Origin of the sequence: Bradyrhizobium sp. LTSP849, from assembly GCF_000938255.1 — a bacterium.
Taxonomy (GTDB): Bacteria; Pseudomonadota; Alphaproteobacteria; order Rhizobiales; family Xanthobacteraceae; genus Bradyrhizobium.
Genome location: NZ_JYMR01000054.1, coordinates 60,015 through 115,661 on the forward strand (window position 1 = coordinate 60,015; position 55,647 = coordinate 115,661).

60 protein-coding genes, 1 tRNA gene and 1 pseudogene (1 of these 62 cut by a window edge) are annotated in these 55,647 nt (G+C 61.0%); 34 read left to right on the forward strand and 28 right to left on the reverse strand.

Annotated features, from left to right (window positions below; all coding sequences use genetic code 11):
- Window positions 1-98 precede the first annotated feature (98 nt).
- Window positions 99-221: an ArdC-like ssDNA-binding domain-containing protein gene (locus UB31_RS42900; RefSeq protein WP_082078736.1), complete on the forward strand. Its 123-nt coding sequence runs from the start codon at window positions 99-101 to the stop codon at window positions 219-221.
- On the forward strand, window positions 218-373 hold the full coding sequence (locus tag UB31_RS43065) for an ArdC family protein (RefSeq protein ID WP_197090895.1): 156 nt from the start codon (window positions 218-220) through the stop codon (window positions 371-373). Before UB31_RS42900 ends, UB31_RS43065 begins: the two co-directional genes overlap by 4 nt.
- Window positions 374-1,038: 665 nt before the next feature.
- Here UB31_RS43065 and UB31_RS41850 read toward each other — a convergent pair.
- Genes UB31_RS41850 through UB31_RS35670 form a run of 6 tightly spaced genes read right to left on the reverse strand, consistent with a single transcriptional unit; the run spans window position 1,039 to window position 7,414 of the window.
- Window positions 1,039-2,097, reverse strand: coding sequence for a TIR domain-containing protein (locus tag UB31_RS41850; protein ID WP_045014238.1), 1,059 nt, complete (start codon window positions 2,095-2,097; stop codon window positions 1,039-1,041).
- A 27-nt stretch (window positions 2,098-2,124) separates the two neighbouring features.
- The gene (locus tag UB31_RS35650; protein WP_156175703.1) at window positions 2,125-3,594 is read right to left on the reverse strand and encodes a dsDNA nuclease domain-containing protein; all 1,470 of its coding nucleotides are present in this window, start codon (window positions 3,592-3,594) and stop codon (window positions 2,125-2,127) included.
- A gap of 9 nt (window positions 3,595-3,603) precedes the next feature.
- Entirely contained in the window at window positions 3,604-4,476 is an 873-nt protein-coding gene (locus tag UB31_RS35655) for an SMODS domain-containing nucleotidyltransferase (protein ID WP_045014240.1), read from the reverse strand.
- 3 nt (window positions 4,477-4,479) lie between these two features.
- Window positions 4,480-5,925, reverse strand: coding sequence for a HesA/MoeB/ThiF family protein (locus tag UB31_RS35660; protein ID WP_045014241.1), 1,446 nt, complete (start codon window positions 5,923-5,925; stop codon window positions 4,480-4,482).
- A complete protein-coding gene (locus UB31_RS41855) occupies window positions 5,922-6,377 on the reverse strand; it encodes a hypothetical protein (protein WP_156175704.1) in 456 nt (151 codons plus the stop codon). The genes UB31_RS35660 and UB31_RS41855 overlap by 4 nt, the downstream gene beginning before the upstream one ends.
- A gap of 8 nt (window positions 6,378-6,385) precedes the next feature.
- Entirely contained in the window at window positions 6,386-7,414 is a 1,029-nt protein-coding gene (locus UB31_RS35670) for a Mov34/MPN/PAD-1 family protein (RefSeq protein ID WP_156175705.1), read from the reverse strand.
- A gap of 228 nt (window positions 7,415-7,642) precedes the next feature.
- On the opposite strand from UB31_RS35670, the gene UB31_RS35675 reads away from it, so the two are divergent.
- Window positions 7,643-9,121 carry a hypothetical protein gene (locus tag UB31_RS35675; protein ID WP_045014294.1) on the forward strand — a complete coding sequence of 493 codons (1,479 nt, stop codon included), beginning with the start codon at window positions 7,643-7,645 and terminating at the stop codon, window positions 9,119-9,121.
- 21 nt (window positions 9,122-9,142) lie between these two features.
- A complete protein-coding gene (locus UB31_RS35680) occupies window positions 9,143-9,793 on the forward strand; it encodes a hypothetical protein (RefSeq protein ID WP_045014244.1) in 651 nt (216 codons plus the stop codon).
- Here UB31_RS35680 and UB31_RS41860 read toward each other — a convergent pair.
- The 3 genes from UB31_RS41860 to UB31_RS35695 form a co-directional block, all read right to left on the reverse strand.
- Window positions 9,749-10,090, reverse strand: coding sequence for a hypothetical protein (locus UB31_RS41860; RefSeq protein ID WP_156175706.1), 342 nt, complete (start codon window positions 10,088-10,090; stop codon window positions 9,749-9,751). The genes UB31_RS35680 and UB31_RS41860 overlap by 45 nt on opposite strands.
- A gap of 342 nt (window positions 10,091-10,432) precedes the next feature.
- Complete coding sequence (locus tag UB31_RS35690; protein WP_156175707.1) at window positions 10,433-11,128, reverse strand: hypothetical protein; 696 nt, start codon at window positions 11,126-11,128, stop codon at window positions 10,433-10,435.
- Window positions 11,129-11,131: 3 nt separating this feature from the next.
- Window positions 11,132-12,037: a DUF4365 domain-containing protein gene (locus UB31_RS35695; protein WP_045014247.1), complete on the reverse strand. Its 906-nt coding sequence runs from the start codon at window positions 12,035-12,037 to the stop codon at window positions 11,132-11,134.
- A 101-nt stretch (window positions 12,038-12,138) separates the two neighbouring features.
- On the opposite strand from UB31_RS35695, the gene UB31_RS35700 reads away from it, so the two are divergent.
- Window positions 12,139-12,711, forward strand: coding sequence for a hypothetical protein (locus tag UB31_RS35700; protein ID WP_045014248.1), 573 nt, complete (start codon window positions 12,139-12,141; stop codon window positions 12,709-12,711).
- 7 nt (window positions 12,712-12,718) lie between these two features.
- Here the strand turns inward: UB31_RS35700 and UB31_RS41865 are convergent, their stop codons facing one another.
- Window positions 12,719-12,925 (reverse strand): hypothetical protein, encoded by a 207-nt coding sequence (locus UB31_RS41865; protein ID WP_156175708.1) that lies wholly within the window; start codon window positions 12,923-12,925, stop codon window positions 12,719-12,721.
- 477 nt (window positions 12,926-13,402) lie between these two features.
- Here UB31_RS41865 and UB31_RS35705 point away from each other — a divergent pair, with 477 nt between their 5' ends.
- Together UB31_RS35705 and UB31_RS35710 are read left to right on the forward strand one after the other, a co-directional pair.
- Window positions 13,403-14,614 carry a hypothetical protein gene (locus UB31_RS35705; protein WP_045014249.1) on the forward strand — a complete coding sequence of 404 codons (1,212 nt, stop codon included), beginning with the start codon at window positions 13,403-13,405 and terminating at the stop codon, window positions 14,612-14,614.
- Window positions 14,615-15,159: 545 nt separating this feature from the next.
- The gene (locus UB31_RS35710) at window positions 15,160-15,357 is read left to right on the forward strand and encodes a hypothetical protein (RefSeq protein WP_045014250.1); all 198 of its coding nucleotides are present in this window, start codon (window positions 15,160-15,162) and stop codon (window positions 15,355-15,357) included.
- On the opposite strand, the gene UB31_RS43070 is transcribed toward UB31_RS35710, so the two are convergent.
- Both UB31_RS43070 and UB31_RS35715 read right to left on the reverse strand, forming a co-directional pair.
- Window positions 15,354-15,410, reverse strand: coding sequence for a hypothetical protein (locus tag UB31_RS43070; protein ID WP_502691312.1), 57 nt, complete (start codon window positions 15,408-15,410; stop codon window positions 15,354-15,356). The genes UB31_RS35710 and UB31_RS43070 overlap by 4 nt on opposite strands.
- Window positions 15,407-15,652, reverse strand: coding sequence for a hypothetical protein (locus UB31_RS35715; RefSeq protein WP_045014251.1), 246 nt, complete (start codon window positions 15,650-15,652; stop codon window positions 15,407-15,409). Before UB31_RS35715 ends, UB31_RS43070 begins: the two co-directional genes overlap by 4 nt.
- 78 nt (window positions 15,653-15,730) lie before the next feature.
- Between UB31_RS35715 and UB31_RS39990 the strand changes: the two genes are divergently transcribed.
- Window positions 15,731-16,333: a hypothetical protein gene (locus UB31_RS39990; protein WP_050044915.1), complete on the forward strand. Its 603-nt coding sequence runs from the start codon at window positions 15,731-15,733 to the stop codon at window positions 16,331-16,333.
- A 171-nt stretch (window positions 16,334-16,504) separates the two neighbouring features.
- On the opposite strand, the gene UB31_RS43075 is transcribed toward UB31_RS39990, so the two are convergent.
- Genes UB31_RS43075 through UB31_RS35725 form a run of 3 tightly spaced genes read right to left on the reverse strand, consistent with a single transcriptional unit; the run spans window position 16,505 to window position 17,534 of the window.
- Complete coding sequence (locus UB31_RS43075) at window positions 16,505-16,579, reverse strand: hypothetical protein (protein ID WP_502691314.1); 75 nt, start codon at window positions 16,577-16,579, stop codon at window positions 16,505-16,507.
- Between the two features lie 20 nt (window positions 16,580-16,599).
- Window positions 16,600-16,782: a hypothetical protein gene (locus UB31_RS41870; protein WP_156175709.1), complete on the reverse strand. Its 183-nt coding sequence runs from the start codon at window positions 16,780-16,782 to the stop codon at window positions 16,600-16,602.
- 59 nt (window positions 16,783-16,841) lie between these two features.
- Window positions 16,842-17,534 (reverse strand): hypothetical protein, encoded by a 693-nt coding sequence (locus tag UB31_RS35725; protein ID WP_045014252.1) that lies wholly within the window; start codon window positions 17,532-17,534, stop codon window positions 16,842-16,844.
- Window positions 17,535-17,839: 305 nt separating this feature from the next.
- On the opposite strand from UB31_RS35725, the gene UB31_RS35730 reads away from it, so the two are divergent.
- From UB31_RS35730 to UB31_RS40950, 4 genes are all read left to right on the forward strand, one after another.
- Window positions 17,840-18,415: a tyrosine-type recombinase/integrase gene (locus UB31_RS35730; protein ID WP_045014296.1), complete on the forward strand. Its 576-nt coding sequence runs from the start codon at window positions 17,840-17,842 to the stop codon at window positions 18,413-18,415.
- Window positions 18,416-18,519: 104 nt separating this feature from the next.
- Window positions 18,520-19,440 carry a hypothetical protein gene (locus UB31_RS42340; RefSeq protein ID WP_197090896.1) on the forward strand — a complete coding sequence of 307 codons (921 nt, stop codon included), beginning with the start codon at window positions 18,520-18,522 and terminating at the stop codon, window positions 19,438-19,440.
- A 191-nt stretch (window positions 19,441-19,631) separates the two neighbouring features.
- A complete protein-coding gene (locus UB31_RS39995) occupies window positions 19,632-20,201 on the forward strand; it encodes a hypothetical protein (protein WP_156175710.1) in 570 nt (189 codons plus the stop codon).
- 94 nt (window positions 20,202-20,295) lie between these two features.
- Window positions 20,296-20,691 carry a DUF3768 domain-containing protein gene (locus tag UB31_RS40950; protein ID WP_082078738.1) on the forward strand — a complete coding sequence of 132 codons (396 nt, stop codon included), beginning with the start codon at window positions 20,296-20,298 and terminating at the stop codon, window positions 20,689-20,691.
- Here the strand turns inward: UB31_RS40950 and UB31_RS35740 are convergent.
- Window positions 20,639-20,848 (reverse strand): helix-turn-helix domain-containing protein, encoded by a 210-nt coding sequence (locus UB31_RS35740; RefSeq protein WP_045014253.1) that lies wholly within the window; start codon window positions 20,846-20,848, stop codon window positions 20,639-20,641. The two genes, UB31_RS40950 and UB31_RS35740, sit on opposite strands and share 53 nt — an antisense overlap.
- Window positions 20,849-20,955: 107 nt before the next feature.
- Between UB31_RS35740 and UB31_RS35745 the strand changes: the two genes are divergently transcribed.
- The 4 genes from UB31_RS35745 to UB31_RS35760 all read left to right on the forward strand — a co-directional run bounded on the left by UB31_RS35745 (window position 20,956) and on the right by UB31_RS35760 (window position 25,463).
- A complete protein-coding gene (locus UB31_RS35745; RefSeq protein ID WP_045014254.1) occupies window positions 20,956-21,834 on the forward strand; it encodes a dienelactone hydrolase family protein in 879 nt (292 codons plus the stop codon).
- Window positions 21,835-22,879: 1,045 nt separating this feature from the next.
- On the forward strand, window positions 22,880-23,122 hold the full coding sequence (locus tag UB31_RS41875) for a hypothetical protein (RefSeq protein WP_156175711.1): 243 nt from the start codon (window positions 22,880-22,882) through the stop codon (window positions 23,120-23,122).
- A gap of 411 nt (window positions 23,123-23,533) precedes the next feature.
- Window positions 23,534-23,746 (forward strand): hypothetical protein, encoded by a 213-nt coding sequence (locus tag UB31_RS35755; RefSeq protein ID WP_045014256.1) that lies wholly within the window; start codon window positions 23,534-23,536, stop codon window positions 23,744-23,746.
- Between the two features lie 748 nt (window positions 23,747-24,494).
- Window positions 24,495-25,463 (forward strand): hypothetical protein, encoded by a 969-nt coding sequence (locus tag UB31_RS35760; RefSeq protein ID WP_156175712.1) that lies wholly within the window; start codon window positions 24,495-24,497, stop codon window positions 25,461-25,463.
- 610 nt (window positions 25,464-26,073) lie between these two features.
- On the opposite strand, the gene UB31_RS42970 is transcribed toward UB31_RS35760, so the two are convergent.
- Entirely contained in the window at window positions 26,074-26,373 is a 300-nt protein-coding gene (locus tag UB31_RS42970) for a hypothetical protein (protein ID WP_349643881.1), read from the reverse strand.
- A gap of 147 nt (window positions 26,374-26,520) precedes the next feature.
- Here UB31_RS42970 and UB31_RS42975 point away from each other — a divergent pair.
- Window positions 26,521-26,946 (forward strand): annotated as a pseudogene (locus tag UB31_RS42975) (tyrosine-type recombinase/integrase); the annotation flags it as partial.
- Window positions 26,947-27,117: 171 nt separating this feature from the next.
- On the opposite strand, the gene UB31_RS35775 reads toward UB31_RS42975, so the two are convergent.
- Window positions 27,118-27,194, reverse strand: a tRNA-Pro gene (locus tag UB31_RS35775).
- 68 nt (window positions 27,195-27,262) lie between these two features.
- Here UB31_RS35775 and UB31_RS35780 point away from each other — a divergent pair.
- The 6 genes from UB31_RS35780 (at window position 27,263) to UB31_RS35805 (ending at window position 33,182) form a co-directional block, all read left to right on the forward strand.
- Window positions 27,263-28,252 carry an L-threonylcarbamoyladenylate synthase gene (locus UB31_RS35780; RefSeq protein WP_045005106.1) on the forward strand — a complete coding sequence of 330 codons (990 nt, stop codon included), beginning with the start codon at window positions 27,263-27,265 and terminating at the stop codon, window positions 28,250-28,252.
- Window positions 28,253-28,272: 20 nt separating this feature from the next.
- The gene (locus UB31_RS35785; RefSeq protein ID WP_045005108.1) at window positions 28,273-29,700 is read left to right on the forward strand and encodes an FAD-binding oxidoreductase; all 1,428 of its coding nucleotides are present in this window, start codon (window positions 28,273-28,275) and stop codon (window positions 29,698-29,700) included.
- Between the two features lie 2 nt (window positions 29,701-29,702).
- The gene (locus tag UB31_RS35790) at window positions 29,703-30,143 is read left to right on the forward strand and encodes a GNAT family acetyltransferase (RefSeq protein WP_156163095.1); all 441 of its coding nucleotides are present in this window, start codon (window positions 29,703-29,705) and stop codon (window positions 30,141-30,143) included.
- Window positions 30,144-30,163: 20 nt separating this feature from the next.
- Entirely contained in the window at window positions 30,164-30,745 is a 582-nt protein-coding gene (locus UB31_RS35795) for an NUDIX hydrolase (protein ID WP_045005111.1), read from the forward strand.
- Between the two features lie 277 nt (window positions 30,746-31,022).
- The gene (locus tag UB31_RS35800) at window positions 31,023-31,952 is read left to right on the forward strand and encodes a glycine/sarcosine/betaine reductase selenoprotein B family protein (protein ID WP_045005113.1); all 930 of its coding nucleotides are present in this window, start codon (window positions 31,023-31,025) and stop codon (window positions 31,950-31,952) included.
- Window positions 31,953-31,988: 36 nt separating this feature from the next.
- The gene (locus tag UB31_RS35805) at window positions 31,989-33,182 is read left to right on the forward strand and encodes a CaiB/BaiF CoA transferase family protein (protein ID WP_045005115.1); all 1,194 of its coding nucleotides are present in this window, start codon (window positions 31,989-31,991) and stop codon (window positions 33,180-33,182) included.
- 99 nt (window positions 33,183-33,281) lie between these two features.
- Here UB31_RS35805 and UB31_RS35810 read toward each other — a convergent pair whose 3' ends face one another.
- Entirely contained in the window at window positions 33,282-34,046 is a 765-nt protein-coding gene (locus UB31_RS35810) for an SOS response-associated peptidase (protein ID WP_045005117.1), read from the reverse strand.
- A 63-nt stretch (window positions 34,047-34,109) separates the two neighbouring features.
- Here UB31_RS35810 and UB31_RS35815 point away from each other — a divergent pair, with 63 nt between their 5' ends.
- The 4 genes from UB31_RS35815 (at window position 34,110) to UB31_RS35830 (ending at window position 35,886) form a co-directional block, all read left to right on the forward strand.
- Entirely contained in the window at window positions 34,110-34,610 is a 501-nt protein-coding gene (locus UB31_RS35815; protein ID WP_045005119.1) for a hypothetical protein, read from the forward strand.
- A 3-nt stretch (window positions 34,611-34,613) separates the two neighbouring features.
- A complete protein-coding gene (locus UB31_RS35820; protein ID WP_045005121.1) occupies window positions 34,614-35,048 on the forward strand; it encodes an NUDIX hydrolase in 435 nt (144 codons plus the stop codon).
- A gap of 53 nt (window positions 35,049-35,101) precedes the next feature.
- Window positions 35,102-35,479 (forward strand): TIGR02301 family protein, encoded by a 378-nt coding sequence (locus UB31_RS35825; protein ID WP_045005122.1) that lies wholly within the window; start codon window positions 35,102-35,104, stop codon window positions 35,477-35,479.
- Window positions 35,480-35,619: 140 nt separating this feature from the next.
- A complete protein-coding gene (locus UB31_RS35830) occupies window positions 35,620-35,886 on the forward strand; it encodes a hypothetical protein (RefSeq protein ID WP_045005124.1) in 267 nt (88 codons plus the stop codon).
- Between the two features lie 249 nt (window positions 35,887-36,135).
- Here the strand turns inward: UB31_RS35830 and UB31_RS35835 are convergent, their stop codons facing one another.
- A complete protein-coding gene (locus UB31_RS35835; RefSeq protein ID WP_045005126.1) occupies window positions 36,136-37,002 on the reverse strand; it encodes a sulfurtransferase in 867 nt (288 codons plus the stop codon).
- A 179-nt stretch (window positions 37,003-37,181) separates the two neighbouring features.
- Window positions 37,182-38,516 (reverse strand): dihydroorotase, encoded by a 1,335-nt coding sequence (locus UB31_RS35840; protein ID WP_045005128.1) that lies wholly within the window; start codon window positions 38,514-38,516, stop codon window positions 37,182-37,184.
- A gap of 101 nt (window positions 38,517-38,617) precedes the next feature.
- Here UB31_RS35840 and ygfZ point away from each other — a divergent pair, with 101 nt between their 5' ends.
- The 6 genes from ygfZ to UB31_RS35870 all read left to right on the forward strand — a co-directional run bounded on the left by ygfZ (window position 38,618) and on the right by UB31_RS35870 (window position 45,191).
- Complete coding sequence (gene ygfZ, locus UB31_RS35845) at window positions 38,618-39,499, forward strand: CAF17-like 4Fe-4S cluster assembly/insertion protein YgfZ (protein ID WP_045005129.1); 882 nt, start codon at window positions 38,618-38,620, stop codon at window positions 39,497-39,499.
- On the forward strand, window positions 39,496-40,122 hold the full coding sequence (locus UB31_RS35850) for a DNA-3-methyladenine glycosylase I (protein WP_045005131.1): 627 nt from the start codon (window positions 39,496-39,498) through the stop codon (window positions 40,120-40,122). Before ygfZ ends, UB31_RS35850 begins: the two co-directional genes overlap by 4 nt.
- A complete protein-coding gene (locus tag UB31_RS35855) occupies window positions 40,119-40,745 on the forward strand; it encodes a YfbR-like 5'-deoxynucleotidase (protein WP_045005133.1) in 627 nt (208 codons plus the stop codon). Before UB31_RS35850 ends, UB31_RS35855 begins: the two co-directional genes overlap by 4 nt.
- Before the next feature lie 120 nt (window positions 40,746-40,865).
- Window positions 40,866-41,372, forward strand: a complete 507-nt coding sequence (locus tag UB31_RS35860; RefSeq protein ID WP_045005135.1) for a tyrosine phosphatase family protein — start codon at window positions 40,866-40,868, stop codon at window positions 41,370-41,372.
- 19 nt (window positions 41,373-41,391) lie between these two features.
- Entirely contained in the window at window positions 41,392-42,357 is a 966-nt protein-coding gene (locus tag UB31_RS35865) for an NUDIX hydrolase (protein WP_045014260.1), read from the forward strand.
- Between the two features lie 128 nt (window positions 42,358-42,485).
- The gene (locus UB31_RS35870) at window positions 42,486-45,191 is read left to right on the forward strand and encodes a DUF2339 domain-containing protein (RefSeq protein WP_045005141.1); all 2,706 of its coding nucleotides are present in this window, start codon (window positions 42,486-42,488) and stop codon (window positions 45,189-45,191) included.
- Between the two features lie 62 nt (window positions 45,192-45,253).
- Here UB31_RS35870 and UB31_RS35875 read toward each other — a convergent pair whose 3' ends face one another.
- The 7 genes from UB31_RS35875 to UB31_RS35905 form a co-directional block, all read right to left on the reverse strand.
- Window positions 45,254-46,942 (reverse strand): methyl-accepting chemotaxis protein, encoded by a 1,689-nt coding sequence (locus UB31_RS35875; RefSeq protein WP_045014261.1) that lies wholly within the window; start codon window positions 46,940-46,942, stop codon window positions 45,254-45,256.
- Window positions 46,943-47,172: 230 nt separating this feature from the next.
- Complete coding sequence (locus tag UB31_RS35880; RefSeq protein WP_045014262.1) at window positions 47,173-49,143, reverse strand: methyl-accepting chemotaxis protein; 1,971 nt, start codon at window positions 49,141-49,143, stop codon at window positions 47,173-47,175.
- A gap of 187 nt (window positions 49,144-49,330) precedes the next feature.
- Window positions 49,331-51,073, reverse strand: coding sequence for a methyl-accepting chemotaxis protein (locus UB31_RS35885; protein ID WP_045014263.1), 1,743 nt, complete (start codon window positions 51,071-51,073; stop codon window positions 49,331-49,333).
- A 230-nt stretch (window positions 51,074-51,303) separates the two neighbouring features.
- Window positions 51,304-51,537 (reverse strand): DUF6894 family protein, encoded by a 234-nt coding sequence (locus UB31_RS35890; protein ID WP_045014264.1) that lies wholly within the window; start codon window positions 51,535-51,537, stop codon window positions 51,304-51,306.
- Between the two features lie 167 nt (window positions 51,538-51,704).
- Complete coding sequence (locus UB31_RS35895) at window positions 51,705-52,313, reverse strand: hypothetical protein (protein WP_045014265.1); 609 nt, start codon at window positions 52,311-52,313, stop codon at window positions 51,705-51,707.
- A 113-nt stretch (window positions 52,314-52,426) separates the two neighbouring features.
- A complete protein-coding gene (acuI, locus tag UB31_RS35900) occupies window positions 52,427-53,413 on the reverse strand; it encodes an acrylyl-CoA reductase (NADPH) (RefSeq protein ID WP_045014266.1) in 987 nt (328 codons plus the stop codon).
- A 40-nt stretch (window positions 53,414-53,453) separates the two neighbouring features.
- Window positions 53,454-54,707 (reverse strand): MFS transporter, encoded by a 1,254-nt coding sequence (locus UB31_RS35905; protein WP_045014267.1) that lies wholly within the window; start codon window positions 54,705-54,707, stop codon window positions 53,454-53,456.
- Between the two features lie 341 nt (window positions 54,708-55,048).
- Here UB31_RS35905 and nadA point away from each other — a divergent pair, with 341 nt between their 5' ends.
- Window positions 55,049-55,647, forward strand: the 5' portion of a protein-coding gene (gene nadA, locus UB31_RS35910; protein WP_045014268.1) for a quinolinate synthase NadA. 505 nt of this gene lie beyond the right edge of the window; the window shows 599 of its 1,104 coding nt (coding positions 1-599); it begins with the start codon at window positions 55,049-55,051; its stop codon lies beyond the right edge, outside the window.

Sequence of the window (55,647 nt, forward strand, 5' to 3'; positions counted from 1 at the left end):
GGGGGGGGGTAAAATGCGCCCAACCTAGACGCGTTGCCCAACGCGGCTATGGCACCCGGCCGATCCTGGTCGCGTCAGCCAAAACAGCGAGGCGAGCCATGAAACGCGACCTCTACGCCGAGGTATCGGCGCGCATTATTGCAGAACTAGAAGCCGGCGTGGCGCCCTGGGTTAAACCCTGGTCGGCAATCCCCGGCGCGAATACCCGTGCAACGCCGTGAGCAATCGCCCCTACTCCGGATGCAACGTCATTCTGTTATGGCTGGCGCAGGCGGCCGGCTATCGCACGCCGCGCTTTCTAACATTCAAGCAAGCCTTGGAGTTAGGCGGCAACGTGCGCAAGGGTGAGCGCGGCACGAAGGTTTTTTCGTGAAGCAACTGCAGGTTCACGACAATGGCGTGGACGAGCTCTTCAAGGCGCCTAGTCCCGATGATGCTGGAATATACGTTTTTCAACGTCGACCAATGCGAGAACCTTCCGGATAGCATCAACACAGGCAAACCGATGCGCGTTCGCAATCCCGACGAGCGCGAATGAGTGGATCGCCCGCATGCACTCTTTGCGGGCCAACCAGCAAGCTTCCGTGACAAAGCCGTCCGATTCAGAACTGACTAGCTTTTGTTAGAAACCTTATCAGTCTAAGAACTGACTCCGTTTACGCCCAAAACTTGTCCGTTACCGAGTGGCTCAATTTGTTAAATTACGGCGCCGTGACCCGGCGGCTATGCCCAACATCTCAAGAAGCCCCGGCTCAAGCCGGCTCCTGCAAGCAGCGCTTGAGAAGGGGTATCTTCAGCGCGCCGACTTTGAAGTGCCTCGCCGTCCGGAAGCGGCGCCATGACGTGCCAGCTCGATTTGATACCCGTGCTGCGCAATCACGTTGCCCACGGCAATATTCATTTGCTTCCGCAAGGCGCGCTCGCATCCCTTCAGTTGTGCAAAGCCGTCATCGAAAAACTCTATCCTGCGCCCCCCATAACCGCCTTAGGGCAAGCACGACGACAGCCGCGCGCTCGCTCTTGATGGGTGTGGCGAAGTCAGCCCGCCTCGCGGCCTAAGGCACCATTTGATTGCAGGCGCTTGACGATCGCCTCGGCGGTCTGAGCCGGCGTCCATGCCGAGACATCGATGTAACCATCGATACTGAACAGTCCGGGCACGTGCGCCTGATCAAGGCGCAGGAGCATCACCGTTGCATCGCGGCGTTGCTTGAGGATGTCCCGGATCGCTCGCCATTCGAGGCCGCACCATTCTTTCTCGTTGTAGTCACCGCACAGGAATACGACGACCAGGTCCGAGTTCTCGTGATAAATGAGCTGCAACAGCACATCCAAATTGGGCCGCGCCAGCTCCGCGACATAATCATTGTCATAGAATACAGCATCGTTTCCGAGCTCGCCCTTGAGGTGCTCGGCGATCGCGCAGACGAACGGGCGGTGTTCGCCAGGAAAGGAAAGCGCAACTCTGAAGCGCTTTGTATCGATCGCCTGCGGCGCCGGTGCCTTGCGTTTCGCCTTGGCAAGCATCGCATCGATCGCAGAGAGAGAGGCCGCGTAAGGATCAACGCCAATCTTGGCTTCCATGAGGTAGCGAGGATGCGTTCGCCCGAGGTGATGCAGGAGATGATTGAGCCAAATCGCCAAACGGTTCGCATTGCTGCAAGAGATCGGCTTGCCCGTCGTTGACGGAGGAAGGTTCGATGTGAAATCGGCGATGGCTTGGGTCTTGATCCGCTCGCATTCCTTCTCGGAAAAGAGGTTGGCAGCGCGCTGCGCCATGCGAATGAAGTGGGCCGTCGGTTCGCCTTCCAGTAACCCGTAACAGGAGAACTGGCAGCCCCTTAAACCGGCCATGGCGAAGTTGCTGGTTTGCATATTGTTGTACAGTCGCATGACTGCATTGTCGGAGTCGTCGAGCTGGCCGTAGTACTGCCAGAGCATGATCTGGTGATTGGGCTTTCTGAACAGGCGATCGGTCGGAATTTTTTCTTGGGAGAAATACAGGATGGATAGCGAGAGATCCGGGAACTTCCCGGCCTCCTCCTCGAAGGCCTTTTGCAGCCGTATCAGTTCTGGTCGTTTATCTGGTGCCGGCATGAGAAGAGGGATGCGATAAAAAGGGGATCAGGTTTTCAAAAGGCAGCTTGGGACATAGCTGGGGTCTTGATACTCGAATAGCTGAACTTGCCCCATCGATGTAAGTTGCTGACCGAGGAATACCGAGAGCGCAAACGGCCCATAGAAAAAAAGCCTCGTCATGCGGAGTTGGCGTGCCTTCAGGAGCTTGCCGAATTCCTCCCGAACCGCCATGGCCATCGCCACGGCGTCGCCATCGCCGCCGATCGATTGCGCGCCCTGGCTTGGCGGCGCCATGAAGACGTAAGCTTGGGGTGCCGGCCCGGTGGACTCGATGTACCGCATGACATCTACGCGGCCATCGCCACGAATGTTCAGGCCAAGCACGAGGTCGGTGCCGTTTGGGTCGGCCTCCGCGATTTCCGTCTGCAAGGTGTAGCCGGGTGTCGGCGTCGCATCCGAGCGCCAAAACTCTTTTGCGGGCGGCTGTGGAATTTCGAACGTCCAACTGCCTACGGCCGGAAACGTTGCGCCGAGGGCAACGCCGGTTGAGAGGGCGCATTTTCCGCGCAGCCGGATCGTACGTACCGCGCCCGCCGCCATGATCTGCTTCCGCAAGGTATCGAGTTGCGGAACAAGATCGTTGGTCCAGGCATCGGCTGAAGGCGCCTTCCGCGCGGCCCGGTCAAAGAGCGGCGTCCAGTCCAGCTCGTAATCCGCCGGTGGCGTGAAGGCTTCCCTTGTCCAGTTATGAACCCAAAGCGTCACACTGGCTTCTGCCGACAAGTCCGCGAGAACAGCAGAGCGCAACAGCGCTTCGATCGAGGATTTGTCCAGCACCACGCCTTTGCTGGCGCCGACCTTGTTCATAAGGGCCGCGTAAGCGGGCTGGACCATCGCTCGAATCTTGCTCGCAAAATCGGGATGGCTGAGCATTCTCGCTATGAAGATATCAAGCGCTCGCTCATCATGCGCCAGATCACCGTATCCAATGTCAATAAAGACCTTCTCATGGATGAAGGCGATTTGTTCGTCGCTCAGGCCGACGGCCCGCATCCGCTGGTCGACATCGTGTTGTGTCTGCGCGAGCGCGGGAACCGCGTCGTCATAAAAGGGCTTGGCGTTACGAAAGCGCGCGAGGCCCGTTTCAACCGGCCGCATCTGCTGCGAAAGGCTTGGGCATGCCAGCCGGAACTCCTGGTAGGTGCCCGGCATGTCGGCATCGTATCTGCGAAACGCCTCGATCACGTCCTTGAATTCGGCGGGCGTGACGTCGTGGTCCTTGGTCTGGATGTGTTTCCGGCGCGACTTGCCTTCATCGACATAGCGGATGTCGATATCGCCGGTGCCTTCCGTAAAGATTTGATGGAACGAGCCATCTTGCAACCAGATCGGAAGATGGCACACCGTGTAGCGCGTTTGAAAATCAAAGCCCTTACCAGCATTCAAGCCGCCCATCGCGTCCGGCGACAGAAGGGATCCGGTGGTGTCGGGCGGTCCAGAGGGAGTTTTAGCCATTCCTTTCTCCTACGCCCCGAAGGTCGAGCCGAAAAGCTTTCGCCATAGCTTGCGGCTTTCGGCTTCATCGGTTGCTTCAAGCGCTTGGCGCGCGGTCGTAGCCGCCGCTTTCACCTGGTCGAGGAACGCATCAAACTCGGCGCTGTCCCAGCGCTTGGCAACATTGACGGTCCCTAAACCCGGGTCGGCAATGAATGGCACGGTGCCCAAGCCACGATAGAACCCGTAGGTCGAGTTGATCCCTTCGAGCACATTCACGACGGCCCGCGCGTGCGACGTCGGAAGCCCGATCGTCTGGTGGACGAGCGTTTCCAGGATGTAGGATTTCGGCTTCGATTTCTCGGTGGGAAGCCGGTCGCGCCAGGATTTGATCAGCTTGACGGTTTGCACGTAGTAACCGCCCGTATCCTTGTTCTTCTCGCTTGCGGCGCTGATCTGTCCCTTGGGATGCGACTGCACCCATTGCTTGGCGTCGCGATCCGGAATCCAGAGCGGACCGTCCTCGTAAACGGGCGTGCCGGGCACGATGTCAAGCCACACGCCCTTGGCACTAATGCCAATCGAGCGGCCTTGCGGTCGCGTCTCGCTGTAATATTTGTCGAGTACGCCCTGAAGCCAGGTGAGAACAACCTCGGGCTCGGAGCCGTCGGCATAAATATCCAGATCGAGGATGCACACCACATCGACGTCTTCGATGTTGTGGATGGCGGTATGCCGCCGATAGGAGCCCGTCAGGAATGTTTCCTCGTGAGCGTCCTTGGTTTCTTCGTCCGTCTTGAGTTCATCACGAACTTTCTCATGCGCTTTCTTGGCTGTCTTTACAGCATCGTCATCAGGCTCGCAGGAGCTGATACAGCGCGCGAAATCGGCAGAAAGCTCCACGCGTCACTCCTTTTCCGGAAGCGCAGGAAGCTGTGTTGAATCGAGGCCGTACGCCGCGGCAAGGCCGGAAAGGAAATCGCCGCAAACGGGACATTGCTCGTCGCGTTCAAAGTAGATGCCATACCAGCGATTAATCGTCATTTCATCGCGGCTCTCGCTCAAGGGAGGCATGTCGGCATACTGCGTGCCGGGTTCGGGCCGGTTGAGCCAGAGATACCACGGCGCATCGAAGTCGCGCTTGAGCACGTTGAGCGTGGAGGATTTGTCGGCAAGAAGTTCGAGCATGGCGAGCTTGGCGAGCTGCGTCGCAATGGGGAGCACATCCAGGGAAAGCCCTGGCTCCACGGCGACGGGGCGATCCGAATAGGCGATCGCGTCGGCATCATCCTGTGAAGATACCTCAACGTCGGACGCTTCGTCCGGCAAGGAAGAGACAAAGCATTGCTGGCACGGGGACTGCTTCGGGCGGACGCGAAGGATTTGCCCGCCATAGGCCCGGCGGAAGGCACCGCCATAGACGGCCGGCTTGTCGGCCGACACGCAAAGCTCGTTGATGAGCAACTTGCTCTGCCGGTTGTCGGTGCCACAAATGACGAGGTCGGAGGCTTGCACAAGCCCGGCGAGCACGTCGCGGTTCTCGAAACCGACGTCCATCACATGCACCTCGACCTGCGCGCCGGGATTCTTTTCAAGGATGAGATTACGCGTAACGTTCACTTTCGTCCGGCCCACTTGCGAGATTCCGCCCGGGTGCCGCACCACATTGCCAACCGACAGGCGGTCGCGATCCACGAGGATAAAGTGACCAACGCCGGATTTGGCGAGCTCTACCGCGACAAGGGCGCCGCCCGTTCCAAGCCCGATACACAGGACGGTTCGGTCTTTGAGAACAGTCGTTTCCAGTATGCCGGCGCGGCGAAGGTCGAGTTGCGGCTCAATATCGGCGAACACGACGTCGCGCGGGTTGGCCGCGGGCCCGGCGGGCTCAATCAGCTCGCCCCGGTACGCGATGTTGTCTGGCGATACGAAAACATCGGAGCGATGCGTTGGCTTGTCCGTGGGAACGATGGAAATCACGATTCCTTCGGAGGCCTGCCCTTGCTGCTGGCCGAGGACGAGCGTCGCTGCCGCATGGGTGCCGCTGCCTTGAATGCACAATTCCAACTGCGTGAGCGCGTCGCCGTCGTCCCATGAGCTGAAGCCGACGGGAAGAGAGCCGGCTTTGGTCAACGAGGACCACTTGTCGCGCAACCATCCCGAAGAAAGCGTGACGACGCCGAACATGTCGGCATCGTCAGCGGTGATATTGAGCGCCTGCGGGGTAGGCACGCCCTCGGAAACCGCGACGATCGTGCGCTTCGTCTTGTCGTAGACGAGCTTTGACTTGCCGGGTTTCCGCTGCGCGATGGCCTGCATCGCATCGCGGATCATCGAGCGTTGGTCGCTCATGCGGCCTCCTGCATGGTACGGACGAAGTCGGCGAGATCGCGCCCGGTGGCGAGGTGCTGCTCGTAGGCTTCGAGCCACAGCATCGCCTTGAGAAATACTTTCTGCAACACGATGCCTGCATGCCAGCGATCGGCGCGCCAATGGCAAATCTGAACCCAGCCCAACGTGTTGGGCTCAAGGGTGTGCATGGCGTGCGAGACGCCGAGCCGGGAAATGGCCACACCATTGAAATTCAGCAAGGGGTTAGGGTCGGTAATATAGAGTGACGGCCGTTGCGTCGGATAACTCGGCGGGATCATGCAGAAAACATGATAGTTTCTGCCCACGCTGGTCGTCGCTGTACCACCAGCGCTGTACGTATCATCCGCCGGGTGGTGAAAAACACCGAACTGCGTGAAGCCCTCATTCTGGAGAATTTGATTTTCAAGCGCCAAGCGCTGCCGCTGTGCCATTGTCCACGTCACGCAATACCTCTTTGGCCCTTTGCCGCACGATATACCTGCACGATTCCATTGATGTCGGGGACCACGAGCCCTACCGGTGCTTCGATTTGCTCTGCGCTGCCCGTCGCCCGATCGAGGCGATGAACCTCAAGCACATCCATCGGCCATTTTTGATCGATGGCGAACGCGAGGTGATGCGGCTCCTTCAATTGGGCGACCAGAATTTTTCCGAACGCCGTCGGATGCTGCTCAATGGGGGCGCCGCTCTCCCGCTCCAGGGCTTCGGCGAGATGCGTGATGGCGCGCTCGCGCGTCGCCGCGTCAACCGCAGGCGCGCTACCGAGGACAGGCGGCTCACCCGCATCGCCAATGCGAACACGATCCAGCGCAACGGGTTCCCATTCCTTGAGCGACTGCTCCGGAAACAAGCCGCGCGCGATCAACGCTTGCCGGACCGGGCTGCACCCGGCGTGCACCGTGACGCTCATCGCGACCGGCTCTTCCTCCGTGCCGAGGTCGTAGAACCATGGGTGAATGCGCACCGTGGGCATCTGGCGAGATCCTTCCGTTGTGACGATGATCTCCACCATCCCCGGGAAGGCGTTACGTTTGCCGAGCTGACGGATGCGCCTTCGATCGCCCGAACTCGGCTCCGAGAGGCCGAGCCGGTGATGGGAATGCCAATCGCCGAAATAACGAAGCGCCCAATCCGCCGCGAGCGGTTCGCTCAGTTGCCTGAGATAATCGACGTCCAGGCGGAAATGGGCGTTGTCGCGCTGTGCGTTCGGCCCTGCCTTCGTTGCGAGGAATACCGTTGGATTGTCCGGCCAGCGCCCAAAGAGATCGCCTCCCGTCTCGACGGTCCACGCTGCCGCTTCGGCGGCGATCGCGCGCAGCTCCGACTCCCAAATCACGAGTGGCTTGCTGGCCGCCGGACGGGCGGGAGGCGTTGCGGGCGCGCGGTCTACCCGCGGCGCTGGCGCGGACGGCGCCAGTGCCTTGGACCTGCGTCGGCCAAGAAAGCTGGTAATCCGCTTGATTACCATTCCGCCTCACCCAATCACTCAAAGACCCAACTCAACTACGAATCGGGAATACACCATTCTGCACCATGCAGCTGTCAAGAACAATGAGTGAACAAGACTTTTCCCCGTAAATCAAGATCGGCTATAACCAGCTGGCGAACCTATATTTTCTAGTGCCGGGTGGGCTGGCGGCTATGAGAATATGGCCCGTGGGGCAGCGCAGCGGCGAGGCCCGCGAGGAGGATCTTGGTGAAGCAGCTTACCGGACTTTTTCTCGGCGCCGGCGCCTCTTACGAAGCGGGATTGCCGCTCGTTTGGGAACTGACGAAAGAACTCAAGGAATGGCTGACACCTGACAAGCTGCGCGAGTTCAACAGAGGATGGCGGATTCAGGGAGGCGGCTATCCCGACGAGGTGATCGAGGACATGATTGTCTGCCTTGGGCGGCCGGAGATGCACTATGAAACGATCCTTGGCTATCTTGAAACGCAATGGCGCCGTCACCGCGCCCATGCGCTCGCGTATCACGGGCTCTATGTGTGGTCGGTCGAAATGGTCTACCACATGCTTTACCTCCGGCATGTCAACAACGAAGCGTTCCTTGCGCGGCAGCTTTCCGCCTATGACGGGCTGCGCGTGCTGGCTGATGAGAATACGCCCTTATGGATTTTCTCGCTTAATCACGACGTGATCATCGAGGCCATCGCGGCCCGCCTTTCAATTCCGCTTCACAGCGGGTTCAGCCCGGAGCGGAAAACCTTCGTCCGTCGTGATCGTACGGGAAAGCCGATCGGTGAGATTCAGGCGGAAGTGCTCACGCAGCAGGAGCATGAACACGGCGCCATGCGTTTTGCGAACCCGGCGGTGCCTGGAATCTACCTCCTCAAGATTCACGGCGCGCTGGACATTTTCACGTTTAACGACGGCAAGGACCTGCTGAAGCTCTTACCGAACGCGCCTGGACAGCAAGGCGTGATTGACGTGCTGCGCGCCGTCAACGAAGGCCTGTTCTATGAGATTCCGGACCATCCCGGCGCGGCGAAGGCGGCAAACGAGATCTGCTATCCGGATGAACAGGGCGTGATGCAGTTTCTGCGGCGAACGTTACTTGCGGGTGCCTACAAGTTCGATGCCCGAAGCCAACAGGTCCTTCCCAAAAGCATGCTGAGGCATTTTCAGCAGAACCTCAATTTCGTCACCACGCTCGTGTGCATCGGCTACGGCTTTGGCGATCTGCATATCAATCTCGTCATCCGCGAATGGCTCGAATTCCACCCTGACCGGCGCCTCGAGATCGTGAGTCCCGATGCCCGTGACGCGCCAGCCTTTCTTTTGCATCTCGTGTCACAAGTACAGATCACGGCTGCCGCGGCCACCGATTGGCTCGACAACCGTGCCGGCATCGTTCGTACTTCCCGCGAGCGTCTGGAGCGGCGCATCGGTGAAAATCTCCGCAAGCTCGGCAAAGAAAGGGGCGCGGAAGGATTGAACGCCTTTATTCGCCTTCACCGCGACCAGGCCGCGAAGGGCTTGGCCGAAAAACTTCGATCACTCCCCGTCATCGATGGACAGCCGGATGTCGCGGCGCTTGGAGATCCGGCCTTGGTTGGCAAGCAATGGGCTGCGGAATTGCATCTGACACCAGAAGATCAACTGCATCAACTTCTCCAGTATTTAGAAGCCATGCGGACCGGCGGGCAACCGCCAAGCGGCCTTGGATCGGCCTAACGAAAATTACGGGGGGAAGCGGTGGGTACAAAGGAAGACGACGAGGAGCGGCAGGAGCGCGCCTATCGCCTCATAGGCGAAATCGTCGACGGCATCGTCGCCCAGACCTGTGCAAGGCACTACCTGGCGCCGACGCAAGAGCACCAGTTCACGAGCAAGATTACGGCGCTCATCGAACGCGAGCTCCACGACATGGAAGTGCAGGGAATGCACGTCAAGGTTCACGCACAGGATTTCCCGGACAAAGGCAAAGGGAGCTGGGAGAAAAAATCGGGCGCGGACGTCTATATTTCACTCGTCGTGGATGCTCCCGACTATCACGTCAATAAGGGAATGATTGTTCAGTCGAAGTGGGATGACTCGAAAGATCGCAAAGGCCTCGCCGCGCAAGTAAGCGACATGAAAGACCGCACGAATTCTTCCTATGTTTGGGCTTATGGGCCTTCAAGCATCACGGTCGTTCCCGCAGACGATGTGGCAGAGGGCAAGCTCGACTTTTCCAGCGCGATGACGGTAGGCCAGCTCGTCTCCGAAGGCCTTCGCTGCCACGAGGGCGATCCCAGCTTGGGTCGTGATTTGAGCATGCCGATCCCGCAATCGCTCACGGCGATGATGTCAAAGTTGGCCCTAAAGCATGCGCTCGGCATCACGCTCACGGAAGGGCCGGACTGAATGTTGCGAGAAGCGCAGATCTTGGCGATGACGACGCAACGCGCGGCGGCGGCCAAGGACGCGGTCATCCGAGGATGCCGCAAGCTGCTCAAGCGAGATCTGATACTTCTCGCCATTGGCGCGCACGAGCAGGCAATCTGTCATCGCCTCGCCGTGTACCTTGAGCCGTTTTCTGACCTGAATGTCGATTGCGAGTACAATCGGCAACGCGTGCATCCGAAGTCGATACGCGATGGCAAAATAAAGCCCGACATCCTTATGGTCGCCGGGGCTGTTCGCTAGAATCTTGTCGGGCACCTTGCAGCAGCCGTACTACCAAAGGAGCTTGGCCCACTTTTCGTCACCCTGCAGCGCCTGCAGAAGCCCGACGATGATGGTGGCATCGAGGGCTTACTTGTCTTCACCTACCGCTTTGCGGATCTTATCGGCGATTGCTGCTGGCAACTGGTCGGTGCCATCCAGCAATGCTCGGACCCGAGCGCCCAAGATTATCGAACCTCTAGGACAACCTGCTGCATTTCAAGATTGACCAGCTTGAACGGCACACCGACCGGGCGACCGTCAGGCCGCTTCGCCGCTGATAGACCGCTGTTCTTTGCCACACCCCATTATGCACACAGCCAACCGAAGGTTGGCAACTTAGAAGAACGACCCAAAGTTCTGCGTCAATGTTCGCCAGAGGATCTGGCACACTCTCCAGAATACGCCCGCTGACGGGATGAGAAAGCAGACGAAGCCGATCGAATAGAGAATGGCGGTTAGGACACGCGAAATGGGGTGAAGCTCGTCCAGGTATCGGTAGTAGAGATGCAGATAGCCAAGATACATCTGGCGCTTCTGTGCCTCCGTCTCGGACTGCCCATCCGGGTTTGTCTTCTTATAGCGCTCCCTGATTTCCCAGTACTCTTTGAAAAACTTGTCGTTGTTGTGCGTGAAGGCTTTCTCGATATCGACCATGGGAAAATCGCCGCTTACGTCCTTCACCGCGGAAACATATGCGTTGGCGGAGCCGTAGTATTTGACGGCATTCGGGCAGCGCCAGGAATAAATGGTCACTGCAGCGGCGATGGCGCAGAGACCGAAATAGATCAGCAGCAGCCTGGGCGAAACAGCCACGTCGTTCGGAGAGCCACCCAGCTCACGGATGACATGAAGATAGTCTGAGATCTTGGCATTGAAGATGATCAGGTAGCCGATCAACGGGATAAGCACCGTCATACGGGCGGCTGGAGAGCTACTGACCGCCCAGAACCGCGACCAGACCACCTGTCGGAGATGAAGCAAGGAGATGCGATCCATCATCCCAAACCATTTCCGAAAGCTATCAGGCTTCATCTGTCACTTCTCGTCGTAAGGCTCACCCGAGTCTTCCCTCAGCGAGCGGTAGTACTCTTCGGCTTCGCCATCGAGAAAATTGTCATCAATTACCTCGGGCTCTTTGATCTCGATGCCATTCTCGTAATATTCCTCAAGCGTCAGCATGGCCTTGCCGACGTCACTGAGCGTCACGTTGATCTTGTGCTCTTCAACCTCCTCGGCTCCGGATCGCTCCGGCTCTTCGTCGAAGTATTCATATGAAAGCCACGGCCAGACGTCCGCCATGTATTCGTCCAGGCTATGTGTCGGTATCCATTGCGAGACGATGTAGTCGGGGTCACCGTTATCAATCTGGTCTGAGTCGAAATAGATTTTGCAATCTCTGAAGCTCAGGCTTTTGTTGACCCACTCCTCAATGACGAAATAGATCTCGAACTTGTCGGCGAACTTACGGATCATAGGTAGGTCGAGGGTGAGCCGGAGCTTACGGAACGCCGACGCGTCCGAGACACCCCGCGCCAGAGCTTCCGCGGCCGATGCATTCAAGATCTGGTAGGGCGGTATATCGATAGACCATTTGCCGCCTTTGCCGTATCGGATGGCGCTGGTGTCCACGCGCTGCCAGAGCGTCAGATCGGTTTCGGGATCGTGGAGGATGATGGCCACAGGCAGTGAGTGGCCGCGCCAGTAACGTAGGTGGCGCTCTTCCCCATAGTAGACATAGTTGTCGCCGCGCTTCCGGAAGAACGATTTTCCGCTCTTGATCTGCAACGCCAACAGCCGTCCCGTTGGCTCCTTTTCGGTCGCGATTTCCACCTGGGCATCAATTCCGTAGTCCACCACGGTCTGCTCGCGGAATATCCATCCCAGCTCCTTCGTGAATATCTGCCCGACGGCGTTTACGCCTTCTCGATCCGTTTGCTTCATGCCTTAATCTCGATGACCTGAGCTGTTTATAGCGTGGTGACAGCAACTTACAATTGCGCCATCATGCGCGCCGCGAAGACTTTCAAACCGATGGCGGGCCGATGTCCAAGGTGTCCAAGCTCAGGGATTTGACGACCAAGGCTGCCTCCGCCGACCATCAAGAAGCGTTCGACGAACAGACTGCTGACGATGCCGATGACCGAAGCTTCTGCTTGCTTTTATCGGCGATGCTTGAGAACTCACTCGACCAGGCCAATGACCACTGGATTGGCGAGCAGACTGAAGACGTACGCAAAGCGCTGTACGACCAAGACGGCCTATTGGCCACGTTCGCTCGCAAAATTACCTTCGTCACCGTCATTGGTATCGCCGGACCTGTCGCGCGGGAAAATCTCCGCCTGCTGCGCCACGTCCGCAATGCTTTCGCCCATGCGAAACTCCCAATCACTTTCGACACGCCAGAGGTTGCTACTGTCTGTGCCGATCTGGTCCGTATCAATATCTTCGACCCGCCAGAAGAACCGGATCAAATGCCCGGCCTGACGCCGCGCAAGAGATTCCAGGTTGTTACAAACGAAACCATGATGCGGCTACTCAGCTCGACTGGCTTCAAAGTCCTGTTTTGGGACGACGACGGAGTTGAGAAGACCATCATAGGCGGTGCTCTTCCCTAGCCGTTCGTCATCTCCCAAGATGAGGCAGCGCATATCGTACAAGAAGGCCGCCGAGCACAGTCCCAATGCTAACCAGCCAGCCCCACAGAAAGGGTCTACGACCAGAAGCTTTGTTTGCCAGCCTGAGTTGGATGAAACCGCCCCAGTATTTGCCGTAGTGCTTTTTGAACTCGCCAGTCTGCTTGGCGATCTCGACCAAATCCGAATCGGACAACTCGACCTCCTCTATCCATCCGTTCCGTCGGGACTACCTTCCGCGGCGTTAAGTGAGCAACGCACCCGCTCAAACCGCAACGCACCGGCCTAATCGCCAAACAGTTGAGCCCACGAAACCATACGGCGTCGCGCCGTCGAGCGGCAACCCACGGTCCGAATTTCATCGATTTTGCAGTGGTTTAGCTGCTGCTGGGCTAGTATAGCATCGAACGTAAGACTCGCTGCCCACAAACGACAAGGGGCGGAACTAGCGTCCCGCCCCTGTTGTACCGGTTTGAATCTGTTGCCGATTATAAAGTTAAACCACTGTTTTGGTCTACGGCGCAAGCGCCATTTCGGCTTTGCAGAAGAAAACCATTTTGCGTGCTTAGTGGGAAACAACCATTGCGACCAACTACCGGTTGACCGGATAACCGACCGACCTACCTTGTCCTATTCCTGCATCGCTGCCTTTGATTCGGACGAGGACGTTTCTATGTCGGACTACCTGTTTTCGGACCATCGCTTGAGCGAGTATCTGCACCAGCTGGGTCGAGACGCAAGCAACGCTGTCGCCGGCATGGACCCCGAGGATATTCTCCAGAAACCCGCCGACGACCTTGCTGACATCATCGAGGCACATTACCGGATTCAGATTCCTGCACTTCGCCGCGATCAAGAGGTTCTTAGTGAGCCCCGCGAAATCATGCAGCAGGTGATCGACTATGGCCGCGCCATCACCGTACCTGCACTGCAACTCACTCTGACCGTGCCCTTCGAGGGTGACAGTAAGTTTTTCCGATATCAACCCAACACCTTCACGTCGGCGCCTCCCACAGCGACAATTGGGAACGGCAGGAAGCTGGTCGTTACCGTCATAGGTCGGTCTCTCGACGGCGCGCAGGTTCGCAGCACCTTTGAGCAAACCTTGTCCGAAATCGACCGCTATCTCGGTTGGCAGCGCGAGATGGCCAATCCGCACAACGACAGTCTTCGCAAGAACGCACTGCGAGATATCGCGGCCCGGAAGGAGAAGCTTCTGGCTGCCCGAAGCATGGCAGCCTCAATCGGGCTGAATATGAAGCCTGTCTTGCCCATCCCTAGCAGCCACAAGGCACCCCAAATCCAACGCAAGCCTGTGCCTCCCTCCCTATCACCCGAGAAGCGGAAGGCGTTTGTCTCCGAGCCCGAACTGGTCGAGGCCGACTACCAGCACATCCTGCAAATCATTGAGTCGATGGCAAAGGTCATGGAGCGCGGTCCCGAGGCCTTCGTGCACCTGGACGAAGAAAGCGTGCGCCAGCACTTCCTGCTTCCGCTAAACGGGCATTACCGCGGGGATGGGACAGCCGAGGCTTTCAACAACTCCGGAAAGACCGACATCCTCATCCGCGTCGAGGACCGCAACGTCTTCATCGCCGAATGCAAATTCTGGGGCGGCGCGAAGGTGTGCCATGACGCCATCGACCAGCTCTTAGGCTATCTCACGTGGCGGGACACAAAAGCCTGCCTGATGATGTTCAGCAGGCTGAAGGAGTTCAGCTACATGCTCGGCGAGCTATGGAAGAGCGTTGAGAGCCACCCGAACTTCATGAAGGAAGAACGCAAGGAAGGCGAGACACGGCGGAGGTACACGTTCCGGAGCAAGAATGACCCAGACCGCTTGCTAGTCCTGACTGTGCTGGCATTCAACGTTCCCAAGGCGTGAGCACGTCCGGACCGCTAAGGAAGCGTCGGAAGCCCAGATACCAGCCAAAGGTACGCAAATGATTAGACGGTACATCCGCGTTCATGAGCGCCTAGTCATCAAGCTGGCGAAGTCGCCGGCCATGCAGCGGCCGCCAGTGGTTCGCTCTGGGCGTTGACCGCGATGCAGGTCGCGCTCTGGGTCGGCTTGGGCCTGACCCTGTATGCCCAGTACCGGAGCGGCGGGCTCTAAAATTTTTCACGACGGCCTTGAACTATTTAGGCGGCGTCCTAGCTTCCTGGCAAGCCGCCTTGCGACATGCAATAAGCGTCACACCTCAAGCTAGACCACGCTGGTCAGGCGAGGTGCAGCGCCCGCCGCTGGTATGTAGGATTTGTAGTCTTACGATCGAGGCTCGACCGTCCCTTCAGTGTAGATTCTTCCTCCCTTGGCGTCGGTACGCCTTCGGAGATCAACTTTCGGCCTGTCCGGAAGGTGGTCTTCGATGCTCGGCGTTCCCGACATCGCGGACTTCTTCCCAGGCCCTCACCGAAGGGACTACCGCGATGCATAAGGACTACACCTACGTCCACCGCCTCTACCTTGTTGCTCTGGTGCTTCTGACCTACGGCGGCCTGATCATGTCGGCTGGCGTCATTTCCGGTGACATGCACCGCGTAATCGATATCTACGACTACGTGATCCGCGCCACCGTGATCGCCTTGGTCGGTACCTCCATCTTCAAGTTGTTGAAGGAGGACTAAGCCGCCCGAAAAGCATCCAGAGGCTTACCACTCTCGGCCATCTCGGCCTTCAGCCAGTTTGGTTCGGCACCGCGGCCCGCCCAGTCTTAGACGGGTCGCGGAGGCTGCGATACTTGACTGCGGCCGAGATTGGTTGCTTGCCCTCGCCCGGCTTGAACCCGAAGGCCTTGATCTCGGCTTCCAACTGGAGGCGCCGAGCGTCCTTAGCCGCCGCGAGCAATGCGGTGATTTGCGGGTACGCCTCGATCATCTCGTCCAGTGACAGCGCTTTGAAACTCGCTACGATATTGCCCATGCAACCTCCGCGGATGTGCCGCAGGCTAGGCCTGCGCCGAAGACGGCCAGGTTGGCTTGGCGGGCAGAAAGGTGCGCTATGGCGAAGAGGATAAGGGCGAGGGTTCAGGAGACCCGGCACGTTCGCCCGCACAACGACCTCGATGGCGCGGCCTTCTATCTCCAGAAGATCATCAGGGACAAGCTGGCGGCGAAGAACCAGGACGCGTTGTTCTATGACTGCATGGCTTGCTCGACCATGATCGCCTTCGCGTTCGAGGCTTATCTCAACTTCTTCGGCGCCGAACTCGTCGAGTCATGGGACGACTGGTGGAGCATCGACAAGAAGGAAAAGAAAGTGCTCAAGGCGCTGAAACTGAAGCCGAAGTGGAAGGTGCGGCCGTTCAGCAGCATGAAGGCGATGAAGGAGCTTCGTAACACCTTCGCTCACGCGAAGCCGCAGACCTTTGAGATGGATGAAGAGGTCATTGCCGAAGTCGGCGAGCTGGATGGCAAGCGTTACGACATCGGGCCGAAGTGGGAGAACTGCATGCCCGAGCCCGTTCTCGCCGCCTATGACGACCTGAAGGAAGTCTGGAAAGCAATGTTCGAGGCTTCAGGGCTGACGATGTTTGCAGCCATGGACCACGGTGACGGTGGCATAACCTTCATTGAGAACGTGGAAGACAAGACTACGGCTTAAGCTTCCGGCTGAATCCGCGCCCTCGCGTCAGCAACAAACTCTTGGTTGCGACCACCTTGTCGCTGCAGAAAATGCACCGGCCTTCACTGCACCAGCCCGTCTCAATGTGTTCAAGGGCGTTTTGAAGTCTCTCTTCAGATATATCGACGATGCACCACCGTTCCGGCTCAGTCATGGCTTCACAATCAGGAACGCGTCCGGCTTCTGCTTCAGCGCCTTCATTTCCTCCCGCATCCAGCGCGGCATCGAGCCCCTGCCCGACCAGGTCAGCTTGCGGTCTTCCTTACTGCGATGGATGGGCTTTGGGTCCGCACGACGCCTGCGGCCTTCTTATCCAGCCGCTCGAAGCGTTTGAACTCCCGTTCCATCATCTCGTCGTGCAGCTTGATGGCGTTAAGGTATAAGGTTTCTCTCAAACTCTTATCAGTTGGCGCGCCGGTCGATTTCAAAGATTATAGCTCAACCAAACAGCGCCACCCCGACATCTCTTCGGGCCGAACGTGGCCGATCATCCGTCAATCTTTACCGCCGACAGCACCGTGACTGTGGTGAATTCGCGGGCACCTCGTGCTTCCATGAAGGCTTGTCTACCTTGTGCGGCTAACGCGCATCTCGTTTTTCTAGACTCCCTTCCAATATGCGAAGCTAGTACTTCGGCGTATTCGCACTCGGGTTCTGTAGCAATTAGAATTGGATCATCGTAGTCGAACCATCTTAGTATCGATTCCACCGGCGTGCCTTCAAAAGGAATACTTGGAGCCTGAAGGCTCACGTCCACGATCAGTTCTCTGAAGACTCGCGAGGCCGTATCAAAAATCCCCGGAGACACGACGCCTATCGCTTGAAGAGTAATAATATCGAACAGCGGTCGCTTAACAACATCGGGCGCGTAAGTGATGGCCAGTTCAGTCAGATTTTTAAGAAGGCGCTTCGGCATTTTGTCTACGGTCAGGGATAGATCAATAATGGCATCAAGATACTCTTCGCGAGTTTCTCGCCACCTTCCGTCATCGTAAGATGGATGAAAATATTCACGCGATATTTTGTTGACCCGCTGCTGGTCCACAAGGATGGCTTCAGCAAGTTTAAGGAAAAACCTTTTTATATCCTTGTGAGTGAGCGTCTCGGTTGTCTTCACGGCTTCCGCTTCGCGGCCCTGCATGACTTTTAGAGAATTCATCTTCGTAGAATCGTTGCCCATTTTCGTGTCTCCTTCATTCGGTCTTAAAGAGACCTTGCCACTGCGGGTTGGTCTCAGCTGACTATTTTACAAGTTTGTTTTCTCACGCTGCGAATGCGGTTCGCTCGCGGCTCCACCGTCAGAACGCGTGAAATGAAGCCGCGAGGCGCTGGCTTTGCGATCACGACTAGATTTTGAGGACTGATTTTGGGTGGATGCACACTGATAAGAAAATTCTGAAACCTTATCAGTTGTGATGGTGCGATATTTCCATTGATCTTCGGCTCTGCCGCTCTAGAATCAAACATCAACGATTGCTGAGCGACATGTCGGGCAAGCAGGCTAAAATCCTATCGGCCGACCACATCGACGATCTCTTGTTTTTCGCCGAGCAGACGCGACACCCTCTTCGCAATCGGGTCATAGTGCTGCTCTCTGTCAAAGCCGGCCTGCGCGCCGCCGAGATAGCTAAGCTGACCTGGGACATGGTTTTAACGCCCACGGGCGAGGTCGGCCAGAGTATTGAGGTCCGCGACGGTATCGCCAAAAAACGTAGCGGCCGACTCATTCCGATTCATGCCGACCTACGTCTCGCTCTTGGCGATCTTCTTGTGTCAGGCTATCGCGAGGGCCCCATCATCCGCTCTGAGCGTGGCGGCGCAATGAGCCCAGAGAGCATTGTCGTTTGGTTTTACCGCAAGTTCGGCACCTTAGGCTTCGATGGCTGCTCATCCCATTCCGGCCGCCGCACTTTTATTACGAGAGCAGCACGCTCGGTTCATAATGCGGGCGGCTCATTGCGGGATGTACAGCTTCTTGCCGGCCATCGCTCGATTCAGACCACACAACGCTACATCGACGGCGATAGTGATGCGCAACGGAGGCTGATATCGTTGATTTAGCTATTCGGCCAAATGCTGCTCAGAGCGACAGCGTTTTGCGCAGTAAGCTCCAGCGACCGATCCAGATCATTAATCGAGTATGCGAGCTCGCTGGGTCGATAAACTTGATAGAGGACATCAAGGCGGATCTCGATGCGCACAATATCCAACAGGCCATCGACCAACGAAACACACCGCGGCTGTTTGACTGGCTAGTTACGAACTTCAGCTACCAAGGGGTCTCTGACGCGGTCGCCAGATCGTACCTCGACAAGCACGGAAGCGCGAGCTGGTCAGCAATACAGCGTGCGCTCCAACAGAACGTCTCCTGCCCTCGCTTGCGAAGCTATCGCAGTTTTCACGGATGTCGATACGACAAGACAAGTTTGACGTGCTCTGAGCCGGAACACATCGAACGATGTCCGCTACCAAACCATAAACTGCGCAACGGGCGCCTCAATCAAACGGCTTACAGCTTCTTTCTCTTTGTCCGCGATATCGCAAATAATGATCTCGTTGGCTGGATCAATCACCAGCTAACGGAGCAGCCATCGCTGTCGCCAACGTATCAAGATCCCCTTATCGCGCCGCTTCGCCACGTCTACGGCATATCGGACAAGATACTGTCGATGACCCTATCTTCGATTTTGCTAGGTGCTTCAAGCGGTCGGCCACATTGGTTTCAAGCCGGAGTCGACATGATCGCAATAGACACTCTCGTTCATAACTTTATGCATCGGACCGGAATTCTTGCTGAGAGTGGGCGGCCGCATACCTATGGGGTCGAATGCTACCGAGAGGGCGGCTGCGCTCAACTTATTAGATCCGTCGCCAGCAATATCAACGCTCAGCGCTTCAATTCGTCTTTTCCGATGACTTTTCCGCGTTTTGTGCAGCATGCGATTTGGCGGTTTTGCTCTGCCGAGGGCCTAAATTTCTGCAATGGCAACCGAATTGATGACCGAGCTGCGTGCCACCTGTTATTGCCAATTGTTCTCTTTATGTTCTCATTTAGTGCTAAAACCAGCTGCAAAACAGTTACTTAGGCCGATTGACTGAGTCAATACTTGTGCTAAGCTTTAGAAGTAGGCTTAAATACATTGGTCTACGATTCAATACCTGGAGATACTTCCATGCCGAAATATAGGCTGCCAACGCGGCAGCAGGAATACATCGAACATTCAGTCGCAGAGCAAGGGGCCCCATCGGGCCCCTTCTGCTTTTGAGGGAGGCGAGCATGACAAAGACAAACGACGCGACACCGCTTTTCGTCTTTGGGCTTGATGAAAATGGAAAACCTCGGGGAGCAAGGTTCTCCGAGGTGCGCGATGAAATCGTTAGCGCTGCGCTGAACATGAATTGCTGGGTCGTTCATCCCGCGGCGGAGGATTTCGTACCACACGGTATGAAGCTCCCGCTCGGCCGACTTTACGCTAGCGGCCGCGCCTTCATCCCAAATATTCGAAAGGCGCTCTACGACAAACTTCTCTTGACCAAAAGCGAGAATGCTCGGCGCCTCGAGAAAGAGAACTCGGCAGACTCCCCTCTGCCTGTCACAACGCACGCTAACGTACCGTGCGTCTCTCCCATCACTGCCGGTTTACCAAGAAATTGGGACGACATCGGTATTGGTCACATGGTTCTCATCCACGAGAGCGCAGAAGACGGTTGGTGGGAGACTGTCGTCGAGAACCGGGACGGCGAAATCCTCACCCTAAGGTATCGCGATTTCCCTAAGGCGCCCCGAGCTATCCGACACATCCACGCAGTCGCCCTGGTCAATCCGGGTCCAGCCACAGTCTCGTAAGAAAAAGCTCGTCGAGTTTGAGCCGATTGCCCGAACTCGACGTTCGTCAAGCCACCCCTTCCAAGATCCTCAAATCAATCTCTGGAGTTCAGCCATGTCAGACAATGACAAGGGACGCATTCGTGCGCTTAATGATGACCTTCGACAAAACCTCCTAGGCGGAGGCGCCGTGATAACACCTGGCATCGCTGCAATGGGTTCTGCTGCCGTGCAACGCCTCGTACAAACACTAGCAGTATTTGACAATTTCTGTAACGCGAATGACCCGCATGGAGAGCATGATTTTGGCGCCTTTGAGTTTGAGGGCGTACGGGTCTTTTTCAAGATCGATTACTTCGACAAGACACTCACCTATCTTTCGCCAAATCCGGCGGATCCCACAGTGACCGAGCGTGTCATGACATTGATGTTGGCGGACGAATACTGGCCCGGAACGGCTAGTCCGCCAGTAGCTTTACAAGCGGCACTGAAAGAGCTTCAGCAATCCTAGCCATCGCCAAAAGACTGGGATTGCGGCGCCCTCTCTCTATCCCACCGATGTACGTCAGGTCCAACTCGGACTCGAACGCCAATTTCTCTTGGGTCATGCGCCGTTGCTGCCGGATCCGACGGATATTTTTGCCAACAATCGCTCGCCAATCCTGCATTTGCAGGATGGAGCCCCACCGGGCATATAGTCTCTAGGGAATATAGTCCCTATCCTGCGATTTTCGTTCTTCCCCCGGAATCCCCGTCACAAGATGTGAGATCCCCTATGCGTCTGATCATGCAGTTGATGCTTCTCTTCCTGCTCACGGCCCCCGAGGCGAGCGCCGAGACCGTGCGAATAAAATGGCTGACCTCGGATCGTTCAGCACCTTGGGTGCCGGGCAACGATTACATCGATGGATGGACCAAGAACTTTATGGATGGCACCGTCGAAGAGCGCGGCAGAGTGCAGCAAGACGGCGAGCTTCTAGCCGAAATCATGTTTCCGAAGGACAAACAACTTCCAACGCCATTCGTGATCATACTCCATGGTTGCAGCGGCATGAATAAGACTCTAAACGCTTGGGCCCAGGACTACGGCGGTAAGCTCTTGGCGGCCGGGTATGGGGTCCTAGTCCTCGACAGCTTCAAAACCCGCGGTTTAGGGCCGGACGGTATCTGCAGTGACCCCAGCCAACTTGGCTGGGCTCGGCGGCGGGCTGACGACGCGTATGCGGCCTTGGACTATCTGCTCGCAAAGGGATTGGCTAAGCCCCAGCAGGTCTACGTCCTAGGTCGTAGCAATGGCGCCACGACCACTCTGATCATAATGAATCAGATCGTTGGCCGCCTCCACGAGCACAAGTTCGCAGGAGGCTTCGCAATGCAGCCGTCATGCCTGTACATGAACAAGGTCGAATTCTACGGGCCCGTCCACTTCTTTCTCGCAGAGAAGGATGAGGCAACAAATCCCAAACTGTGCCTCGAAGCCGCCTCGTCTCGTCGGGCAATCCCAGTGACGACAAAGGTTTGGAAGGGCGCGTATCACGCCTACGAAGACCGCGAGCCCATTCATGTGTTTCACGGCTACCATGTAGGGTATAATCGTGAGGCATCAGAAGGTACGCTCAAATCGATGCTAAGCGTCCTTAGCAGCGCGAGATAAGGAAACGCCGCAGCCAGCGCTACGAATGTTCGAAACCTAATTTTCTCGTCGGCAACAGTCGAAGGCGAGGATGTTATGTATATTGACGATTGTACCTTGGTCGGGTGTCCGCGTAATTTTCCAGCGGACGATTGGCGCGGCATACGGCAAGCCATCAGCTTGACGCGCGCCATGAAGCCCGGTTGTGTAGAGCCTTTGTATGGCTACTTAGCAACGCTTTATTCCATTTATCGTAGATGGCGATTGATCGGTTTTTCGAAGAAGCTTGCGCGCCGCATATCGCACAAATTTGCAATCGACGGACGAAATGCACATCGGGCCGCCTGGACCTTAGTCCAATCAACCCATCCAGATGCGGGGCGAAAGCAACACAGTCGGTGGACTAGGGTCCTAGAATTCGCCCACCAGTCGGACATCCCAGCCAAACAATTCTCCAGCTTCCTCAAAGCGAACGGCGGCATATCTGGCTGCGCTGCCTCAGCGGCTCTCCGCCGAAGAGGTTTCCGTAAGCCGTTACCAATTCCCCTATGGTGACAAGCTAGCGTCGAGGCTTTAGCGGCCTAGTTCGATGTCGTTTGCTAGCGCGCGAGGATTTCACAATTAATAGTTTTCGGGCCCTTCGTTTTTCCCGGCAACGAAATTTCTCCAGCGCGCGCGCTTTGGCGCCAGCCAAGAGGGCGACGCCCTCTCCTCCTGCAAACGCCAGATCGTCCAAGTAGAGCGACTGCATTATCTTGAACATCTTTACACGTTCTCCTGGCCGGAGCCTGGATTTACCCTGCTTAAATGCAGCCGCTACCTCGCCGCTGTCGTCGACTAGGGGATCCCCATCCGCCCCGGATAGGTCGCGGCGGCTGACCCTATATGCGTTGTTTGGCGGTTTCAGAATGTAGCCAACCACACGAGGAAGCGTGCGCTGACGCACTCTCTGTATCTTGACTGCGGGAACGCCGGGTATAATTGCCCAGTATCTTCCGGCCTTTTCTAACGTCCGAAGCCGCGCGCTCAGTTTCCCACGTGAGCAGCCCCACACGAGGGCATGCGTATGCCAGAACATGCATCTTTTCTCGTTGAAGCGAACACCGGCCTGCAGATTAGTGTAGTAGGCAGGCTCTATGAAGCCGATGTGCGAAAATCCCCTCAAACCATATCGCAAACGCGTTTTTATCTGCTCCAGATCCTCTTTGGTTGCGCTGGAAGTAACCAATCTCGCACACTCCAGATCAAGCAGGGTAACAAAGAAGATATTTCCTTTGTGGTAGACGCTGGACTCACTGCTGCAGAATAATTGCTCGACCTCATTACAAATTGCGGTTGCCCAAAGGACCCTTGACCAATGGTTTACTGCCAGTAGCTCCGGTCCGCGACGTGCCTCCAGGCAACTACGATCACTAAACGTAATCTTTTTCTGAATTCGAGCCGACTGAAACGCGTCCTTCAGGGCGTCATCATACGCGTAGGACTGTTCAGCAAATTTTGTCTCGTGGAAGAGCGCCATGCTTTGCCTATTTTAGATATTGAACGTCATTCCTTCACATCGTTCGCTTTCTCGGAATGCCTGGCTTAGAGCCTCCAACCCAAAGGATTGCGCTATGGATTTGGATATTCGAGCATTGATGTGTTCATACATACAATAACAGTACATCTGCCGGGCGTTCACCCGACCGCCTTCCAGAGTAATGCTCGTTCATAGTGACAAATGGCCAGCCGTTCATCTGCTAACGGCCCTGAGAACGGCACGGTCTCCCCAGACGACAAGATCCTCATCATCCTTGTTAACGAGATGGCGCTAACGAAAGGTCTCGCAGGCGATAAGAAGCTCGCTGACAGCCTCGTCTTCGTGCTCTTGAATGCGACCGTGTTTGAAGAGACCATTCACGTCTTCCTTTGTTGGGGCATGACGATCATTTAACAACATTGAACTGACGGTCTGGTTTGCGCAAAATCCTGCAATTCTCATTCACAACAGTGCAGAACTGGCTCAAAGTGCGCAATTTCAAAAAGGAAGTGTGTCAACAACAATAACAAGGCGCACATCACGACGAGTGTCCTTGCGCTACAAAATCCTCCCACGCGCATCGGGACAACAGATGTGCCCCGATGCGGATTTGTGACGCTAGCGAAGACCGGTCGATCTCAGCACGGGCGCGCCCCCCGGCCGGACGACCTAGGTTGAGCCGCTGCCTGTTTGTTTCGGCTCTTCAGGTAGTCTCGAAGATCGCGCGGCTTGACGCCCAGTTTAGTAGCTTGCCGCAGCTGCTTGACGTACTTGCCGCGGGTGCTTTTAGAGATTTTGGACGTCCCGCGTAATAAGGCTCCAAATAAGCAGATAGCCGGACCGGTCTTGAGTGCTCGCAATTTGCAAATGCGGCTTCGATCTCTTTTCTGAGTGCCCCTGGCCATTGATTTCCAATGATAGGAGTAGATTGGTTCGAGATATTTCACGTATGCGTACCGGCCATCCTCAAGTTCTAGCGATCGAGAGGTCTCCTCAATCTCGTTGAGAATGGCGTTGAGTCTGGGATATTGGGCGGCCGCGGCTGCCTGGGTTTTAGTGGGTACAAAGGGCATGGACGGTCTCCTATTGCAACGCCGGGATAGCGTATGAGGCGACGCTGGAGGATTTATAGCGCTATGGGAATCCTAACGGGAGCGTAGGAATGGGCGACATTGAATTGGAAGCACGACGAGGCCGAACTTCCGAAGGATTGAAATTTTTTCGATTCCTTCCGAAGCACGCCATTTGCGAATTAGCTGCCGCAAAAGGACAGTATTCCGTCTCCAAAGCGTATTCAGCAATTGCTCTCATCTTTTGGGCATTTTTGGACGGTCGCACCGGAACAAGGGAAGATCCCAAAGGTACTTCATTGATCTACACGAGCGATGCTCGCCGAGCCGGCAACCTGTTCTTGCTATTTGAATTGCATCGCCTTTTACCTCGGAAATCAGCACACCATGATGAAATTTCTGAAATTATGCGGATGTTCGAGGACACCGAGGGGTTCGCGAACGCAATTGTAGGCAGCTCTTCGGACGACCTGCTCCTCCGATGCCGTGAAAGTTGGAAAGTCATAAAATTTGTCGTTGAGATCGTAAGGTATATGGTGAGGGATGACGCGGCGCTTGAAGGCAGGCAGACTATTGAGCACGCAAAATACTTTCTTTCACAGTACCAGCACGTCACCGACTTTCCTGGATGGGTGCAGTCGGACGCGAGGGGACGCAGTATAAAAACGCAAGAAAAGATTTGGTCGCAATACGTCACAGCCGCGCCGGTGCTTTTCGCGATCCACTGTGATGAAAAGTTTCATTACGGAGCGTTCAATGAACTTGAATCAATCGTCGAATGGGTCAAATGCTTCTCTAGCGATCCCGCCCGGGTCGAACTCTTCTTACGAAGAGCCGCGAAAGTATCGAGAATCCTGCGTAGAAAAAGCGACGTAAGAAGGATACGCAAAGGGTACTTCAAGGGGATAAAGTCTATAAGATTGCGTGTTTCACCACTCACGGCAAGGCAACTCGCCTTCATCCAAAGGATGGACATTTCGTTTCGATCAAGCGACGGCAAAGACTATCGGCCCGAAGAAATGAAAAAGCCAAAGCGACCACGGATCCTACCGGAGACGTAGGATTCACACCTCGAACCGATCCGGCTAAACCGCAAGCAAGCTAGTTATTTGCTGAGGCGGTTTATGTCGATTGCCCACCTTCCGGCATTACTGGATGCGCTGCCCCGCAGATCCAAACATCATGCTGGGACATGCAATGAATTCGGCGATCATCAAAAGAATGATCGGCAAGACCGCCCGTGTCCGACTCGGCGCTCAACTGCACCTGCCGGTCACCCGCAATGATCGAGCGCGCAGATCGACCTTCTGATATGATGCCTTCGAACATGTCGGAAGAGGCCCCTCTTCGTTTAAAGGTCGCCGCTCAGCTGGCGTTCCCTGATGGTTCGATGACGGCTTCGGGTCTGCGCCGCGAGGCTGCTCGAGGCCGGCTGGAGGTCGAGCGGATTGCGGGAAAGGACTACACTACCTTAGAGTCGATTAGGAAAATGAGGGAACTATGCCGCGTCCAAGTAAAGGTGCAAGACTCTACAAACGAAAGGCGCGATACACTGACGGCAAACTCGTCCACCGTGCTGTCTGGATCATCAAGGACGGGTATAGCCATATCGCCACAGGATGCGTTGCGAGCTCGTCTGAAAAAAAGCCGCCAGCAAAAGCAGAGCAAGCCCTAGCGGACTACATCGCTCGTAAGTATCAACCCGAACGGCGCCGCCAAGACATTGAGGACATCGATTGTGCTGATGTCCTCTCGATTTATCTGACCGACATCGGCGAGCCCGGCGATCAGTTCGAGATCGAGGCCCGAATTGAGCGGCTCAACGACTTTTGGGGTAGCAAAAAATTGTCCGGGGTAAATGCGCAGACCTGCGCGGCCTACGTCAAACAGCGTGGCAACCGCGGAGGTGCACGCCGCGACCTCGAGACGTTTCGCGCTGCAATCAATCATCATGCGAAAGAAGGCTTTCACCGGGGCGTCGTGCGCATTTCGCTTCCGCCCAAGGGCGAGGCTCGCGACAGATGGCTTACACGAAGCGAAGCAGCAGCGCTGATCTGGCACTGTTGGCGCTATCGGGAGAAGCAGACGATCCATTCGGGGACGTCAAAAGGTGATCCAGTGACCACAAGCCGCCGGCCCCTGCGCCATATCGCCCGCTTTGTCCTGATCGGCCTATACACAGGCACTCGGGCAGGTGCGATAGCGACAGCGTCGCCCTATGCCGTGTCGGGGCGGTCTTACGTGGATCTGGAGCGCGGCATTTTTTATAGGAAGGCCATTGGCAAGCGCACGACGAAGAAGCGGCAGACGCCGGCGCCGATACCGCCTCGGCTGCTTGCCCACCTTCGACGCTGGCGGAACCGCAAGCTGATGGCGGAGTGCTTCGTTGAATTCAACGGCAAGCCGGTCTCCTCCGTAAAGAAGGGCTTCAAGACCGTTGTGGGGCTTGCTGGCCTACCGGGGAAGGTGACGCCCCACACCCTGCGCCATACCGCTGCGACATGGCTGATGCAGCGTGGCGTGCCAATTTGGGAGGCTGCAGGGTTCCTGGGTATGTCTCCCGAGGTCCTGCAGGACACCTATGGGCATCACCACCCAGACTTTCTGCAGGGGGCGGCCACGGCCATTGGCCAAAAAGGCCGCTACGTTTCGGTGGCCGAAACGGTGGTCAACTTGACCGAGGATCGAAATCAGAAGAAAAAGCCTAATGATTTCTGGTCGGAGTGGCAGGATTCGAACCTGCGACCCCTGCGTCCCGAACGCAGTGCTCTACCGGGCTGAGCCACACTCCGACAAGAGGCCGGCTTATAGCGTCGGGCTTGGCGCACCGCAAGCGGCCGATTTGAGGAATTTCGTCCCAGTGAAAACGGGCCTTGAAACACTGATTTTGCCGGCTGGCGAGGCTGGCGCCGAGGCTGCGGCCCGCACGCTGGCCGCCGGCGGGCTGGTCGCGTTCCCCACCGAGACGGTCTACGGGCTTGGGGCCGACGCCGGCAATGCGACCGCGATCGCCCATCTCTATGCCGCCAAGGGGCGGCCGGCCTTCAATCCGCTGATCGCCCATGTCGCCGACCTCGCCGCGGCGCGCCGAATCGGACGGTTCGATGCGCACGCCTTGCGCCTTGCGGAGGCGTTCTGGCCGGGGCCGCTGACGCTGGTGGTCGCCAAGACGGACGGCTGCCCGGTGGCCGATCTCGCCACCGCGGGGCTCGGCACCGTCGCGATCCGCATCCCGGCCCATCCGGTGGCGGAGGCGATCCTGCGCGCCTTTGGCGGGGCGGTGGTGGCGCCATCCGCCAACATCTCCGGCCACGTCTCGCCGACACTGGCTGCCCATGTCGAGAGCGACCTTTCGGGGCGGATCGATCTGATCGTCGACGGCGGGCCGGTCGAGGTCGGCGTCGAATCGACCATCGTCGGCTGCTTCGACGCACCGATGCTGCTCCGCCCCGGCGGACTGTCACGCGAGCGGATCGAGGCCGTGCTCGGCGCAGCCTTGGCGCGGCCGCCCGCGGAGGCCGAGAGCGACGACAGCCAGCCGCTGGCGCCGGGCATGATGGCCTCGCATTACGCGCCGCGCGCGACTGTGCGGCTCAATGCGCGCGACATCACCCCGGGCGAGGCGCTGCTGGCGTTCGGCCCTGAGCGCCTGGCTGGTCTTGACGTCGCGTCGGCCGTCATGAATTTGTCGCCCAGCGGTGATCTCGATGAAGCCGCCGCCAATCTGTTCGGCTATCTTCGCGCCCTCGATGCGAAGAGCCCGCGGGCGATTGCCGTAATGACCATCCCCGAGGAAGGCTTGGGCGAAGCGATCAACGACCGGCTGCGCCGCGCGGCCGTCGCACGATAAGAAGCGCAATGAGAGAAGACATGAACGTCAATAAGCCAGCCACCCCTCCGCTTGCGCCCGAGTTGATCGAACAATTTCGCAAGATCGTCGGCGACCGCCACGCGATCACCGATGCCGCCGACATCGAGGCCTACGTCACCGAAGAGCGCAATCTGTTTCACGGCCGCTCGCCGCTGGTGCTGCGTCCGGGCTCGACGGCTGAAGTGTCTGATATCTGCAAGCTCGCCTCCGAGCACAAAATCGCGCTGGTGCCGCAGGGCGGCAACACCGGGCTCGTCGGCGGCCAGACGCCGCACAATGGCGAGGTGGTGGTGTCGCTGCGCCGTCTGGACAAGATCCGCGAGATCGATGTTGGGTCGAACACCATGACCTGCGAGGCCGGCGTGGTGTTGCAAATCGCACAGCAGAAGGCGGCCGAGGTCGACCGGCTGTTTCCACTGTCGCTCGGCGCGGAGGGAAGCTGCACCATCGGCGGCAACCTCTCGACCAATGCCGGCGGCACCGCCGCGCTCGCCTATGGCGTCGCGCGCGAGATGGCGCTGGGGCTCGAGGTGGTGCTAGCCGACGGCCGCGTGCTCAATGTGCTGTCGAAGCTGAAAAAGGACAACACCGGCTACAATCTGCATAACCTCTTCATCGGCGCGGAAGGCACGCTCGGCATCATCACGGCGGCGACGCTGAAACTGTTCCCGAAGCCGCGAGCGATCGAGACCGCCTACGTCGGGCTGAAGTCGCCGGAGGCGGCGTTGAAGCTGCTGACGATCGCGCAGAGCGAGGCGGCCAACTCGCTGACGAGCTTCGAGCTGCTGTCGGAGATGGCGGTCGATTTCTCGATCCGTCACGGCATCGACGTGCGCGATCCGCTTGAGCAAAAGCATCCCTGGTACGTGTTGATGGAATTGTCCGCAGCCGGCGACGATGCCCGCGCGCCGCTGGAAACGATCCTGACCCGCGCCATGGAAGACGAGATCGTCGACGACGCCGTGATCGCGGCGAATCTCACCCAGCGCGCCGGCTTCTGGAAGCTGCGCGACGAGATGTCGTCGGCGCAGAAGCCGGAGGGCGGCTCGATCAAGCACGATATCTCCGTGCCCGTCGCTGCCGTGCCCGGCTTCATCGCGGAGGCCAATGCCGCCGTGGTCAAACTGATCCCCGGCGCGCGACCGGTGCCGTTCGGCCATCTCGGCGACGGCAATCTGCACTACAATGTCAGCCAGCCGGTCGGCGCCGACAGCGCGGATTACCTGGCGCGCTGGCACGAGATGAACGCGGTGGTGTTCGCGATCGTGCTGCGCATGGGCGGCTCGATCTCGGCCGAGCACGGCATCGGCGTGCTCAAGCGCGACGAACTGCCTGACGTCAAGGACAAGACCGCGATCGAGCTGATGCGGTCGATCAAGGCGATGCTCGATCCGCTTGGAATCATGAACCCGGGGAAAGTGCTGTGAACGTGTCCTCCGCCCTCACGATCGATGCAATCGCCGACACCGACGTCGAGCCGGTCGTGGCGCTGTGGCAGCGCTGCGGCCTGACCCGCCCCTGGAACGATCCGCATGCCGACATCGCACTGGCGCGGCGGCGCGATAACTCGACGATCCTGATCGGCCGCGACGGCGGCGCGATCGTCGCCACCGTCATGGTCGGCTATGACGGCCATCGCGGCTGGATCTATTACGTCGCCGTCGACCCCGACTGCCGCAAGCGCGGTCTGGGCCGCGTCATCATGGCGGCCGCCGAAGACTGGCTGCGTCAGGCCGGGATTTCAAAACTTCAGCTCCTGGTCCGCCGCGAGAATGCGCAAGCCAATGCATTCTACCAGTCGCTTGGCTTCGAGGAATCCACCTCGGTGATGTTCCAAAAGTGGCTCGACGGCCGCGATCCGACTTCTTAGTTTTTGCCTGGAAGACAGCAATGACCATTTCCGACCGCGTCCGCATCAAGGACGTCCGCGTGCTCTCGGACAATTGGACCACCCTGAAGAACACCACGTTCGATTACCGGCGCGCCAATGGCGAATGGCAGACGCAGCACCGGGAGACCTATGAGCGCGACAACGCCGCCGCCGTGCTGCCCTATAATCGCGCGCGGCGTACGGTGATCCTGGTGCGCCAGTTCCGCCTGCCGGCGTTTATCCGCGGCTACGACGATCTCCTGATCGAAGCCGCCGCCGGCGTGCTCGACGATGCCTCACCCGAAGTGCGCATCCGCGCCGAGGCCGAGGAGGAGACCGGCTATCGCCTGCACGACGTCCACAAAGTGTTCGAGGCCTTCATGAGCCCGGGCGCCATCACCGAGAGGCTGCATTTCTTCGTCGCCGAATACGAACCGGAGATGCGGGTGAGCGCCGGTGGCGGCCTCGAGCACGAGGGCGAGGACATTGAGGTGCTGGAGCTCGGCATCGACGAGGCCTTAGCGATGATCGCAGACGGACGCATCATCGACGCCAAGGCGATCATGCTGCTGCAATACGCGGCGCTGCATCTGTTTCGGTAGGTGCTTTCGTCACCTCGCCCCGCTTGCGGGGAGAGGTCGGATTACATCGAAGATGCAATCCGGGTGAGGGGGACTCTCCGCGAGTCCAACTCTCACCACCCCTGCGGAGACTCCCCCTCACCCCAACCCTCTCCCCGCAAGCGGGGCGAGGGAGCGCACTTGCTGCGCGGCGAGCGATTGCGCAACGCAATTCTGACCTGCGCGGTCATGGGGCCTGTTGAGCTGACCGCCGACTATCTCTAGTCTGGCTTCAACAAGAACCACAGGAGACGCGCCCATGTCCGCCCCGCGCGACGACGAATTCGGCTTTGCGCCCGACTACGATGCCCCCGTCCCCTATATGCAGCGCACGCGCGACTATTACGCGGCGATCGGCTACACCACGGCCTATCGCTGGGCGCACTACACCGAGGCGCCGTTCCAGCCGCTGAAGAAAAAGCTTTCGCAGTCGCGCGTCACGATCGTCACCACGGCCGCGCCATACGATCCCACCAAGGGCGACCAGGGGCCGGGCGCGGCGTATAATGGCGGCGCCAAATTCTATCAGGTCTATGACGGTGACACGTCGAAGCAGCACGATCTGCGCATCTCGCACATCGGCTACGACCGCAAGCACACCTCGGCCACCGACAACGGCACCTGGTTTCCGCTGCCGCAGTTGTTGAAGGCCAGCGCTGCGGGCCGTATCGGCGAAGTCGCGCCGCGTTTCTTCGGGGCGCCGACCAACCGCAGCCATCGCGTTACGCTTGACACCGACGCGCCGGAGATTTTGGCGCGCTGCCTCGCTGATGCGGTCGATGTCGCCGTGCTGGTGCCGAACTGCCCGGTCTGCCACCAGACCACGGCGCTGGTGGCGCGGCATCTCGAGGCCAACGGCATTCCGACCGTGGTGATGGGCTGCGCCAAGGACATCATCGAGCACGCCGCCGTGCCGCGGTTTTTGTTCTCGGACTTCCCGCTCGGCAATTCCGCCGGCAAGCCGCACGATGTCGCCTCGCAGGCGCAGACGTTCGAACTGGCGCTGAAACTGCTGGAGACCGCGAGCGGCCCGCAGACGACGATGCAATCGCCATTGCGCTGGAACGAGGACGCGTCCTGGAAGCTCGACTACAACAACGTCGCACAGATGAGCCCGGAAGAGCTGGCGCGCCGCCGCGCCGAGTTCGACAAGCAGAAAGAGATCGCGCGCGGCAATCGCGCCGCTTGACGTCCTCCAATAACGACAATCAAAAGGGAGAGAGACGTGACGCGACCGTTCGAGGGCGTGAAGATTTTGGACTTCACGCAAGTGCTGGCCGGCCCCTATGCGAGCTACCAGCTCGCGCTGTTGGGCGCGGACGTCATCAAGGTCGAGCGGCGCGAGGGCGAGGACATGCGCCGCACGCCGCTCAGCCGCGAATGGGCCGAGCGCGGGCTCGCCCCCGCTTTCCAGGCCGTCAACGGCAACAAGCGCAGCCTGACACTCGACCTGCAAAAGCCCGACGCGATCGCCATCGTGAAGAAGCTCGCAAGCCAGGTCGACGTTGTCATGGAAAACTTCCGCCCGGGCGTGATGGACAAGCTCGGCATCGGCTATGAGGCGTTGTCCGCGATCAACCCGAAGCTGATCTATTGCGCGGTGTCCGGCTTCGGCCAGACCGGGCCGGATCGCCTAAGGCCCGGCTATGACGGCAAGATGCAGGCGCTGTCCGGCATCATGGCGATCACCGGCCATCCCGAAACTGGACCCACGCGCGCGGGCTTCGCGGTGTGCGACGTGCTCTCGGGCGCGACCGCCGCGTTCGGCGTGTCGAGCGCGCTGTATCAGCGCGACCGCACCGGCCAAGGCCAGTTCGTCGACGTCTCCATGCTGGAGGCGACGATGGCGTTTCTCTCGGGGCAGATCGCGGATTGGTCGGTCGCCGGCCATCGCCAGCAACTTTCGGGCAACCAGGCGGTCAGCCGCAAGACCACCGCGAATTTGTTCAAAGCCGGCGACGGCTACATCCTGCTCGCCGTCAACAACGAGAAACAATACCGCGCGCTGATGTCTGCGCTCGGCCGCGAGGATACGCTCGCCGATCCGCGCTTTGCCGACTGGTTCGCGCGCAACGAGAACGAACCTGCGTTGCGCGCCATCATCGAGCAGGCGCTCGCGGCAAGGCCAGCGCGCGAATGGGAGACTTTACTGGAAGATGCCGGCGCGCCCTGCGCCAGCATCTGGAAGGTCGAGGAGGTGATCGACCATCCGCAGATCAAGGCACGCGGTGCGATACAGGAGCTGGACACGCCCTATGGCCGCCTGCGCTTCGCCGGCAGCGGTTTCAAGCTCGCACACGGCGGTGGTCGGCTCGACCGGATGGCGCCGGAGTTGGGGGCGGATACGGACGCCGTACTGGGCGAGCTCGGGTTCGATGCGGATGCGATCGCGGCGTTAAGGGCAAGCGAGATTGTGTAGGGTGGGCAAAGGCGCGACGCGCCGTGCCCACCATCTATCCGCTTGCTCGTTGCATAATGGTGGGCACGCTTCGCTTTGCCCACCCTACGGCGCCGTCAACTAAAACAACGACCCCTGCCCGTCATCCGCCGAACCGACCGCCGCCTTCCGCGCGACCTTCTTCGGCTTCGACGCGTCCGCTTCCGCCTCCATCTCCTCCGCGCTGATCGGCAGCAACAACTTCTCATCGTCGTTGGCGACGCGGTTGACGCGGGTGGAGACGGGGTGCCAGGCGAACTCGCCGATGCGTGGGGCCACCATCAGCGACAGCGCGGCATCAACCTCGTCGCCGCGGCAATCGAGCCAGCGCTCGACATCGCGCGAGCTGATGGTGACGGGCACGCGGTCATGCAAGCCGGCGAGGTCTTCGCTGGCTGCCGCCGTGACGATCGCGACCGTGTCGACCTCCTCGCCGTTCGGGCCGACCCAGGTCTCGAACAATGCGGCGAAGCCGAGCGGTTCGCCATCGGCGCGATGGATGAAGAACGGCTGCTTGCGGCCGTCGACGGCCTTCCATTCGTAATAACCATCGGCCGGGATCAGGCCGCGCCGTCTGCGAATCGCCCTTTTGAAGGCGGGCTTCTCCAGCACCGTCTCGGAGCGGGCGTTGATCAGCAACGTGAACCCGCGAGGGTCCTTGACCCAGCTCGGCAGCAGGCCCCAGCGCATCAGCTGGAAATGGCGCGCGCCATTCTCCGCCAGCACGACCGGAATCGGCTGTGTCGGGGCCACATTGTACCGGGGCGGGAAGTTCGGCTGCTCGATATAGCCGAACAATTGCCGCAAAGCCGCGGGGGCCGAAGTTATGACGAAGCGTCCACACATCCTGAGGCGTCTATATAGGGTCCGTTCAGGTCCTTTTAACCCCGAACGTTAACACTGCGGCGGATGAGCTCAACGGTCTCCCAAGCCGCGCGAACGCATGGACGGACGGGGCCCGAGGCCGCGGCCTGGGCCGAGCGGCTGCGCGTGGCCAACATCAACCCACGGACCGGGCTTGCCACTGACTATCTCAACCATTTCAATGAAGCCGTGATGCTCTTGGAAATGGTCCCGGACATGCCGGAATGCGCAGACGACTTTTTGACCTGGTCGCCGCTGTCCTATGCCGAGCATTTCACCGCCTCGAATTTCAAGGCGCGCGATCTCGCGATCGAGGCCTATGAGACGGCCGAACCTTCGGTGCGCGCCCAGTTCGACCACATCACCGACACCATGACCTCGATCCTGACCGCGGTAGGCTCGGCCATGCGCGAGGTCGAGAAGGACACGACGCGGGTCCGCCTCGCCGAGCAGGCGACGGCATGGGTCAAGCCGCTGATCGCGGCCTGCGGCGGCATCATCAATGGCGGCGCGGAAGCCGACATCGACACCATCATGGCGAACTGAGCTGTGGCTTCCGTCGTGCAGCCCACCCATCCCCAGCTTGCTGTCTCAGCCGCGATTTTTCGCGACGGCAAAGTGCTGCTGGTCCGCCGCGCCCGCTCGCCGGCCAAGGGGTTCTATTCGCTGCCCGGCGGCCGGGTCGAGTTCGGCGAATCGCTGCATCAGGCGCTGGCGCGCGAGGTCGACGAGGAGACCGGGCTCGAAATCGAGATCGTCGGGCTCGCCGGCTGGCGCGAGGTGCTGCCGGCCACGCCCGGCGCCGGCCACTATTTGATCATGTCCTTTGCCGCCCGCTGGACGGCCAGGGAGCCGGCTCTCAACGACGAGCTCGACGATTTCCGCTGGGTCGCACCGGATGCGCTGGCGACCCTGGGCGACCTCAAGCTGACCGGGGGGCTGGAAGAGGTCATCCAGTCCGCGCACCGCCTGATCGCACCCTGACGGCCGCTCCGCCCGCCTTGCGTCCACCGTCCCGAGGAGGCATACACCGGCCGATGTCCACGCGATTTCTGGCCATTTTTGTCCTGTTTCTCGCCTGCGCCTCCGCGCCCGCCCGGGCCCAGGACGTGGCGGCGCCGTTTGACGCCGATTTGCAGCGCTTGGCTGAGATCCTCGGCGGGCTGCATTATTTGCGCGGCATCTGCGGGTCCAACGAGGGCAACAAATGGCGCAGTGAGATGCAGGCGCTGATCGATGCCGAAACCCCGGCCGGCGAGCGCCGCACCCGCATGATCGCCGGCTTCAACCGCGGCTATAACGGTTTCCAGCAGACCTACCGGAGCTGCACGCCAGCCGCGACCGTCGCAATCCGCCGCTATATCGAAGAAGGCTCGAAGATCTCGCGCGACCTTACCGCGCGCTACGCGAACTGAGCTCACGGGAACAACGACATCGTCTTTGTTCACAGCCGTTAACCGTTCTTAAAGATGTGGCCTAGCGGTCGTTAACGCGCGTGCTACACCTCTTCGTGCAGCGCATCGCCGTGGATCGCGCCCCAGCCCTGTCGAGTTTCATGAGCCATCCAGTGTCCTACGCCCCCGCCCGCGCGCCGCTGCCCGATCACGAGCAGAAACAGGCCGCGCTGAGCTATCTCAATGAAGCCTGGGCCGAGGCGCGCCATGACGGTGTCGACGGCGATTGCCTGGCGCAGGCGAGCCTGTTCGCGGCGCTCGCCGAACTCGTCGGCACCTATGGCGAAGACGCGGTGGCGAAGTTCGTCGAGGGTTTTCCCGCCCGCATCCGCAACGGCGAATTCTCCGTCGACATCTCCCGGCAGTAAGAGCCTCCCGAAAATGACCCCGCCACGCAGGCGGGGCCAGTCTACGGATGAATGACTTTGCGAAGGATCGCGAAGTCTGCGGCGTTTATCGCACGGAAGCTGTTGGCCGCAGACAAGCATTAGTCTTGCGATGACCGGGAGATGTTCCCGCCACCATCGGGAATATGCGCCTCATTTTTTGAGCATGATCTTTTCGGAAAACCGCTTCGCACTTTGCGCTAACGCGGCCCTTCGGGTCCGGATCATGCTCTAATCCGTTTCGATCGGCAGCGCCGGATCCCTCGCCCACTCACCCATCGACGCATCGTAAAGCGTGAGCTTGTCGAAGCCGAGCTGTGTCAGCAGCAGCAGGTCGATCGTCGCCGAGATGCCGCCGCCACAATAGCAGATCACGTTCTTGTCGCGCGTGACGCCTTGGGCTGCGAATTTCGCCTCGGCGTCCGCAAGCGTCCTCAGCGTCTTGTCGGCGTTCACGAGTGTTGCGGCGGAAACGTTGACGCTGCCGGGAATGCGGCCGGGACGGCCGTAGCGACTCGGCTCGAGACCACGATGGAATTGTGGGCCGAGCGCGTTGACGATTGCCATCGAGGGATCGCCGATCCGTGACACGACAGTGGTCTTGTCGACGAACAAGCCCGCGCGCGGCGCAGCCTTGAAGGTCGTGGCCGGATATCCCTTCGGCGCGCCGGTCTCGATCGGCCGCCGCTCTTCTTTCCATTTGTCGAACCCACCGTCGAGCACCTGCGCATCGACACCAAGCGAGCGCAGCATCCACCAGAACCGCGTCGCCCACATCATCGTGCCGATGCTGTAGAGCACAATGGTTTTGGTCGCATCGAGGCCATGGCGGCCAAAGGCAGCCTCCAACTGGGCGACGTCAGGCATCATGAAGAACTGTTGTGCGGCGGCGTCGGAGAACTCGCCTTGCAGATCGAGAAAATCGGCGCCGGGGATATGGCCGGCCGCGAATGTCTTGTCGCCGGGGACCGCACGATAGGGCACGTCGCTGCCGGGCGGTACTGGTTCGTTGTAGGTGGTGCAGTCGTAGAGGCGGAGGTTGGGGTCACCGAGGATCGTGGCGAGTTGCTCGGTGGTGATGAGGGCATTCTGACTCATTGGAATAGTCTCCCGTCATATGCTCACAATGTCCGTCACCCTGAGGTGCCGGAGCGCAGCGAAGGCCTCGAAGGGCGACGGCCACCAGCGGGACCGCTCATCCTTCGAGGCTTGCCACGCGGTGCAAAGCACCGCATGGCGCGCACCTCAGGATGACGGATCAAACCGAACGCTACAACCTACTGCTTCAACGTCTCCAGAAACCGCACTGGCTCGCCCTGCGACGCCGTCACCAGCTCGCCCTGCCACATCACGCGGCGGCCGCGGATGAAGGTGCCGACGGGCCAGCCCGTGACGCGCACGCCGTCATACGGCGTCCAGCCGGCTTTCGAGGCGACCCATTTGTTGGTGATGGTTTCGCTGCGCTTGAGGTCGACGACGGTGAAGTCGGCGTCATAGCCTGCCGCGATGCGGCCCTTGCAGGCCATGTTGTAGAGGCGCGCGGGGCCGGCGCTGGTGAGATCGACGAACCGCGCCAACGAGAGCCGGCCCGCATTGACATGATCGAGCATGAGCGGCACCAGCGTCTGCACGCCAGTCATGCCGGAGGGCGAGGCCGGATAGGTCTTCTGCTTCTCCTCCAGCGTATGCGGCGCATGGTCGGAGCCGAGCACGTCGATGATGCCCTGCTCGATGCCGCGCCAGATGCCGGCGCGGTGATCGGTCCCGCGCACCGGCGGGTTCATTTGCGCCAGCGTGCCGAGCCGTTCATAGCATTCCGGTGCAGCCAGCGTCAGATGATGCGGCGTCGCCTCGCAGGAGGCGACGTCCTTGTGGTCGCGCAGGAACTCGATTTCTTCCTTGGTCGAGATGTGCAGCACGTGGATGCGCTTGCCCGTCTCGTGCGCGAGCTTGACCAGTCGCTGCGTCGCCATCAACGCCGCCGTCTCGTCGCGCCACACCGGATGCGAGCGCGGATCACCCTCGATGCGCAACGATTTGCGGTCGTTGAGGCGGTATTCGTCCTCGGCATGGAACGCCGCGCGGCGGCGGATCACCTGGAAAATGCGGCGCAGGCTCTCGTCGTCCTCCACCAGCAGCGCACCGGTCGAGGAGCCGATGAAAACCTTGACGCCGGCGCAGCCGGGCGCGCGCTCCAGCACGGGCAGGTCCTGCACGTTCTCGCGGGTGCCACCGATGAAGAAGGCGAAGTCACAATGCATGCGGTGATGGGCGCGCTTCACCTTGTCGGTGAAGGTGGCTTCGGTCACCGTCAGCGGCGAGGTATTCGGCATTTCGAACACGGCAGTGACGCCACCCATCACGGCGCTACGCGAACCGGTCTCGAGGTCTTCCTTCTGCTCCAGCCCGGGCTCGCGGAAATGCACCTGCGTGTCCATGACGCCGGGCAGGATGTGCAGGCCCTTGCAGTCGATCACCTCCGCGGCGGAGGCTTGCGACAGCGGGCCCAGCTCGGCGATGCGGCCGTTGGCGATACCGATGTCGCGGACACCCTCACCGTCCTGGTTGACCACGGTGCCGCCCTTGAGGATGACGTCGAAACGCTGGGTCATGGCTAAAGGCCTCTCTCATCCCCAAGCGCAGGGCTCGAGGTCTTGTCGTTTATGCCTCGCGGGCTTACGTTCCGGAGCAACATGTCGCAAGAGATTTTCGCATGAAATCAGCGTTTCTTCCCGACCGGGGCGTGGTCAAGGTCGCGGGCGAGGATGCGCGCAACTTCCTCAACGGCCTCATCACCACCGATCTCGACAAGCTCAAGCCGGGCCTGGGCCGATTCGGTGCGCTGCTGACGCCGCAGGGCAAGATCACCGTGGATTTCCTGATCACGGAAGTGCCTGCCGGGCATGGCGGCGGGTTCCTGATCGACTGCCCGAAGGCGCTGGCCGACGGCCTTGCCACCAAGCTGAAATTCTACAAGCTGCGCGCCAAGGTGACGGTGGAAAACCTCTCCGACAATCTCGGCGTGCTCGCGGCCTGGGACGGCAAGCTTACCGCGCAGCCGGACCTCGCCTTCGCCGATCCGCGCAATGAAGGGCTCGGCTACCGCATCCTGATTCCCGAAGATCTCAAGCAGAAGCTCTCCGACCTGATCGGCGCCGAGCTTGTCGATGCCGCCGAATACGAGGCGCATCGCATCGCGCTCGGCGTGCCGCGCGGCGGGCTCGATTTCATGTACAGTGATGCGTTCCCGCACGAAACCAACATGGACCGTCTGGCCGGCGTCGATTTCGACAAGGGCTGCTATGTCGGCCAGGAGGTCGTCTCGCGCATGCAGCATCGCGGCACTGCGCGCACCCGCAGCGTCAAGGTGCTGCTTGAGGACCTCTCACCGGAGGCCGGCGTCAGCATTCTGGCCGGCGACAAGCCGGTCGGCACAATGGGCTCGTCGGCACAGGGCAAGGGCATCGCACTGGTGCGCATCGATCGCGTCGCCGACGCGCTCGACGCCGGCCAGCCGCTCACCGCCGGCGGCCTTGAGTTGAAGCTCGCCGAACCCGAAGTCGTCCGTATCCCAACGAAGCAGCCGATCGCATGAGCCGCGCGCCCCGCCTGCATCCCGACGGAAAGACGCGCTGCCCCTGGCCGGGTGAAGATCCGGTTTATGTCGCCTATCACGACACCGAATGGGGCGTGCCGGAATATGACGACCGCGCGCTCTATGAAAAGCTGATCCTCGACGGCTTCCAGGCCGGCCTGTCCTGGATCACGATTTTGCGCAAGCGCGACAATTTCCGCAAAGCCTTCGACGATTTTCAGCCGGAGAGGATCGCGCGCTACAACGCGAAGAAGGTTCATGCGCTGATGAACGACGCCGGCATCGTGCGCAACCGAGCAAAGATCGACGGCACCATTCTCAGCGCAAAATCCTATCTGGAGATCATGGAGAAGGGGCCGGGCTTCTCAAAACTGCTGTGGGACTTCATGGGCGGAAAGCCCCTGGTCAACCATTTTAAGACCACGGCGAGCGTGCCGGCCTCAACACCTTTGTCGGTGCAGGTCTCCAAGGAGCTGTCCTCGCGCGGCTTCAAATTCGTCGGCCCGACCATCGTCTATGCCTTCATGCAAGCAACCGGCATGGTCAACGACCATCTCGTCGATTGCCACTGCCACGCGAGCGTCAGCAAGACGCAGCGCAAGCCGCGCCTCAAAGTCAAATGACGGCGAAGAAGACGGCCGCGCGCGACGTCCAGTCCCGCGCCTGGCAGCGTATGCTGTCGGGCCGGCGGCTCGATCTGCTTGATCCCTCCCCGCTCGACATCGAGATCGCCGACATTGCGCATGGGCTGGCGCGCGTCGCGCGCTGGAACGGCCAGACCGTCGGCGCGCACATCTTCTCGGTCGCACAGCATACGCTGCTGGTGGAGACCGTGATGCGGCACGAGACGCGCCGGGTCGATCTGCGCGTGCGGCTCGCAGCGCTGCTGCATGATGCGCCCGAATATGTGATCGGCGACATGATCTCGCCGTTCAAGGCCGTGCTCGACGGCCACTACAAGGCGGTCGAGAAGCGCCTGCTCGGCGCCATCCACATTCGCTTCGGCCTGCCGCCGGTGCTGGCCGACGAGATCACGCAACAGATCAAGGCCGCCGACCGCGGCGCGGCTTATCTGGAGGCGACCGAGCTTGCCGGCTTCAGCGATGCCGAGGCCAAACGCCTGTTCGGCCGCGATCCCGGCCTCTCCGACAGCGTCCGGCGCGACTATCTCACGCCCTGGACGGCGGCGCGGGCTGAGAAGCAGTTTCTGGAGCGGTTCAACGCGGTGTTTGCGTCGGTCTCGTAGGGTGGGCAAAGGCGCCATTGCGCCGTGCCCACCAACTTTTTGCGACCGCGACAAAAATGGTGGGCACGCTTCGCTTTGCCCACCCTACGGCGGCGGCTATAGTCACCAAAAAGGTCCCCCATGATCCACGTCTGTTCCCTTGCCGCCCTGCCCGAAACCGTCCGCCTCACCGGGGCCAGCCATGTGCTGACCGTGATGGCCAATGTCGAGCAAGTGGTGCGGCCGGTGTCGGTGCTCCCGGCCAATCATCTCAAGGTGTCGATGGACGACATCACCGAGGAGATGGACGGTTTTGTCGCGCCCTCGGAAGCGCATATCGACCAGGTGCTGAATTTCGTGCGCGGCTGGGACCGCAACGCACCGCTGGTGGTGCATTGCTATGCCGGCATCAGCCGCTCCACTGCGAGTGCGTTCGCGACCGTCTGCGCGCTCAATCCGAATCGCGACGAGATCGAGATCGCCAAGAAAATCCGCGCGGCCTCTCCGATCGCCTCGCCGAACCGGCGCATCGTCAGCCTCGCCGACCGCGCGCTGGGGCGCAACGGCCGCATGCTGCGCGCGCTCGACGAGATGGGCCCGGGCGCCATGATGGTCGAGGGCCGCCCCTTCGTGATCGAGCTCGAATGACACCAACGCCCGCCACCGCATGAGCGACAGACTGACGCCGATCGAGATCGGCCTGACCGCGGCGATCGTCGCGATCGAGGATCATGAGCCGCTGGTCCTCACCGCGCGCGGCAGCGACGGGCTTGCCGGCCTGCCGTTCGGTCCGTTCGATGCGCCGAGCCACCGCACCTTCGAGATCGGCCTGCGCGCCTGGGTCGAGGCGCAGGCGGGTTTGCGGCTCGGCTATGTCGAGCAGCTCTATACGTTTGGCGATCGTGGCCGGCATGCGGAGGCCGGCGATACCGGTGCGCATATGGTGTCGATCGGATATCTCGCGTTGACGCGTGCGATCGACGGCGAGCTCACTGCTACGGGAGCGAGCTTCGAGCCCTGGTATCGCTTCCTTCCCTGGGAAGACTGGCGCGAGGAGCCGCCGGCCATCATTGCCCGCGACATCATCCCGGCGTTGACCAAATGGGCCGAGGAAGAAACGCCGGAGACGACGCGCGCACTGCCGCGCAGGGATCGCGTGCGGTTTTATTTCGGCCTCGAGGGTGCCGCCTGGGACGAGGAGCGCGTGCTCGACCGCTACGAGCTCTTGTACGAGGCAGGGCTGATCGAGGAGGCGCGGCGCGACGGCCGCCCCGCGGCATTAGCGCGCAAGGCGCTTCCCGCACTCGGCACCTCCATGCGCTTCGATCATCGCCGGATCCTCGCCACGGCCATCGCGCGGCTGCGTGCAAAACTGAAGTATCGCCCTGTGGTCTTTGAACTTTTGGCCGCCGAGTTCACACTTACTGAATTGCAGTACACGGTGGAGGCGATCTCCGGCCGGCACCTGCACAAGCAGAATTTCCGCCGCCTCGTCGAAATGGAAGCCCTGGTCGAACCGACCGGGGTGATGTCGACACAGACGGGTGGACGGCCGGCGGCGCTCTACCGCTTCCGCCGCGACGTGCTCCAGGAACGCCCGGCACCCGGCTTGCGCGTACGTTCCCGGCGCTAGAGCATGATCCGGACCCGGAGGGCCGCGTTAGCGCAAAGTGTGCAGCGGTTTTCCGAGAAGATCATGCTCAAGACCAAGACTTTAAGATCGCGCGGTCGGCCCATGCGCGCCGATCGCCAGGAGGCCCCATGTTCGACAGCCCGTTTGACGACATCGCGATGGTCGTTGCGATCATTGCCTTCCTGATCGCGATCAAGGCCACCAGCCAGGCGACCGAGCTGCGCCGGCGGCTGAGCTCGCTCGAGGCGATGTTGTACGCCCAGCGGCAGGTACAGCCGCCGCCGCTGATGCCCGCGCAGGAGCAGGCGCCTTTGCCTGCGACGACCGCGGCAGAACCACCGCCGCTTGCACCTGAAGCCGAACCAGCGCCGCCCCCTCCGCTCGTCACCGAACATGTTTCGCCGCCGCCGCTCGAAGCGAGCGCGGATCGTGTCGCACCGCCTCCCGTGCCGGCCGCAGAGCCCGGCTTCGAGGAGCGGCTTGGCACCCGCTGGGTGGTGTGGATCGGCGGCCTTGCGCTGGCGCTCGGCGGCTTCTTCATGGTGCGCTATTCGATCGAGGCCGGCCTTGTCGGCCCCGGCGTGCGCGTGTTCCTCGGCGGCGTGTTCGCGCTGGCGCTGTTAGCGGCCGGCGAATGGACGCGGCGCAAGGAGAGCATTTCCACCATCGCGGCGCTGCCGATCGCCAACATTCCCGCGATCCTCACGGCTGCAGGCACGGCCGTGGCATTCGCGACCACCTATGCCGCCTACGCGCTCTACGACTTCCTGGTGCCCGCCACCGCCTTCGTGCTGCTCGGCCTTGTCGCGCTCGGCACGCTGGCGGCAGCGCTGCTGCACGGGCCGGCGCTCGCAGGCCTCGGCGTGGTCGGCGCCTTCGCGACGCCTGCCCTAGTCTCCAGCGGCAAGCCTGACTATTGGGCGCTCTACGTCTATCTCGCCATCGTCACCGCCGCGAGTTTTGGCCTCGCCCGTATCCGGCTGTGGCGCTGGCTGGCCGTGACCACCATCGGCTTCGCCGTGCTCTGGATCTTCCCGGGGCTCGATCTCGGCGAATTGCAGGTCGCGCCGCACGCCTTCCATGCCATCGCGGGCTTCGTGCTGGCCGCGCTGCTCGTGGTCTGCGGCTTCATGTTCGGCCCCACGATCGAGGACGGGCAGATCGAGCCCGTCTCGTCGAGTGCGCTCGGCGCCTATCTGTTCGGCGCGATGCTGATCGTGCTGTCGAGCGCGCATGCTGATCTTTCGTTGATCGCCTTCACGCTTCTCATCGCGGCGACGCTGTTCGTCGCCTGGCGTACGCCTTCGGCCACCGGCGCCTTGGGCGCGGCGGCGGCGACCGTCTTCATCGTGTTCGCCGAATGGGCGGTGCGCGCCAATCCGGACATGCTGGTGCTGCCGGGCGGGCCCCTGCCCGGCATCGGACCGACGGCGACCGACAGCGCCGTGACGCAGCATCTGGTGATGGCCGCGATCTTCGCCGCAGGCTTCGGCATCGCCGGCTTTTTCGCGCAGGGCCGCTCAAGCTCGGCGATCATTCCCGTGGTGTGGTCGGCGGCTGCGGTCGCAACACCGATTGCGATCCTGGTTGCGCTCTACGCACGCATCGCCCATCTCGACCGCTCGATCCCGTTCGCGATCCTCGCGGTGCTGCTCGCCGCCGCCTTTGGCGCAGCAACTGAAACCCTCACCCGCCGTGAGACCCGGCCGGGCCTTGCGATCTCCACTGCTTTGTTCGCCACCGGCACGCTCGGTGCGCTGGCGCTGGCGCTGACCTTTGCGCTGGAGAAGGGCTGGCTCACCATTGCGCTCGCGCTGATGTCACTCGGCACCGCCTGGATCTCGATGCAGCGGCCGATCCCGTTCCTGCGCTGGCTCGCCGCCATCTTCGCAGGCCTGGTCACCGCGCGCATCGCCTATGATCCCCGCATCGTCGGCGACGCTGTCGGCACCACGCCGATCTTCAACTGGCTGTTGTGGGGCTATGGCCTGCCCGCCGCGTCGTTCTGGATGGCGAGCATTTTCCTGCGCCGCCGCGCCGATGACGCGCCGCTGCGCATGGTGGAGGCGGCCGCGATCCTGTTCACCGCGCTGCTCGCCTTCACGGAGATCCGCCATCTCGCGACAGGCGGCGATATGATAGCAGCGCCGTCACTGCTCGAATGCGCACTCCAGGTCTGCATGGCGCTGGCCATGGCGATCGGGCTGGAGCGCTTGCAGCTGCGAAGCCGCAGCATCGTGCACAATGTCGGTGCCGTCATTCTGACGGCGATTGCAGGCCTCATCAGCGTGTTCGGCCTCCTCATCATGGAGAACCCGCTGCTATGGCGCATCGATGTCGGCGGCGCCGTGTTCAACCTGCTGCTGCTCGGCTACGCGCTGCCGGCGGTGTTGATGCTGCTGTTGTCCTATGCGGTGGCGAGCGAGCGCGGCAAGGCCTATGCCAACACCATCGCGGGCGGCGCGCTTGTCTTCGCGCTCGTGTACCTGACGCTGGAGATCCGCCGCTTCTATCACGGCCCGATCCTGTCCAGCGGCGAGACCACGGGTGCCGAGCAATACACCTATTCGATCGGCTGGCTCGCCTTCGGCGTGGCGCTGCTCGGTATCGGGCTTCTCGTCAACTCCGAGCGTGCGCGGCTGGCATCCGCCGCCGTCATCGCGCTGACCATCCTGAAGGCCTTCGTCATCGACATGTCGACGCTGACCGGTGTCTACCGCGCGTTGTCGTTCATGTGTCTCGGCATCGTGCTGGTCGCGATCGGCTGGCTCTACCAGCGCATGCTGTTCCGGCGGCAGGTAGCACCGCCGCCGGCTCCGCAGACGAGCGCGTGACGGCGTTTTCGTTTGAGCATGATCTTATCGGAAAGCCGCTTCGCACTTTTCCGGACCATGCTCTAGGCCGCGCGGACCGACTCCAGGAACTGCGCGACCTCGACCTTGAGGCGCGTGCTGTCGCTCGCGAGCGATTTGGCGGCCGAGAGCACCTCGCTCGAGGCCTCGCCGGTCTCGATCGCACCGCGCTGCACGTCGGTGATGTTCGACGAGACCTCCTGCGTGCCGACCGAGGCCTGCTGCACGTTGCGCGAGATCTCCTGCGTGGCCGCGCCCTGCTCCTCGACGGCGGCGGCGATGGCCGCGGACACCTCGGACAGCCGCTCGATGGTGCCGCCGATCTCCTGAATGGCGCTGACGGATTCCCCGGTCGCGGCCTGGATGCCTGCGACCTGCGCCCCGATCTCACCGGTCGCCTTCGCGGTCTGCTCTGCCAGCGCCTTGACCTCGGAAGCGACGACAGCGAAGCCGCGGCCGGCTTCGCCAGCGCGCGCCGCCTCGATGGTCGCGTTCAGCGCCAGCAGATTGGTCTGGCCCGCAATGGTGTTGATGAGCTCGACGACGTCGCCGATGCGGGATGCGGCCAGCGACAGAGCGTTGACACGCTCGTTGGTCCGCCCCGCCTGCTCGACGGCTTCCGCCGCCATCCGTGCCGAGTCCTGCACCCGGCGGCTGATCTCGGTGATGGAGGACGACAGCTCTTCCGAGGCCGATGCCACCGCCTGGACGTTGGTGGAGGCCTCCTCGGACGCAGCCGCAACGACGGTCGCGAGCTCCTGCCCGCGCTGCGCGGTGCTGGTCAGCGTCGTCGCGGACGCCTCGAGCTCGGTCGAGGCCGCGGAGACGGTTCCGACGACTTCGCCGATCATCGCTTCGAACTTGCGGGTGATGGCATCGACGCGGCGGCCGCGTTCGATCTTCGCTTCGGCGTCGGCCGCAGCAGCCGCGTCTGCGGCCTTCTTGGCGATCAGCGCCTCCTTGAAGATCTGGAGCGCATCCGCCATCGAGCCGATCTCGGTCTTCTCGCCGCGATGCGGCACATCGGCCAAGAGGTCGCCCTCACCGAGCGACTGCATCGGGCGGATGATCGAGGCAATACCACGCGAAACGTCGCGCACGAGATAGTAGGCGGCACCGATCGCGATCACGACCGAGGCCACGATGATGCCGACCAGCACGCGGAAGATCGTGGCGTAGCTGTCGGCCGCCTGCTTCGTCTCCGATTCGGCGCCGCGGTTATTGAGGTCGATGTCCTTGGTCAGCAGTGGATCGGCCGCCTGGGCCATCTTGGCGACCTTGGTCTGCAACAGCTCGTTGGCGTCGGTCGGGAAGCGGCCGACGCTCTTGCGCGACAGCGCCATCACGTCCTGCACGCCATTCAGGTACTCGCCCCACGCCGTCGTCCATTGCCCGTAGATTGAGCGCTCTTCGGCGGACGTGATCAGCTGCTCGTAGGTCTTGCGCGTCTGCTCGATGCGTTCGCGCAGCGAGCCGAGGCGCTTCTCGGCCGCGTCCTTGCCTTCGGCAGTGTCCTGCATCAAATGCAGACGGAGCGCGACCCGCAGCTCGTTGACGTCAGCACGGATCGAGCCGAGCGCACGCACGCTCGGCAGCCAGCTCTGCGCGATCTCGACGGTGTGAGAATTGATGTTCTGCATAGTGCCGATCGCCACCACGCCGACGCCGGCGAGCGAGAGCACGAGGATCGACAACACGGTCAAAAGCTTGAAGACGATCGACAACTTCGACATCACATCTAATCCCGATGATAACTGACAACGCACAAGTCACCTGCGCCGCGACCGTCACAACTGACGACAGGGCGGGGGTCATTCCAACAATGCTGGCTGGTTCTTATCCGGTAAGATTGCGCTCATAGTCGCAAACAGCCGTTAACAAGAGCCTAGTAAAACTACGGGCTTGCCGATTATCGATACTTAACCAAACTACAACTTTAAATTGCCGGTGAATGAGCTGGCCATCATGCGGCCCGCACCGAGTCCAGAAAGCGCGCGACCTCGCTCTTCAAGCGGTTGCTCTCCTGCGACAGCGATTGCGCCGCCGAATGCACCTGCGCCGAGGCAGCCCCGGTCTCGCCGGCGCCGCGCTGGACATCTCCGATGTTTGCCGAGACCTCCGATGTGCCGTGCGCGGCGTGCAGGATGTTGCGGGAAATCTCCTGCGTCGCGGCGCCCTGCTCCTCGACGGAAGCGGCAATAGCCGACGAGATCTCCGACATCCGCGCGATGGTGTCGCCAATCTCCTTGATCGCGCCGACGGAATCCTGCGTCGCGGTCTGGATCGCGCCGATGTGCTGGCCGATCTCGCCCGTCGCTTTCGCGGTCTGCTCGGCCAGCGCTTTCACCTCGGTCGCAACCACCGCAAAGCCGCGGCCCGCCTCGCCCGCCCGTGCCGCCTCGATCGTGGCGTTCAACGCCAACAGGTTGGTCTGGGCGGCGATCGTGTTGATCAAGTCGACCACGTCGCCGATGCGCCCCGCAGCCTTGGTCAATTCGCCGACGCGCGCATTGGTGCGCTGGGCCTGCTCCACCGCGACGTCGGCGACGCGCGCCGATTCCTGCACCTGACGGCTGATCTCGGAGATCGACGTCGTCATCTCCTCGCTTGCGGAGGACACCGACTGCACGTTGGCAGACGCCTCCTCCGAGGCCGACGCCACGGCGGTGGCGAGCCCGTTGGACCGTTCGGCCGCCTGCGTCAGCGTATTCGAGGACGCTTCGAGCTCGGTTGCCGCCGATGAGACGGTCTCGATGATCTCGCCGATCGCGCCTTCGAACCCATCGGCGAGCCGCTGCATGTCCGCCTTGCGCTGCGTGCGCCGGCGCGTGTCGGCCTCCAGCTGCTCGGCGCGGAGTCGCTCGGCTTCCGTCATGTTGGTCCTGAACACCTCGACCGCGCTGGCCATCTCGCCGATCTCATCCTTGCGTCCGACGCCGGGAACGGAAATCGAGAGATCGCCGCGTGCAAGCCCCGTCATCGCGTCGACCATGCCGGACAGTGCCTTCGAGATCGAGCGTCCCAGGAAGAAGCCGACCACAGCGAGCACGGCGACCGTGACGAAGAAGGCGATCATCATCCACAGGCGCACGGCGTCGCGGGTCGCAGTTTCCGCAGCGTCAGCCTGCTTGTAGAGACCTTCGACCGTGGTCCGCACCTCGACCATCCCCGGCTCGAGTTCACGGAACGTCTTCATCATACTGGTATCAAGGGCCGCGCTCTGTTGTGCGGTCTCGGCCCAGGCCACGAACTCCGATTGGTACTTCTGGAGCTTGGCCGTGATCTCAGTCGAGACGGGAGCGGGCACGGCAGCGGCTTCCATGGCCTTCGAGAACTCTATGGCGGCCTTCTTCAGTTCAGCGACGTATTTCGGATCACGCCGCAGCATGAAATCCTTCTCGTGCCGGCGCATCGTCAGCATCCAGCTCGTCAGCCGCGGATTGTCGAGCTCCTTCAGCTTCGCCTCGATGTCATGAACCGCGCCGCGCAGCGAGCCGGACAGGCCGAGTGTCTCGTTCAGGCCGAGCTTGGTCTCGGCTGCGACCAGCGCGCTGAAATCCGTCGCATAGCGCCTGAAGCCCTCCTGGGCCTGCTTCGTCTTGTCGGACAGCGCGCTCATGCCGCCCGCCGACATCAGCCGTTCGACCTCATCGAAATCACGATTGATCGGGCCTATCAGCTCGGCGTGCGCCTTGGCATAACTCTCGTTGCGGCGCTGCTGAAAGTTCTTCTCGTTGCGGCGGGCCTCCAGCATCCGGATCGAGAGCTGGTTGTTCAGGTCGGCGATCGCACGGGCGCGATTGGCGACGTTGCGGGAGGCGTCCTGGGAAAGACTGCCGATCTCGTAGATCGCGCCAAAGGCGACGAGACCAACGAGGCCAAATAATCCGATCGCCATCACCTTGTGGGTCAGGCGGATGGAAAGGCCGCTCATGAATGGGCTCCAAAACGCTAAGGACGCAATACAGGAGGGCGACGCAGCACCCGGAATATTCCGGGGATTATGACCGCTTCGCTTTTCTGGAAAGTTAACCTTGCGGCTCATTCGTCATGGCGCCGCAACATGCGCGCGCGCAACCACCGCGCTTCCACGCGTGGCGGTTGTAGCGTTCGACCCGCCATCAGGCAGCCCGCACCGTCTCCAGGAACTTGCCGACCTCAAGCTTGAGGCGATCGCTGTCGCCGGACAGCATCTGCGCGGCGGACAGGACCTGCGAGGACGCAGATCCGGTCTCGCTTGCCCCGCGCTGCACGTCAGCGATATTGGACGACACCTGCTCGGTGCCCTGGGCGGCCTGTGCGACGTTGCGGGAGATTTCCTGCGTCGCGGCGCCCTGCTCCTCGACGGCGGCAGCAATGGTCGAGGAAATCTCCGACAATTTTGCGATGGTGTCGCTGATATCCCTGATGGCGCCGACCGAATATTCGGTGGCGGTCTGGATGCTGGCAATCTGCTGGCCGATCTCGCCAGTTGCCTTCGCGGTCTGTTCGGCCAGCGCCTTGACCTCGGAGGCGACCACGGCAAAGCCACGCCCCGCTTCGCCGGCGCGCGCCGCTTCGATCGTGGCGTTGAGTGCCAGCAGATTGGTCTGGCCCGCGATGGTGTTGATCAGCTCGACCACGTCGCCGATGCGCGTCGCCGCCTTGGACAATTCGCTGACGCGTTCGGTGGTGTTGCGGGCCTGGCCGACTGCCTCGCTCGCCACGCGCGCCGACTCCTGTACCTGCCGGCTGATCTCGGTGATCGAGGACGACAACTCTTCCGTCGCCGACGCCACCGACTGCACGTTAGTGGAGGCCTCTTCCGAGGCCGCCGCAACGACGGTGGTAAGCGCCTTTGTGCGTTCCGCGGTGGAGGTCAGCGTCGTCGCAGATGCTTCGAGCTCGGTCGAGGCCGACGACACAGTGCCGACGATCTCGCCGACGGCGCCTTCAAAATTGTCGGCGAGCTTGCGCATGTCCGCCTTGCGCTGCTCGGTCGCGACCTGGTCCTGCCGCATCTTGGCGTCCGCTTCTGCGCGCGCCTTCTGCTCGGACACGACCTTGAATTTCTCGACGGCGCCGGCGACCTCGCCGACCTCGTCCTTGCGGCCGAGTCCCGGCAACACAACCGAGAAGTCGCCACCGGCAAGCTTCTCCATCGCCACCGTCAACGCCCGCATCGGTCGCGCGATGCTGAAGACGGAGAAGATGCACGCACCGATCAGGACCATCGCGACCAGCACGCCGGTGATAAGCGACGTGCGCGCAACCGACCCTGCCTCCGCTTCCGCTGCGGCGCGAGTCTCGACACTCCTCTGCTTGGCAAAGTTGGTAATCTCGTTCGCTAGCTCGGAGATCTCTTCGTTGATCGGAGCTAGTGTTTCCTTGCGGATGCGGTCGACCTCGGCCACCAGCTTTGCGAGCTGCGCCGACGCTTCGCCGTCCTTCTTCGCGTCGAGCGCGAGCTCCTGCTTGCGGATCGCCTCGATCTGCTGCTCTCCCTTCTGAAAGTTGCCGATCAGCACAGTCAGGCGATCGATCCGCTTGCGGTTCTCCGGCGACCGCGAGAGCTTCGCCATTTCATCCGAGAACTTCAGGGCCGCCGTCTGGCGGTCGTTGAAATAGGTTACGGCCTTCTGCATCTCGGCCGGCGAGGAGGAAGTCAGGATGTCACGAATGCCGATCTGCATCCCGCGGACCGACGCCTTCGCTTCCGCAGCGTTTTGCGCGATCGATTGCTGTCCAGATGCCCCATTGCTCAGCTTCTGGACCTCCACGTCACCGCTCATCTGGAGGAAGATCATCAGCGCGACGAGGCCGATGGTCAGTGCCGAGGTTATGGCGAGTTTGGTGCCAATTCGCAGATTCTGAATGAACATCATCGAAGTATTTCCCAGGATACGAATTGGCGCGGCGAAGCGCGTAAACGGCCTAGGCAGGCTAACCGGCAGGTTCGTCGTTAACGTTAAGTATCGAGGCTGCGGCCTGGGTAGAAGTACGGGGAACGCGGCTCAAATCACGTGAATTGCACACTCTTCACGAGCAGCAGAGCGATGGCTCGCGAATTTGCAGTTGTCCCATTCGTTAACGTCGCGCGCCACCGACAGCCGCGTCAGCGCACAGTCTCGCCGACGAGGCTGATGCGAAACACCGGCTCCTTGTTCTCGTCGAGCAGCTCCATGCTCCACTTGGCGTTGGGCTTCAAATTGCGCGCGATGCTGCCGAGCAAATTGGCGCACACCTCCCCCATCTCGGTCCAGGCGGCGGCGCGATCCTCGAACTCGTATGGCTGATCGGCGGCGCCGGAATAGCGGCCGGTGCTGATGCGGAAGAAATAGAGCGACATCGTTGAACCCTTGTGCAGAGCCGCCCCCCCGGCCGTCACGCAGGCTGGAGCGCCAGTCGCTACCAAGGCATGAAAGCCGCCGTCCGTATGACTACGGCGCGGCGGCTCGATCGCTGATGGATGTTGTCAGCAACGCACGTGCAGGTGGTCGCGCGCGCAGGCCAAAATCACTCGGTCGAGCGGCGCAGCTCGAGCGGGCCTTCGTTCTTCGAATCGGATTTGGGCTCGGACTTCGCTTCCGATTTCACCGGCTCGATTCGGCTGCTCTCGACACGCGGCGTCTCGACGCGCGCGGCGACCTCGGTGCTCGATGCGTTGACCGAACCGGTCTGCTCGGAGCTGCGCAGCGAGCGCGGCCGCGCCACGGCGCGCGCCATCAGCATCTGGTTGCCACCCTGATGGTGGAACTCGCAATAGGCGAAGCTCATGCCCGACACCGAGCCGCGGAAGCTGCGCTCGTCGGTCTTTTCCAGGTTGAAACAGGGCTCGAACGGAATGCCCTTGATCGAGGCGCAGACGTTCTGGCCGCGGATCTGGAGCGTGTTGCCGGGCAGCCGAAGATGGCGCACCGGACCCGCGCCGGAGAACTGCACCGCGCCGGCGGCGCCAAGATCGTCGAGGATGCGGCCTGCGCCGCGGGTGCCGTCGAAACACGTGAAGGCGAATACCTTGCCGGCAACGAAGCGGCGCGCCTCCTCGGCGTTCATGCTTCCGGCAATGGCCGGCGCAAACGTCACGACAGCCGTGACAGCCCCCAACACAATACGCGCAAGCATGCTCAACTCCGAACTAACCCCCGCAGCGGGCGATGCCGTATCTCTTTACCCGCTGCTTACCATACTAACCAAGGCAACATTGAAGCAGCTTGGTTGGTAAAGTCTGAACGTCGTTAGACAATTTTTACCACGATGCGGCCGCGGACCTGGCCGGCCAGAATTTTCGCGCCCCATTCCGGAACTTCGTCGAGCGGAATTTCCGTAGTTATTTCAGATAGTTTTGACCGATCCAGGTCAGACGCCAGACGCTGCCATGCGGCTTTTCGTGGCTCAATCGGGCACATCACGGAATCGATGCCGAGAAGGCACACCCCCCGCAAAATAAACGGCGCAACCGAGGACGGCAGATCCATGCCAGCCGCGAGACCGCAGGCGGCGATCGCCCCGGCATACTTCGTCATCGACAGCAGGTTGGCGAGCGTGGTCGAGCCGACGCTGTCGACGCCGCCGGCCCAGCGTTCCTTGGCCAGGGGCTTTCCCGCCGCCGACAATTCGTTGCGGTCAATCACCTCAGCGGCGCCGAGCTGCTTGAGATAGTCCGCTTCGGACGCACGGCCGGTCGAGGCAATGACGTGATAGCCGAGCCAGGACAGCACCGCGGTCGCGACCGAGCCCACGCCGCCGGCCGCGCCTGTCACCACCACGGGGCCGCTCTTCGGCGAGACGCCGTGCTTCTCCAGCGCCAGCACCGAGAGCATCGCGGTGAAGCCGGCGGTGCCGATCGCCATGGCATCGCGCGCCGAGAGGCCCTGCGGCAAGGCGACCAGCCAGTCGCCCTTCACCCGCGCCTTCTCGGCATAGGCGCCGAGATGCGTCTCGCCCATGCCCCAGCCGGTGCAGACGACCTTATCGCCCGCCTTCCACGCTGGATGTGAAGACTGCTCGACGGTGCCGGCAAAGTCGATGCCCGCGATCATCGGGAAACGGCGCACCACCGGTGCCTTGCCGGTGAGCGCGAGGCCATCCTTGTAGTTCAGTGTCGACCATTCCACCCGGACCGTGACGTCGCCTTCCATCAGCTCGGCTTCGTCGAACTGCGTGAGCGCGACAGTGGTGCCCTTGTCCGCCTTGTCGATCCGGATCGCCTTGAATGTGGCCACAGCAAAACTCCCTGACTTGTTTCAGGCGATGTTTAGCCGATCAGACGGGCTGCGCAACCGCCCGGGGAGCCGGTTTCTCTACGATCGGAAGATTGATCAGCGCCGAGAGCACGCCGAACAGGATCGAGAGCCACCAGATCGGCGTGTAGGAACCGAAGCGCTCGAACACGATGCCGCCGAGCCAGACGCCGAGGAAGCCGCCGACCTGATGGCTGACGAAGGCAAAGCCATAAAGCGTTGCGAACCAGCGCGTGCCGAACATCAGCGCCACCAGCGCCGAGGTCGGCGGCACCGTCGACAGCCAGGTCAGGCCGGAGATTGCGCCGAACGCGATCGCCGAGAACGGCGTGATCGGGAACGAGATGAACGCGAGCGTCGCGAGCGCGCGGGTGAAATAGATCGCCGAGAGAATGTAGCGCTTCGGCAGCGAGTTCTGGAGATAGCCGACGCTCAGCGACCCCATGATGTTGAACAGGCCGATCGCCGCGATCACCCAGCCGCCGGTTTGCGTCGAGATGCCGCGATCGACCAGGAACGCCGGAAGATGCACGGTGATGAAGGCAAGCTGGAAGCCGCAGGTGAAGAAGCCGAGCACCAGCAGCACGTAGGAGCGATGGCCGAAGGCTTCTGAGAGCGCCTTGGTGAAGGACTGCTCATCAGCGGGCGCGGTGCTGGCGGTGCTTGCGACCGGCGGCGTCGAGAGCGCCAGCGCCAGCGGGATAATCAGGAGCATCAGGAAGCCGAACACGGTGAGCGCCTGCTGCCAGCCGAAATTGTCGATCAGCGCCACGCCGATCGGCGCGAACAGGAACTGTCCGAACGAGCCCGCCGCGGTGCCGGCGCCGAGCGCAAGGCCGCGCTTCTCAGCCGGCAGCAGCTTGGTGAAGGCCGACAGCACCAGATTGAACGAGCAGCCGGCGAGGCCGAAGCCGACCATCACGCCGGCGCCGAGATTGAGCGACAGCGGCGTCGACGAATAGCGCATCAGCAAAAGGCCGCCGGCATAGAGCAGCGCGCCGACGCACATCACCCGGAACAGGCCGAAGCGATCGGCGATCGCGCCGGCGAGCGGCTGACCCAATCCCCACAGCAGATTCTGCACGGCGATCGCGAGGCCAAACACGTCGCGGCCCCAGGCGAACTCGTGGCTCATCGGCTGCACGAAGAAGCCGAGCGCCGAGCGCGGGCCGAAGCCGAGCATGCCGATCGCGCAGCCGCAGAGGATGATGACGGCCGGGGTCCGCCAGTTGGACGAACGTGAGACCGGACCGAGCTCGCCCGCTTGTGTCGACATGGTGTTCCTCCTCGGCCGTTGGCGGATCCGCAAACAGGTAACCGCTGGTCAGCCGTTTAATGCAAGTGCATGAAAATCCCAAGTCGAAAATGATTGCGTCCTACGAAGAGCTGCCAGGGGAGCATTGCGTTTCACCGGGGGCCTCGCCGAACGCGCGAGGGGGCGACTTAACGAGAATGTGTGGGACGAGACCTAGCGGCTCCCAGGAAGGCATGTTATCTTTGATTTACTCAGATTGAGCATATTAGAGCGACGACGGAATGTGCCCGGCTTCTCGGCCGGATTTCTCGGGCTCTATATATACTCATATTGAGTATAATTCACATGCACGGGAGGCTTCGATGCCGATCACTGGAATTTACGGGCCCGATGACTTTACCAACCGGCCGCAGGCCCAAACCGCCCGCACCCACGTCATGCCTGCGCGAACAGGGGCCGCGCTGCCGATGCCCTCGCTGGAATGGACGCCCGAGGTCGAGCAGGCCACCGCGCACCTCTATGAGCGCGTCAAGCACGTGATCCCGCCGATCGAGTGGCCGCTGATGGCACCGACCATCAAGGCGATCAACGAGCTCAAGCGCGCGCGCAACGCCGTGATCCTCGCTCACAACTACCAGACGCCGGAAATCTTTCACTGCGTCGCCGACATTGGCGGCGACTCGCTCCAGCTCGCGGTCGAGGCGACCAAGGTGAAGGCCGACATCATCGTGCAGTGTGGCGTGCACTTCATGGCGGAGACCTCGAAGCTGCTCAACCCGGACAAGACAGTGCTGATCCCGGACCAGCGCGCCGGCTGCTCGCTCGCGGCCAGCATCACGGGCGCGGATGTGCGCCTGCTCCGCGAGAAATTTCCAGGCGTGCCTGTCGTCGCCTATGTCAACACATCCGCGGAAGTTAAGGCCGAGGTCGACATCTGCTGCACCTCGTCTAACGCGGTGCA

Coding starts and splice junctions, on each gene's coding strand:
- UB31_RS42900 (WP_082078736.1), top strand. CDS start 99: ATGAAACGCGACCTCTACGCCGAGGTATCGGCGCGCATTATTGCAGAA.
- UB31_RS41850 (WP_045014238.1), bottom strand. CDS start 2,097: ATGCCGGCACCAGATAAACGACCAGAACTGATACGGCTGCAAAAGGCC.
- UB31_RS35650 (WP_156175703.1), bottom strand. CDS start 3,594: ATGGCTAAAACTCCCTCTGGACCGCCCGACACCACCGGATCCCTTCTG.
- UB31_RS35660 (WP_045014241.1), bottom strand. CDS start 5,925: ATGAGCGACCAACGCTCGATGATCCGCGATGCGATGCAGGCCATCGCG.
- UB31_RS41855 (WP_156175704.1), bottom strand. CDS start 6,377: ATGGCACAGCGGCAGCGCTTGGCGCTTGAAAATCAAATTCTCCAGAAT.
- UB31_RS35670 (WP_156175705.1), bottom strand. CDS start 7,414: ATGGTAATCAAGCGGATTACCAGCTTTCTTGGCCGACGCAGGTCCAAG.
- UB31_RS35690 (WP_156175707.1), bottom strand. CDS start 11,128: ATGAAGCCTGATAGCTTTCGGAAATGGTTTGGGATGATGGATCGCATC.
- UB31_RS35695 (WP_045014247.1), bottom strand. CDS start 12,037: ATGAAGCAAACGGATCGAGAAGGCGTAAACGCCGTCGGGCAGATATTC.
- UB31_RS35700 (WP_045014248.1), top strand. CDS start 12,139: ATGTCCAAGGTGTCCAAGCTCAGGGATTTGACGACCAAGGCTGCCTCC.
- UB31_RS35705 (WP_045014249.1), top strand. CDS start 13,403: ATGTCGGACTACCTGTTTTCGGACCATCGCTTGAGCGAGTATCTGCAC.
- UB31_RS35710 (WP_045014250.1), top strand. CDS start 15,160: ATGCATAAGGACTACACCTACGTCCACCGCCTCTACCTTGTTGCTCTG.
- UB31_RS35715 (WP_045014251.1), bottom strand. CDS start 15,652: ATGGGCAATATCGTAGCGAGTTTCAAAGCGCTGTCACTGGACGAGATG.
- UB31_RS39990 (WP_050044915.1), top strand. CDS start 15,731: ATGGCGAAGAGGATAAGGGCGAGGGTTCAGGAGACCCGGCACGTTCGC.
- UB31_RS35725 (WP_045014252.1), bottom strand. CDS start 17,534: ATGGGCAACGATTCTACGAAGATGAATTCTCTAAAAGTCATGCAGGGC.
- UB31_RS35730 (WP_045014296.1), top strand. CDS start 17,840: ATGTCGGGCAAGCAGGCTAAAATCCTATCGGCCGACCACATCGACGAT.
- UB31_RS39995 (WP_156175710.1), top strand. CDS start 19,632: ATGACAAAGACAAACGACGCGACACCGCTTTTCGTCTTTGGGCTTGAT.
- UB31_RS40950 (WP_082078738.1), top strand. CDS start 20,296: ATGTCAGACAATGACAAGGGACGCATTCGTGCGCTTAATGATGACCTT.
- UB31_RS35740 (WP_045014253.1), bottom strand. CDS start 20,848: ATGCAGGATTGGCGAGCGATTGTTGGCAAAAATATCCGTCGGATCCGG.
- UB31_RS35745 (WP_045014254.1), top strand. CDS start 20,956: ATGCGTCTGATCATGCAGTTGATGCTTCTCTTCCTGCTCACGGCCCCC.
- UB31_RS41875 (WP_156175711.1), top strand. CDS start 22,880: ATGCCAGAACATGCATCTTTTCTCGTTGAAGCGAACACCGGCCTGCAG.
- UB31_RS35755 (WP_045014256.1), top strand. CDS start 23,534: ATGGCCAGCCGTTCATCTGCTAACGGCCCTGAGAACGGCACGGTCTCC.
- UB31_RS35760 (WP_156175712.1), top strand. CDS start 24,495: ATGGGCGACATTGAATTGGAAGCACGACGAGGCCGAACTTCCGAAGGA.
- UB31_RS35785 (WP_045005108.1), top strand. CDS start 28,273: ATGAACGTCAATAAGCCAGCCACCCCTCCGCTTGCGCCCGAGTTGATC.
- UB31_RS35795 (WP_045005111.1), top strand. CDS start 30,164: ATGACCATTTCCGACCGCGTCCGCATCAAGGACGTCCGCGTGCTCTCG.
- UB31_RS35800 (WP_045005113.1), top strand. CDS start 31,023: ATGTCCGCCCCGCGCGACGACGAATTCGGCTTTGCGCCCGACTACGAT.
- UB31_RS35810 (WP_045005117.1), bottom strand. CDS start 34,046: ATGTGTGGACGCTTCGTCATAACTTCGGCCCCCGCGGCTTTGCGGCAA.
- UB31_RS35815 (WP_045005119.1), top strand. CDS start 34,110: ATGAGCTCAACGGTCTCCCAAGCCGCGCGAACGCATGGACGGACGGGG.
- UB31_RS35825 (WP_045005122.1), top strand. CDS start 35,102: ATGTCCACGCGATTTCTGGCCATTTTTGTCCTGTTTCTCGCCTGCGCC.
- UB31_RS35830 (WP_045005124.1), top strand. CDS start 35,620: ATGAGCCATCCAGTGTCCTACGCCCCCGCCCGCGCGCCGCTGCCCGAT.
- UB31_RS35835 (WP_045005126.1), bottom strand. CDS start 37,002: ATGAGTCAGAATGCCCTCATCACCACCGAGCAACTCGCCACGATCCTC.
- UB31_RS35840 (WP_045005128.1), bottom strand. CDS start 38,516: ATGACCCAGCGTTTCGACGTCATCCTCAAGGGCGGCACCGTGGTCAAC.
- ygfZ (WP_045005129.1), top strand. CDS start 38,618: ATGAAATCAGCGTTTCTTCCCGACCGGGGCGTGGTCAAGGTCGCGGGC.
- UB31_RS35850 (WP_045005131.1), top strand. CDS start 39,496: ATGAGCCGCGCGCCCCGCCTGCATCCCGACGGAAAGACGCGCTGCCCC.
- UB31_RS35855 (WP_045005133.1), top strand. CDS start 40,119: ATGACGGCGAAGAAGACGGCCGCGCGCGACGTCCAGTCCCGCGCCTGG.
- UB31_RS35860 (WP_045005135.1), top strand. CDS start 40,866: ATGATCCACGTCTGTTCCCTTGCCGCCCTGCCCGAAACCGTCCGCCTC.
- UB31_RS35865 (WP_045014260.1), top strand. CDS start 41,392: ATGAGCGACAGACTGACGCCGATCGAGATCGGCCTGACCGCGGCGATC.
- UB31_RS35870 (WP_045005141.1), top strand. CDS start 42,486: ATGTTCGACAGCCCGTTTGACGACATCGCGATGGTCGTTGCGATCATT.
- UB31_RS35875 (WP_045014261.1), bottom strand. CDS start 46,942: ATGTCGAAGTTGTCGATCGTCTTCAAGCTTTTGACCGTGTTGTCGATC.
- UB31_RS35880 (WP_045014262.1), bottom strand. CDS start 49,143: ATGAGCGGCCTTTCCATCCGCCTGACCCACAAGGTGATGGCGATCGGA.
- UB31_RS35885 (WP_045014263.1), bottom strand. CDS start 51,073: ATGATGTTCATTCAGAATCTGCGAATTGGCACCAAACTCGCCATAACC.
- UB31_RS35890 (WP_045014264.1), bottom strand. CDS start 51,537: ATGTCGCTCTATTTCTTCCGCATCAGCACCGGCCGCTATTCCGGCGCC.
- UB31_RS35895 (WP_045014265.1), bottom strand. CDS start 52,313: ATGCTTGCGCGTATTGTGTTGGGGGCTGTCACGGCTGTCGTGACGTTT.
- UB31_RS35905 (WP_045014267.1), bottom strand. CDS start 54,707: ATGTCGACACAAGCGGGCGAGCTCGGTCCGGTCTCACGTTCGTCCAAC.